Here is a 57,671-nt window from a genome sequence, read left to right on the forward strand (position 1 = left end):
TGTGCTTCGAGGTCCTGCATAAGCTGCGGCCCCTCAACACCGGTCGGATAACCCGGAAAATTATCAACTTCGGTTGTAATGGTCAGCTGGCCACCCGGCTGGGGACCCTGATACATAACCGGTTGCATATTGGCCCGTGCGGCATAGATCGCGGCCGTATAACCCGCCGGGCCGGAGCCGATAATCAGGCACTTCACATGTTCAGCATTCATTCTATTCAGGCAATAAGTTGTCGTATGGACCCGATTGACCGCTCAATAAAAAAGGCGGTATCAGGACAACATACGCAAAATTGAAAAAATTTCCTCCCGAAACCAAAGCGTGGAAATCGGTCCGGTTACAACAGCCGCCACTCGATCCGGCGGTTGAGCTGCCGGTTCTCGTCGGTCGTATTGGGCACCAGTGGCCGGGTTTTGCCGAAGCCCAGCGCTTTCATTCGCCCCGCGTCGATACCGGCCTGAGTCAGGTAGCTGACCACGGCCTGCGCCCGTTTCTGGGAGAGCAGCTGGTTGGCCGCAGCGTCGCCCCGGTCGTCGGTATGGCCGCTGATTTCAATGCGCGTCGTTGGGTTGGCCCGCAGAAAAGCCACCAGCCGGTCGAGCTCCGTGCGCGATTTGGCGGCCAGGTCGTAGCGCCCCGTATCGAAAAAGAGGTTGCTGAGTGTTTCTCTGGCCGCTGTGCCCGATACGGCCGGCTCGAGGGGTACCCGCAGCGAGAGCCCCTCCCCTTTGGTTTTCTGACTAAAGTCGAACGACAGGCTTTTGAACAGGTAACCGGGCACGGCCACATAGAGCGCGTACTCCCCGCCACTCGGCAGCACGGCCGTATAGGCCCCCGACTGGGCATCAGCCTGCACGCGCGACACCAGCTGGTTGGTTTTGAGATCGATCAGCTCGACCGTGGCAGCCAGGGGTTTGCCCGTGCGGGCATCGGCCACCACGCCCTTGAGCAGGCTGACGGGTTTCACGCGCTCGCGCAGCCTGTCGGGCAGCTCGAAGGTGTAGAGCCGCGACTTCTGCGACACGCCGTCTTTCTGTTCTTCAAACGAGTAGTAGGCCCGCCGGCCACTGGCTCCCACAAACAGCGACGCCTGGTCTTCGGAGGTGTTGATGGGATAGCCCAGGTTGGCGGGTGTCGACCAGTGTGTTGCGGCCCCCGCCCCGGACAGGCTGTCGGCGACAAACAGATCGTAGCCCCCCATCCCGACATGCCCTTCCGACGCAAAAAACAGACTCTGCCCGTTGGCGTGGATAAACGGCGATGCTTCGTTGGCGGGCGTGTTGATTGGCTCGCCTACGTTGACCGGCTCCTGCCAGCTGCCATCGGTGCCCAGATCGGCTCGCCAGATGTCGCGCCGGCCCTTCCCACCCGGCCGGTCCGACACGAAATAGAGCCGGCGCCCGTCGGCCGAGAGTGATGGCTGCGACTCGTAATAGTGGGTGTTGACCGCCGGACCCAGATTTTCCGGGGCCGACCAGTCGCTGCCCGTTTTACGACTCACGTAGAGGTCGCAGCTCCCGTAACCCTTACGTCCCTGACACACCGTAAAGACAAGCATCCGCCCATCGGCCGAGAGGCTGGCAGTGCCTTCATTGTCGGGCGTGTTGATGCCCGTGGCCAGCGATGTGGGCGGGGTCCAGGATTCGCCGTTGAAGGTGGCCGTCATCAGGTCTTCATCGCCTTCGGGTTTCAGGGCCGTAAACACCAGCGTCTGCTCGTCGGCCGTCAGCACCGGAAAGTACTGCGACAGTGTGGTGTTCAGCACGGGCGAGAGCGGCCGGGGCTCTACGGGTTGCGGGTGCAGCACGGCCTCCTGCCCAAACCGGGCGTTGTCGATCAGGCGCCCCAGGCGCGCAGCCAGGGCCGATTTGGGCGGCACCATGGTCTGGTATTTTTCGAGGTACGGCAAGGCCTCGCTGTAACGGCCCAGCCGCATGAGCGTATTGGCCAGCGCCTGGTAAGCCGCTCCCGACGCCGGACTGTCGGGCTGGAGCCGAACCGCGTCGCGGTAGGCCGCCATGGCCGGCTCGAACCGTTTGGTGAATTCGTAGAGCTGCCCCAGCTTGATATAGGCATCGGCATAGGCCGGATCGAGCTTGACAGCCTGCTCCATGTAGGGTATGGCTTCGCCCGCTTTTCGTTCGCTGAACAGCCGGATCGACTGCGCGTACAGCTCCTGCGCTTTCGGCACCTGCGCACTGGCGGCCGGTGGGCCCAGCAAGACCAGCGACGCCAGCCCGACGAGGCCGGCCGCGAACTGGCCCGCCAGCCAGCCGCCGGGTTGCCGGCGGCTGGCTGGCCGCGTTCCTACGGTATGTCTAAGTACTTGTGTGTCTGCAACGAAATCTGCCATTGCGGGTGTTCTTTTACGTACTCAACGATACGAGGCAGCATTTCATTGGAACGGCTCCATTCGGTTTGCAAAAAGAGTTTGCAGTCGGGCCGCAGAAACGGTACAAACGACTCAGCAAAGGCAAAATCCGACGCGTTGTAGATAATGACTTTCAGCTCGTCGGCACGCGCGTAGATGGCCGGATTGGGCTTTTTGAATTTCTTGGGCGAAAAGCAGATCCAGTCCCACGATCCGGTCACGGCCGCACACACTCCCGACGTTTCGATGTTTGTCTGGAAGCCGGCCGCCTGCAGCGCGCCGGTCAGCTCGTCGAGGTTGTGCATCAGCGGCTCCCCGCCCGTGATGACCGCCATGCGGCCCGGGTGGACGAGTGCGCCGGCAACAAGCCCGTCGATGGCCAGACGCGGGTGTGCATCGGCATCCCACGATTCCTTCACGTCGCACCAGTGGCAGCCCACGTCGCAGCCGCCCAGGCGGATAAAATAAGCCGCCCGGCCCGTGTGGGCGCCCTCGCCCTGAATCGTATAAAATGCTTCCATTACCGGAAGCGCGGTTGCTGTGCTGGTTTGTGGCTGTTCAGGTAGCATTCGTCTGTTGATGGAGGGGAGAAAGAGAGGAAAGAAGACAGACAAAAAGAGAAGACAGAAAAAAGAGAGGAGAGAAAAAAAGAGGGCGCAGAAACGGCCGGGCTGACGGCTGGGCGGTGTGTCGTTTACCCCGACGGCCCGCGGCTTTATCCGCACGCCTGTTTCTCTCTCCCCTGTTCTCTTACCTCTATTCCCTTATGCCTTGCCTCCCACGTCTATTCTCTTATGTCTGTTCTCTTACGTCTGTTTCCTCCGCTTGTCTGCATTGGTGCCACAAAGATACCTACTTCATACCAAACAGGAAGCGAACGGGGCGGATGGGTCGAATCAGTAGCAGGTACAGCCCGATGCAGCCGAGCCCCGACGCCAGACTGACCACCAGAAAGCCGTCGTACACGCCCAGACGGGTCCGGGTCAGCACGTAGTAGCCAATCCCGACAATCACCGTCTGGTGCAGGATGTAGAATGGGTAAACGGCTTCGTTGAGCCGCGCCAGCATGGGCCGGTCGACGTTCAGGTAGCGGTAGCCGTAGCTAACCGTCATCAGCACCGAAAACCAGGTCAGCCCCAGACCGACAAAGCTGTAGAGGGTGGTCAGCAGCTGCGATCGGTCGATGATGTCCTCGCCGGGCCAGGCGCGGGCGCCGTACAGCAACACCGTGCAGACCAGGGTTGCCAGAGCGTACAGGCGTCGCTGACTGGTCAGCACCGGCCAGAACGAGTCCCGGCTGATGAGCAGATACCCCAGCCAGAACAGGATCAGGTTTTTCATAAAATACGCCCAGTCGTTGTAAAGGGCATGCGACTCCCACGGAAACAGCCCCCCCAGCACCACATCGTTGACGAGCATCGGCACCACCAGCCAGAGTGCCCCGCCGGGCCGGCCAATCAGGCGGCCGATGCGATCGGTGAACCGCTGCCCGGCCGGGCGACGCAACCACTTGAACACCGGAATACTGACCAGCCCGTATATTAATAGGTAGAGAATAAACCAGAGGTGATGCCAGCTGAAGGCGCCACTTTTTACGCCCTCGTAGTAGGGACGAAACCGCAGCACCTCGGGGTAAAAATCGGCGTAGCTGCCCGCAAACCAGCCTTTAAACAGCCACTCGTAATAAATCTGGGGCGGCACAATCACAAACATGCCAAACACCAGCGGCACAAACAGCCTCCGGACCCGCTCACCGGCGTAGCTGCCCCAGGACCGGCGCAGCAGGGCGAAGTAGGTGCCGGCGCCGGATATAAAGAACAGCAGCGGCATGCGCCAGCCATGCAGCCACCGCATCACCTCTTCCATGGGCTGGCTGTGGGCCGTGCTTTTGATGTGCCAGCCCCACGATACGTATATCATGCCGGTATGGTAGAACAGCAGGGTAACGATGGCGATGATACGGAGCCAGTCGAGGTCGTAGCGCCGGCTGGCGCGGGGCAGCCGGGCCGCTCCCTCTTCGTCGGAAGGGGCATCGGAAACGGGGTATGGGGCCATGCGAATGGGGTTTTGGATGGATGGTCCAAAACTCGCTGCTGCGCCCGCCAGACGCCCTATGTTCCGGCCGTAACGAAGTTCATGCCGATCGGGAAGCGGTTTTCTGGCGGTACTGCGCCGGTGTCTGGCCCGTCAGCCGCTTGAACGCCGTGTGAAAGGCCGAGGTCGAGTTGTAGCCGACCCGCTCGGCGATCTCGTCGATCTTGAGGTGGGCCGTGGCCGGATCGACCAGCAGCTGCTGCGCTTCCCGAACGCGGTAGTCGGCCATGAGGTCGAAGAACGAACGGTCGAGCCGGTCGTTGAGCAGCTGCGACAGGTGATGCGGGCTGGTGTCGAGCCGGGCCGCCAGTCTGGGCAGTGAGAGGTCGCTGGACAGATACGGTTTTTCGTCGGCGAGCAGGCGATTGAGCCGCTGCAGCACCGCCGTTTCGACTTCTTCAGACAGGGCCGATTTCTCGTATTTCCGGCGGGGCTCGGGGCGCGCGGGGGCGGGTGGCACATCGGCCGGAACGGGCTGAAAAAAGGGCGCCCCCCGCATCACCAGCAGTCCGATGCCGTAGATGGTGATGGTGATGTAACTGGCAATGAGGTAATCGCCCCCATCGTGGCGAAACAAGGGTTTGACCGCCAGTACCACCAGCGGCACCAGCGCAAACAGGCCGCAGAGCCAGCGCAGGGTGGTCAGAGCGGCTGGCGGCAAGGTACTGGTGCCTGGCCGCCGGTAGCGCTGCAGCGCCAGCAGCCCCAGCACGGCATACACCACGGCACTCAGAATCGTCAGCTCGTTGATGTAATCGCGCAGACCGGTCGGGTCTTCAGACCAGTAGCGGCTGGCCGGCACAACGGCCAGCTCAGGATGCCACGAGTCGAGGTAGCTGTTGTATTTGAAGGCCGCTGGCTGATAGATCCAGGTGGCGGCATTGATCGTCCAGATACCGAACGGAACCAGATGCCACCCCCACCGACGGGGCAGCTGCTGCGTGAGCCGGCTCACGACGAAGAAGTAAAACAGCGGCCCCAGCACAAAATTGAGCGGCTCGGCCAGATCGACGGTCCAGAGCAGCCGAAACGTGTAGTTAGTATAGCTGAGAAAGATCTCGATACTGATGGCCGTGAGCGCCAGCAGAAACAGGCCAAGACAGCGGTTGGCCAGTTGCCGGCCCCGCGACCCCGTCAGCAGCAATACGCCCAGCAGGGCGCCCTGTACCACCCCCAGGAGAATTGCCAGCGCAAATAGATCGATACGAACGGGTTGTACTACCATAGCATCGTAAACGTAACGCCCTGACCAGCACTTTGCCAAACATGGCAAAAAAAGGACCCGCTGAAACGGAGGTTTCGGGCGGGTCGCTTTTTCGCAAACCAATGTTGTATCGGTACCGGACTGGCAGCGGGCCTTCGCCCGCCCCCGCCCTACCGAATATCCATCTCAAAGGGCATACGCATCTGTACGCCTTCCATGGTTTTAAGTTTCTGGAGGTATTTGACGTAGGGGGCCAGTTCGCCCAGCTGCGCGTTGAGCCGGGTTTCTTCGCCATCGCCGAGCGAGTTCATGACCTGCTCGAAAAACGGCTTCTGACGGGGCTGGATCTTCACTTTGTAGTCGCCCGTTTTCAGTTTGGCCGACTGGGCTGCCAGCTTCACGGCGTCGTCGAGACCACCCAGCTGATCGACCAGGCCCAGGGCTTTCCCCTGCGTGCCGGTCCAGACGCGGCCACCGGCAATAGCCCGCAGGCTATCGAGCGGCAGTTTACGGCCAGCGGCTGCCTTTCCCGTAAACTCGGCATATATCTGGTCGGTACGGCGCTGCATGGCCTGTTTCTGAAACGCCGACATCTCATGGGTCACCGCCGGGAAATCGGAGTTGGCATTGGTCAGTACGCGGTCGTAGGTGATACCCAGTTTATCTTTGAAGAAGGCCTGTGTGTTGAACAGCAGCGAGAATACTCCGATCGAGCCGGTGATGGTGTTGGGCTCGGCCACAATTTTGTTGCAGCCCATGAGCATATAGTAGCCACCCGAAGCCGCGTAGTCGGACATCGACCCAATCACAGGCTTCACTTTTTTGGCCAGCTCCACCTCGCGGAACATCACGTCGGAGGCCAGCGCACTACCACCGCCCGAGTTGACGCGCAACACGATGGCTTTCACCTTGTCGTCGAGCCGGGCCTTGCGAATTTCGTCGACGATGGCTTCGGAGCCAATGTTGTTCTCGCCCCCCTTGCCCGACACGATGTCGCCCGAGGCTACAATGACGGCAATGCGGTTGGCACTGCTGCCATCGGTTTTGCTGGCAGCCGCATCTTCATACTTGCTCAGGGTTACGTAGCCGATTTTCTTTTTGGCATCGATGCCGAGCTGCTGCCGGATCACGGCTTCCAGTTCATCCTGATACCCAACGTTGGTGACCAGCCTGGTCCGCAGGGCGTCGGCCGGTTTCTGAATGCTCAGGTTGTCGGCATAGCGTTTGAGCGAGTCGACACGGAGGTTGCGGCTCTGCGCCACCCGTACCAGCATATGGTCGTTGATCGAGTTGAGGAACGAGGTAACCTGCCGGCGGTTAGGCTCGCTCATATCTTCACGAATGAAAGGCTCCACGGCACTCTTGAACTCACCGACCCGGAAAATTTCGGGTTTGACGCCCAGCTTTTCGAGCGTGCCTTTGAAAAACGAGAGTTCGGCGTTCAGGCCGTTCCACTCCAGATCGCCCGCCGGATTGAGATAAATCTTATCGGCCACCGAGGCCAGATAGTATCCCTTCTCGCTCATCGTTTCGGCGTAGGCATACACGAATTTTTTCGATGTCTTGAAATCGATCAGCGCATTCCGGATCTCTTCCAGCGACGCCCAGCCGGCCTGTGGCTCCTGGGCGCTGAGGTAGATACCCTTGATGTTATCGTCGGTTTTGGCCGCTTCAAGGGCTTCTTTCAGCTCGATCAGCCCAATGGCGCTGTTGTTGTCCAGACCAAAATTACCCCCCGCAAAGCTGAAGGGATTTTCGGTCGAACGTTCTTCAACGGGTTTGTCGAGGTCGAGTTTGAGTACCGAGTTGGCGGCCACGGTGGTTGTCTTGCTGGAGCCTGCCGAGAAGGCAGCGCCCAGCCCGGCCAGCAGCAGAAAGCCCACAAAGGAGAAAAGAAGTAACCCGACTACGGTGGCCAGTACGTATTTAAGAAACTGTCGCATGAAATCTAGTGAACATGGTTTGTCTGATGTAAAGACAAACAAAAGTAACGACCATAAATGCCATCAGTTCTAAAAAATGTTAAAGGCCGTTATTCATCGGATAAATGGTTTACCAGGGGGGTCGGCCTTCGGTAGCAGGTTTTGAAAGTCGGCAACAGACTGTATTATTGTACAGTATGGCCCTGGGGGCGGGCAACGTTGCCCACCTGTAGTCGCGGCCAGCTGCTATGAAAAACGTGCTGATCCTGCTGACCGGGCTGCTCCTGACGGGCTGCGCCGACCGCGCCAAACCAACGTCGCCCCCGACCGCTGCCCATGCCCCCGGCGACACGCTCAGCCCGCCGGTAGCACCGGCCGCAGCCCCGACCGAACCGACAGCGGCACCCACCGTGGCCGGCTGGCAATACACCCGGTCGGGCACGACCCGCAAGGCAACGATCACCTCGCCCACCCGGCTCCAGTTTGCCTTTCCCTACGAAGGCGGCTCCACGGCCACCCTCACCCTCCGCCAGCGGAACGGCAGCACCAGTGTGTATATCGAAGTGTCGAAGGGTCAGTTCAACCGCAGCTTTCAGGGCGGCAGCGCGCGCGTGCGGTTCGACAACCGCCCGGCTGAATCGTTCGAGTTACTGGCCGCCGAAAATGGCCGGGCCAACATCCTGTTTTTCGGCGATGAGCAGCGCCTGATTCAGCGCATCAGGGCCGCCCGGCAGCTGGTGGTGGACATCGATTTTGCAGGACAGGGTATTCGCCGGATTCCGTTTCCGACGGCCGGCCTGGTCTGGCCAACCGAAGGCTAACCCGGCCCCGCCACAGCGGCCTACCGGGCAGACCACAGGCTTAGTATGTTGGGTCAGGTTACGGAAAGCTCAATCCGTTCATGCATTTTTGCAGTTCACACAGCCCGGCCGGCTGGCGTCGGGTTCGACGCTGACCCCTATTGGCCGGGCTGCCGATCGGTTTTTCAGCCTATGCCAACGTCACGTCCTGCTGCTTCCCTGTTCTCCATTCGTGTCAACGCCTTTGGTTCCGGCCGCCGGCTGGCAGCATCCGCCCTGGCCGGCCTGCTGAGCCTGACTACCCCGGCCGTGCAGGCCCAGCGGGTCACCAGCGGCAGTCTGGAAGCCGGCACGTTTGGCAGTTCGTCGGGACTGACGCCCTTCTGGCTGCGCAGCAACCAGTACGGCATTGTGCCGCTGGCCTCCCCCACCGGCACGCTGCGGGCGGGCGTGGCTGTCGATTACGACACGGTGGCCCTGTTTTCGCGCCGGATTTCGCTGGGGGGCGGAATCAGCGCCGTGGGCAACACGGGGGCGCAGTCGGCCCTGCTGCTGCCCGAAGCCTACGTGAAAGCCCGGTTTCGGGCGCTTGAGCTCTACGTGGGGCGCCGGCGTGAGCATTTTGGTCTGGCCGATTCGGCACTGTCAACGGGCTCCTACGCCTGGTCGGGCAATGCGCTGCCCATTCCCAAGATACAGCTGGAAATCCGGCAGTTTCAGCCCCTGCACTTTACCCGCGACTTTGTGGCCGTGCGCGGCAGCTATGCCCACGGCTGGATGGGCGGGCGTTTTGTGCAGCATACCCTGCTCCACCAGAAATCCCTTTACATCCGGCTGGGTAAACCGGTCAGCCGCCTGAAGCTGTACGGGGGTGTAAACCACCAGGTTGTCTGGGGCGGCCGCAGCGACGAACTGGTCCGGATTGGTCTGGTCAAAACGCCCCAGCTGCCCGCCACGTTTCAGGATTACCTGAGCATCATCAGTGGCCTGCGGGCGTCCGAAACGGGCGTCATCAACTCGGCTGCCTACACCGACTTCGACCTGCTCAACCGGGTGGGCAACCACCTCGGCTCGGTCGACGTGGCCGCCGAACTGACCACCGCTTCGCACAGCTTTTACGTGTACCGCGAGAATCCGTACGAAACGGGGGCCCTTTTCTACGGCACCAGCCTGGCCGACGGCCTCAACGGTTTCCGGATCCGGTCGCTGAAGCGGGGTGCGCTGGTTCAGCAGGTTGTGTTCGAGTTTCTGAATACGGCCAATCAGGGTGGCCCCGAGTTTATCATCGACGATCCGCAGCGCCGGGGCCGGGTCAATTACTTCAATCACGCCCAGTTTCGCGATGGGTGGGCCTACAAGGGACTGGGTATCGGCACGCCCTTCATCAACCCCGCCCTCGACGCCAGCAACCAGCCGCAGTACGGTATCTTCACCTATAACAACCGGGTTCAGGTCTATCATCTGGGCATTATGGGTAATCTGTTTGCCCGCCCGCAGGCCTGGCTGACCGGGCCGGTGCAGTTTCAGGGCAAGCTGTCGTACAGCCGCAACGCCGGCACGTATCTGCAACCCTTCCGCCCCATCCAGAACCAGTTTTCGGGCCTTGTGTCCCTGCTGATTCCGGTCAACGTGCTGGGTGGCCTGCAACTGAACACGGCGCTGGCCATCGACCGGGGCGCGCTCTATACACCGACCACCGGTTTCTACCTCGGCCTCCGTAAAACATGGCAATCGGGTGGCCCGGCCACCAGCCAGACCACCCGACGTATGTAAAAATCCGGGGCGTTACGGAACGGGAACGCGCTGCCCGTCAGGCGGCCTGCCGTTCTTCTGCAGGCTCGAGCCGCTGGGCCGCCTGCTTCTTCAGATTATAGACCGTGATGGGGCTGCCGAACAGATAGAGCCACGCTTCTTTCGGTGAACGCGCCTGCCGCACATCGCTGATGATTTCCGACACCTCGTGGAAATTGATGTGGATGGGATTGGCTTTCTGATCGATGTTGGTAGTAATCCCATAAATCACCTGCTCTTCTTCGGGCTCATAGGTCCCCAGAATACGGTCCCAGACGATAAACGTAGCGCCGAAATTCTTGTCGATATACTGCTCCTGCGAGCCGTGGTGCACCCGGTGGTTCGACGGCGTAGCAAAAATATACTCCAGCACGGGGTGCAGCCGCCGGATGTATTCGGTATGCTGCATAAACTGAAACAGCGTGGCGATCTGGTTGGTGACGAAGAAGATAACCGGGTGAAAACCCAGCAGCATCACCGGCATGAAAAAAATAAGCTTCACGTGCTGAATCCAGCTCAGGCGGTACGAAACCGTCAGGTTGTAATGTTCGGCGGAGTGGTGTACGACGTGGGTGGCCCAGAAAAAGCGTGATTCGTGCGATACGCGGTGCGCCCAGTAACTGGCCAGATCATAGATGATGTAACACGGGATGAGCGTCCACCAGTTGAGTTCCATCCGCCAGGGCACCAGGTTGTAGAGGACCACGGTGAACCAGATCAGCCCAAACTTGAGCAGCGCCGAAATGACCAGGCTCCCCAGACCCACCAGAATCGACCCCACCGTTTCCTGTTTGTGGTAATGGTCGTGTTCGAGCCGGTGCGACACCCACATCTCGATACCGGTCAGTAGCAGCATCACGGGTACGGCCCAGGCAATCAGGTTCGGCGCTGTCTGGCTGAGTTCGACAATCTGCTCGTACGAGATTTTACTGGCCCCAAAAAGCCCCCAGTCCGTAAACACATTGCTCAGAAAAATCATAGTTAGCAGGTTGTATTGGTTACACGGGAATCCGGCAATCGAGCCGTTTTGTAGCCGGGCCAACGCGATGCGCCTGCTTCGGAACGATTGCGGAGAAATAACGAATATAGGGCAAACCGCCGGGTTGGTCGTTACAACCGGGCCCTTTTATGCCCCGGCCAGCGCAGCGTTTCGCCCGCCGGCCCGCACGCGAAGCCCTGCCTATAGTACCGTAAAAGCCGGTAAAGTGTTATCGAACCGGAGTAGGCCGGGACAGCGATAAACCGGTTTCGACCCGAAAAAAAGGGCATTCGGCCAGATGCATTTCGGCGCCATAAGGAACGGAGACAGTTTTGAGCCGTCAATCAAAAACGGTATGAAAACGACCCTATTTACGCTACTCAACGTTTGTGCAGTACTGAGTGCCAGTGTGGCCCTCGCTCAATTTCCCGGGGGGGGCACCCCGGGCGGGATGCCCGGCGCCCGGCCCGACGGGCAGCGCCCCGACCGCAGTGCCACTATGCCGGCTACCGAGTCGGCCGAACCGACGCCCCGGGGCAACGGTAAAATCACCGGCGTGCTCATCGATTCGACCAGCGGTAAACCCGTCGAGTTCGGCACCATCGCGCTGCTCAACCCCACTTCCAACAAGCCGATCGACGGTACCACCTCCGACGACAAGGGTAAGTTTACCCTCGCCAAACTGGCCCCCGGTAAGTACCGCCTGCAGCTGTCGTTTATCGGCTACCGCGACCGCATCACCGACCTGGTTACCATTGATAAAGGCACAAGCCTCGACCTGGGCAATCTGAAGCTGGCCCCCGACACCCGTACGCTGGCCGAGGTCAACGTGGTGGGACAGGCGGCCATGATCGAAGAAAAAGTAGACCGCCTGGTCTACAACGCCGATAAAGACATCACAGCCAAGGGGGGCGATGCCGGCGATATTCTGCGCAAGGTGCCGATGCTTTCCGTTGACCTCGACGGCAACGTGACGCTGCGGGGCAGCAGCAACGTGCGGGTGCTCATTAACAACAAGCCCAGCACCATTGTGGCCAGCAGCGTGGCCGACGCGCTGAAGCAGATTCCGGCCGACATGATTAAAACGGTCGAAGTCATCACCTCGCCTTCCGCTAAGTATGATGCCGAAGGGTCGGGCGGGATCATCAACATCGTTACCAAAAAGCAGACCCTCCAGGGCGCCACGCTCAACATCGACGGCGGGGTAGGCAACCGGGGCAGCAACCTGGGTCTCAACGCCAATTACCGGACGGGTAAAATGGGCTTTAGCCTGAGCGGGTTCGGCCGGGCCGAATACAACGTGAAAGGGGCCTTCGCCAACGACCAGACCACCCGCACCTACGATGCCATCAACAACACCTACTCGGCCGGCACCCGCACCATCCAGACCGCCAACACGCTCAATCAGCGCCTGTTTGGCAACTACCAGCTGGGCTGGGACTACGACATCAACAAAACCACGTCGCTGACGGCCAGTTTGCGTTACGGCGCCCGCAATGGTACCGTGAATCAGTATAACCTGCTGACAACCACCTACCAGCCGAACGCATTTTTCCCGATCGTGAACGACCGGAACGTGCGCACCACCGACAACTCGGGCACGGTCGATGCCAATATCACCTACACCAAGACCTACAAGCCCCAGCGCGAACTAAGCGTGCTGGCCCTGTACAGCCGGAACAACCGGACCAACAATTTCGTAGCCGATATTCTGAGCAACACCGACTTTCAGACCATCACCTCGCGGCAGCGGAACGATAACCTGAGCTATAACCAGGAGTCGAACCTGCAGGTCGATTACCAGACGCCGATCAACGACAACCAGCTGCTCGAATTCGGGGGCAAGGGCATTTTCCGGCAGGTCAACAGCGAATACCAGTATTTCTTCGCCACCGGCGAAACGGGCGACTACATCAAAGACAACAGCCGCCCCGCCAACACGCTGTTCTACGATCAGAACATTGCCGCTACTTACCTCTCGTATACGCTGACCACCAAGAGCAAATACACCATCAAGGCCGGCGCCCGCTACGAATACACCTTTATCAACGCCCGGTTCAGTAACGAAAGCAACGGCACCAGCCCATCGATTCCCGACTACGGCAACCTGGTTCCGAGCATCAACATCTCGAAAAGTCTGGGCGGTGGCCGCATCATCAAGCTGGCCTATAACCGCCGGATTCAGCGCCCGGGTATTCAGTTCCTGAATCCCAACGTCAACGCATCGAACCCGACCAACATTACGCGGGGTAACATTTACCTCTCGCCCGAGCTGACCGACAACATCGAGCTGAGCACGAGTGCCAACATCAAAGGACTCTACCTGAATGCCTCGCTTTTTGCCCGCCGGACCAACAATGAAATTACGGCCGTCCGCGACGTAACGACCCAGCAGTTTGGCGACGTAGCCAACCCCGTGCTGCAGCAGGTAATCAACACCTCGTACCAGAACATCGGCTACCAGGACGCCTACGGGCTGAACCTGTTCGGGAACGGTACCTTGTTCAAGAAACTGCAGCTGGGTGGCGGTATCGATCTGTACCACGTCAACCTGACCAACAACAGCAGTTCGCCCATCTATTCGGCGTCGAACTCGGGCTGGGTAGTGGGTGGCCGCATCATGAGCAGCCTGTCGCTGGCCAATGGCTGGGGTTTCCAGCTCTTTGGCGGTGGCCGCGGCAAACAGATTCAGCTGCAGGGCTATCAGAGCCCCATGTATTTCTACAGCCTGGGCGTTCGCAAAGATTTCAACAACAAGAAAGCCAGCCTGGGCATTGCCGCCGAGAACGTGTTCAACCACCCCTTTGTGCAGCGTGCCGAACTATCGTCGCCCATCCTGACGCAGGTGTCGAGTACCAGCTTCTACAACGCCGGTGTGCGCCTGACGTTTAGCTACAAACTAGGCAAGATGAGTTTCGACGCGCCCCAGAAACGCCGGAAGTCGATCAACAACGACGACGTGAAAGACGGTGAAGGCGGTGGCGACACGCAACCCCAGGCCGCTCCGGCCGGCGGTGGCGGGGGTCGGGGCAACCGCAACGGCCGCTAAGCCGACCGGAGTACCGGATTGACCTAACCGGGCGCTGCACGAAAGCAGCGCCCGGTTTTTTTTATGCATGCGCCTGGTCGTTTGACCGGGTCAGGGCCGCATCGACGCTGGCCTTGCCGCCCCCGGCCAGCAGCACGATGCCTGTCAGGCCAAACAGCAGGATGAAGTATTCGAGTCCTTCTTCTTTATTGGCTTCGGCGTACCAGTTCATAAAAAAGCCGCTGTGCAGGTGACTCGTCAGAACAACGCCGATAAAGTTTCCGAGTATGCCGAGCGCGGCTACGCGGGTGGCCACCCCCACGATGAGCATCAGGGAGCCGAAAAACTCGATCAGGATGACCAGCAGGGCGACTATCCAGGGCAGGCCCGCCGGGCCGGTCAAAAAACCCATGGTGTCGGTAAAGCCCCCACCCCCAAACCAGCCCAGTAGTTTCTGGGCTCCGTGTGGAAACACAACAATGCCGAGGCTAAGGCGTGCAATCAGGGCAGTCAGGCTGGCCGCATTCGTGGCGAGTAACGTTTTCATCGAATAAGGTTGGTAACGGACTAAACAGATGGTACGCCCCAATCTAGCGCGAATTTCTGAGTTGTTCGGTATCGGCCCGGCGCCGGGCTTCGCCCAAAAGCAGTACTCACTTCGGAGGCAGCCCCGGGCAACCGGTGTCCCGTTCGCGTCCGTTCATTCGCCCAACGGCCCTTCCGTGGCGGCCTGAAACGCTTCTTAAATGGCCGATCCGACAAAGGGAACAGCGCTGGTGAACTGTTCCCTTTGTCGGATCGGGCCGAATGGCAACGGGTACTTACTCGGCTGCCGTTTCGGCAGGAACCACACCGGGGCTGTAGAACAGCTGGGTCAGCCGAATGGCTTTTTCGACGGGTTTACCAGCCATCCGGTCGATGGCGTCGAACAGTCCTTTTTTATCCGGCTGGTCGTAATAAACCTTGTTCAGGTTGTCGGTCGTGATGCTGTAGAGGGGCGAGTCGGGGGTGCGGCTGAAGAAATAGGCCGTTTGCGGAAACGGATCGGCATTGGCTGGCCGGCTGTACACGTAGATCCGGTCGGCATGCTCGACCTTATACTGATCCCCGTCGACCAATCGGTAATCGACATCATTGACACGCTGCCCCCAGAGGGTGCTCATCGGAATGTTATCGGCCGCCTGATCGCCCTGACGGATCGAGACGATGTGTTTCCCTTCGCGATCGCGCAGGCGGTAACCCGTCTGATTATTGTCGAACCCATCGGCCAGCCGGTGGTGGCTAAAGTCCGATGCGGAGCGGTACACCCCATTGTCGGGTACCGGCACAAACGAAGCGGGGGCCTGCGCCCGGGTCAAAAAAGGCATCGCCGTTAAGGCGGCCAGCAGGGTCATTTTCATAACGAGAAACGATTTAATTGATAACGTGTACTCGTTCGTCATAGGATGCTGTGGCCGGGGCGGGACCTCCGCGCTCCCGACCCGACAAATGTGCAGGGCCGGGATTAGCCCCGCATGAAATTCAGATTAAGTGACCATTAAGGTTACAGGAAGACGCCCCCCGCTGACAGTGCCAGCCACCCCGGCTCCCGGCGATACCGCCCGGTATCCTACTCACCCGACGGAGCAACAGCCAACCCACTCCGGCCCTCAACCCGCCCCCCGGGCATGCATTTATTAAAAAATTAATAAATATATCAAATCTGCTTTAACCTGGTGACCAACAGAGAACTTTACCCCTTAAAACGGGAGCGACTGGTGAAAATAACCCGCCTGAACGCGTCGATACGGATTGTTTATTAAGCTTTGTTTAAGTCTGTAGGGAGAAGGGCGGGACCGTTGTCTTTAGCCGGAAATTTGCACCCAGTTTAATTCCTCCGACACATGACCCAATTCTATCGTTCTTCATCACCCCCGAACCGGGTCTGGCGAACCGCCCTGTATGGTTTACTGACGGCCGCCACCCTGGGCCAGACCGGCCTGGCCACAGCCGCCCCTGCCCCTGCACCCGGCGCCACCCGACAGTCACTGGCCGATATTACCCTGACGGGGCGCGTTACCGACGCCACCACGGGTGAGGCTTTGGCGGGCTGCAGCGTGGTTATTAAAGGCACCCAGCGGGGCACCACAACCGATGCACAGGGCAACTTCAAACTGGTTGTTCCGAACAATACGGTGACGCTTGTTTTTGGCTTTATCGGTTTTGTCTCGCAGGAAGTGCCGGTTGGTAGCCAGACCGTTCTGAACATTGCCCTGAAATCGTCGGCATCCGATCTGAATCAGGTGGTGGTTATCGGGTATGGCAGCACGACCAAGCGCGACATGACCGGTTCGGTCAAGTCGATCAAGAGTACCGATTTCAACCGCGGCATCATCAACTCCCCCGAACAGCTCATTCAGGGTAAAGTAGCCGGTGTCAACGTTACGTCGGCCAGTGGCGAGCCCGGCAGCAGCCAGAGCATTACGGTGCGCGGCCCCGGTGGCGTCCGCACGGGCAGCACGCCCCTCTTCGTACTCGACGGCATCCCGCTCGACAACTCGTCGACGGGCGGAGCCACCAACCCGCTGAACTTCCTTAACCCGCAGGACATCGAATCGGTCGACGTACTGAAAGATGCGTCGGCCACGGCGATCTACGGGGCGCGGGGAGCCAACGGGGTGGTGCTGATTACCACCAAAAAAGGAAAGTCGGGCGCGTCGTCGTTCAACCTGTCGTCGAGCCTCGCCGTGTCGACCATGGCCCGCCCGCTGAACGTGTTCAAAGCCGATGAATACCGCCAGCAGGTCAAGGCCGTGGGTGGTGTGCTCGACGACCGGGGGGCCAACACCGACTGGCAGAACGAAATCAGCCGCACGGCGCTTACCCAGAACCACAACCTGTCGTTCAACGGCGGAGCTGACCGGCTCACCTACTACGGCTCGTTTGGCGTGCAGGACCAGCAGGGTATTCTGAAAAACAGCTCGCTCAAGCGCTACACCGGCCGCATCAACGCGTCGCAGAAGTTTCTGGAAGATCGCCTGACGGTCGATGTGAACCTGACGGCGTCGCAGACGGTGAATCAGCGCCCGCCCATCGGCAGTTTAGTCGGGGGTGCCATTTCGGCCAACCCTACCTACCCGGCCTATGACTCGACCGGCGCTCCGTTCAAGTACCAGGGGGGTACCAACCCGCTCACCACGCTGGCGCTGGAGAAAGACGTCACGACCATAAACCGGGTGGTAGGCAGCATTTCGCCCTCGTTCCGGATCCTGAAAAATCTGGTGTACAAACTCAACCTCGGCGTCGACAACGCCGGCTCGACCCGCGATCAGCAGTCGCTGGCAAACCTGGTGCCGCAGCAGGACGGCCGGTTGCTGAGCACCTACAACACCAACCGCAACACCCTCATTGAAAACTACTTCACTTACACCCTCACCCGCGACGATCACAACCTGACGGCGCTGCTGGGGCATTCGTACCAGAAGTTTTTTATTCAGGCGCGGCAGTGGAGCATCAACAAATTTCCGATCACGCCGGTCGAGCCGATCTACAACCCTGGTCTGGGGCAGGATCTGACGCTGGCCAACAACCGGCCTACGGGCTACGCGCTGCAAAACGAACTTCAGTCGTTTTTCGGCCGCGTGAACTACGCCTACAAAGACAAATACCTGCTGACGGCCACCGTCCGGGCCGACGGCTCGTCGAAGTTCGGCGCGAATAACAAATACGGGGTGTTCCCATCGTTTTCGGCAGGCTGGCGTCTGTCCGACGAAGCCTTCCTGCAGTCGGGGCCCTTCACCGATCTGAAACTACGCGCGGGCTGGGGGCAAACGGGTAACCAGGAAATTCCGGCCAAGATTACGCAGGCGCTCTACACAGCGCAGGTATCGGCCACCACCAGCTACCCGCTCGACGGGTCGACGGCCTACCCGGCCGGTATCTCCTACACGCGGCTGGCCAACCCCGACATCCAGTGGGAAGTTTCGTCGCAGACCGACCTGGGCCTCGACTTCGCCCTGTTTAAAGGTGCCCTGTCGGGTTCGGTCGATTACTTCAACAAGGTGTCGAAGAAAATCCTGCTCGAAGTGATTCCGGCCGATCCCATTCAGCCCGCCAGTACCTACTGGACCAACGTGCCCAACATGAGCATCCGCAACAGCGGGGTCGAGCTGGAGCTGAACTACCGCTACGCCAGCCTGAGCGGCTTCCGCTTCGACATCGGCGGCAACATGACCTTTATCAGCAACAAGGTCAGCAACTCGCCCTACTCGGTTATCACGTCGGGTTCGGCGCAGGGCTCGGGGCTGTCGTCGGCTACGGTCAACGGCTACGTCAACGGGCAGCCCATCGGCACGTTCTTCCTCAAAGACTTCACGGGCTTCGATGATAAAGGCATCAGCACCTACCGCGACACCGACGGCGACGGCCTCGTCACCGATAAAGACCGGATTGCGGCCGGCAGTGCCCTGCCCACGAAGCAGTTCAACCTCAACAGTTCGGTGGCCTACAAAGGCTTCGACCTGGCCATCAACTTCAACGGGGTGTCGGGCAACAAGGTGTATGACAATACGGCCAACGCCAACTTCTACAAGCTGCGGCTGTCGAAAGGGCTGAACACCACGCCCGAAGCCATCCAGTACACCAATGAGTCGATCAACAACGCGGCTCCGGTGTCGACCCGCTTCCTGAAAGATGCGTCGTTCTTCCGGCTCAACAACCTGGCGCTGGGCTACACCCTGAATCCCCGCCTGATTGGCCTGAACCGCTGGGTCAACAACATCCGGCTATCGGTAACGGGGCAAAACCTGTTCGTAATCACGTCCTACAACGGCTACGACCCCGAAGTAAACATCGACCAGACGGTCAACGGCATTTCGTCGTACGGTATCGACTACCTCAGCTACCCCAAAGCGCGTTCGGTTGTTTTCGGCCTGAACCTCACTTTCTAATCGCTCCGTCATCACGACCATGAAGAAATTTGTTATCTCCGTTGCGGCCCTGCTGGGGCTGGCGGGTCTCTACAGCTGTACCTCGCTCGATGAAACGGTGCTCGACGAAGCCTCCGTATCGGGCCTGTCGGACCGGCAGCTGGCCGATGGCAACATCGCCCCGGTCTACGCCCTGCTGCCCAACCTGTTTACCCATACCAACTACTTCGCCATTCAGGAAATCCCGACCGACGAGGCCATTCTGCCCTACCGGGGCGGCACCGACTGGGGCGACAATGGTATTTACCTGGCGCTGCACCAGCACACCACTACCAGCACCGACCCCAACCTGTTGAGCACCTGGAACATTCTGGTTCAGAGCCTATCGCGCTCGATCTCGGCCATCAGTGCGCTGCCTGCCCTCAAAGACCCGCAGGCGAAGGTGTATCTGGCCGAAGCCCGCGGCATGCGTGCCTACTACTCGATGGTGATGCTCGATCTGTTCGGCCTCATTTTCGTAAAAGAGGATCCGCAGGGCACCTCCAAAGTGCTGCGTGGCGAGCCGGCCTATGCCTACGTGCTGAGCGAACTGCAGGCCGTTGAGCCCGATCTGCTGCCCACCGTGGGACCGGGTCGGCTGAGCAAGGGCGCCTGCTGGGGCTTGCTGGCCCGGCTGTATCTGAATGCGGCTGTGTACCGCGACCGCTACGCCAGCCAGTATAATTTCCAGGCGGCCGATATGGACAAGGTGATCGAGTACTGCGACAAGGTCATCAACTCGGGCCAGTACCAGCTGGCCCGCGATTACTTCTCGATCTTCAACCAGAACAACCACGACAACAAGGAGCTGGTCTTTGCCGTCGACCAGCGCGCCGAGCTGAACGGTACCAACCGTCTGGCTTATTTCTCGCTGTCGGGCGACCAGTTTCCGCTGCCGGCCTACCCGGCGGCCAACGGTACCGACGGCCCGGCCATCACGCCCGACTACTACCGCAGCTGGGTCAATGCCTACAGCCCGCAGGACCCATCGGTCGATCCGCGCTTCTACCGGCAGAATCTGTCGATCTATTCGAACCCCGCCGATTCGTGCGTGGCCGCCGACGATTTCAACATCAACCGCGGTATTCTGCGCGGGCAGCAGTATGGTCTGATCCGGGTCAACGGCGCGTTTGTGAAATGTCCCGATGGGAAGTTTAAAGTCGGCAAGCTGTTCAACGTATCGCGCAACCGGCCCACCACGCCGGTCAATTTCACCGAACAGGTCAACTTCACGGTGGCCGGCAGCGACTACAGCACCGGCTACCGGGTGGAGAAATACGAGTTCAGCAAGAAGTCGACGAGTGGTCGGAACCTGGGCGATGCCGATATTTCGATCGTGCGCCTGGCCGATATCTACCTGATGCGGGCCGAAGCCAAACTGCGGAAAAGCAACGATGCCGCCGGCGCCCTGGCCGATGTGAACACCGTTCGGGCGGCCCGTACGCTGACCACCCCGCCCCCGGCCCTCACCAGCATGACCCTCGACCTGCTCTTCCGCGAGCGTGGTTTCGAGTTCTACTGGGAAATGCTGCGCCGGACCGACATGATCCGGTTTGGGAAGTACGAAGGCACCTGGACCGAGAAAACGAATACCGATCCGAAGAAGCGGGTTTTCCCGATTCCGCAAACCGCCATCGACGGTGCTTCGAATCTGCCCGGCTACCTCACCCAGAACGAAAGCTACTAACCCCTGGCCCAAACGCATCGGGGGCACCGGGTCGACACGCGTTGTGTCGACCCGGTGCCCCCGATGCTGTTATCAGGCTGTTTAATCGGTATCCCGGTCTCCGCAGTGTCGGCGAAACCGTTCTTTCAGTTGTTCCCGGCCTTCGGGGGTCATCTGCTGCCAGCGTTCGGCCATCCGGCGTTTCCAGCGGTTGGGTCCACCGGCGTCGTCGGGCATACCGCGCCGGGCTGCGCCCCAGCCGCGCGGCCCCAGTCGAAATCCCGTTAGGAGCCGGCCCAGCAGCAGCAGCCCCAGTGCCTGCCAGAACGTAATGGTCGACAGGCCCGCAATGTCGGGCAGCAGGGCGTTCCAGAGGGTACGCACGGCCAGCCCCATCAGCCCCACAACGAGCATCCCCAGGATCAGCATCCGGAAAACCCGGCCAAAATGACGTTGTTTCATCGGTCGGCGATCGGTTAGCGGCTGGTGCCGCCCGGCAAAGCTACGGGCTTTCCGGCGTTTGGGCCGCGGGTAAGCCTTAGTTTCGGTCCAGAAAGTCGTCATACAGTTCGCGGAGTCGTTTGCGCAAATGCAGCACGGCGTAGCGTTTGCGCGACAGCAGCGTGTTGACCGCTACACCCCACGCGGCCGACAGTTCGCTGAAGGAGCGCCCTTCCAGTTCGTGCTGCACAAACGTGTCGCGCTGCTCGGCAGGCAGTTCGGCCAGCGCGTCGGCCAGGGCTTCCATGACCGTTTCCCGAAAAAACTCGCTTTCCGGTCCGGCATCATCGGCAATGGCCAGCCATTCCAGCAATAAAGTGCCATCGCTGTCATCATCGGTATCGGGCGGACTGATCGACACGGTTCGGTCGCCATTGGGCCGGGCCCGCCGGTACCAGTCGCTGATTTTGTTGCGGGCCACGGCAAACAGCCACGACGCCACCCGCTCGATGGGGCGCGCCAGCTGGTAGGCTTCGGTCAGCTCCATAAACACATCCTGCATCACATCCTCGGCATCGTCGGGGTCGGGCAGTCGTTTGCGGATAAAGGCCAGCAGGCGGCTCTGCTCCCGGCGGATGGTTTCGCCCAGGGCCACGGTCGAGCGCGGCTCCGGGCTGGTTGCCGGGTCGGTGGGCCGGCTGCCCGGCGAATGCCCCACAGCGCCCCCGTCCGACGCCATTTGCAGGGTCAGGGCCGGGGTGTAGGGCGATAGCGACGAAAGCGACAGCGTCATGGCAACGTAGTAGGCCGGAGCCGGGTTGTACAGTAGAAAGCGAAACAGCAGCCGGCTGGTGCCCCGCCGATCCCACTTTGGGATAAGCGGAGCCTCAGCCAGGCTAACCGGTCTCATCGGCCCTAGCCCACCGGGATGGTCTGGGGAGGTACGTTGGTAGCCGGGTCTTTCGGCAGCGTGATGCGCAGCACCCCATTGGCGTAGGCGGCCGAAATCTGATCGGTCAGTACTTTGCCGTTGAGCCGGAACTGGCGCTCAAAGCCCGACGGCTCGTGTTCCCGATACGCCCCCTTGCCGGGCTCCTCATCGGTAGACTCGGCCCCCGGATAGCTCACCGTCAGGATATCATCCTTGACGCGCAGGCTTACCCGGTCGCGGCTGAGGCCGGCGGCAAAGAGCGATAGCTGAAAGGCATCGTCGGTCTCGTCGATATTGACGGGCGGTTGCTGCGACCCCCAGCCCGGCCGGCCCCAGAAGCCTCCGAAGCGCCCCCGGCCCCAACGGCCCCGGCCCATAGTTCCACATCCCTGTTTATACGCGTGTTGAAAATCGTGTTTCGTATGCATGGCTTTTCTGTTGTTCAGGTTGTTTACCTGTTGATGCGCGGCTGCGCGGTTTATTGAATGGAAATAATCTGCCCCGACTGGTGGGCCCAGCCCGCCCCATAGCGGGCGCTCGCGGTCTGACCCGAACGGCGCCAGGGCTGGCCGGGCCGATCCCAGTGTTCACCCATCGGCCCGAACGATTCGTCGGCGCCGTTGCCGTCGATCGACAGGATCTGCGGCTGCAGCGCCCTGGTCTGGCCCGGCCCACTGCCCCACAGGCGCATGGCCTGCCCGGCAATTACCCGGATCAGCAGGATGGTAGCTCCCGCCAGTATCATAAATTTGGCCAGTACGGCCACCAGCATCAGGGCGATGCCCGCCAGGAGCACCAGCCCCCCTATTCGCCACATTGTCATAGTCGTGTTTGGTTGGTTGTATAAGCAGAACCGGCGCGCAGCCGCCCGGCGTTTCAGTTGCACCCTGCCGCGGTTCTGTAAGGGTAGTCGCGAAATGGGGTGAGCCTATTGTACGGTTTGCCCATTTTTTTTTCGGCGGGGCACCCGGCTGGTTTCGAGTGACTAAGCCAGCCCCAACCGCCAACGGCCGGACCATACAGTAATCGGCTGGCGCCCAACCGGGGCAAACGGCTATCTTTGGAGTCGTATATACCGGTCAGTTCCGTCAGGTGTCGTTTATGATTCGACCTTTCCTCGCACTAGTTCTTCTGTTCAGTTGCCTTTTTTACGTATTCGTCTACAATTCGGGCTTCGGCTACGATGCGCTCGAGTACCTCTACGTGGCCCGGTCGCTCGACCAGGGCCACACGCTCTATGATTTCATCCCCTCCAAATCGTACCTGATCTACGCGTCGACCCACGTCCTGCTGGGGTTGCTGGGCGGCTACTCGCACGCTACCATTTCGGCGCTCATTACCCTCCTGGCCACGGGCGTTGTGCTGGCCGCCGGCTGGGCCTGCCGGCCGTTTGGGAAACGGGCCGCCGGGCTGGCAGCGGGCCTGACGGGCCTCTGCTGCTTTTTTACCGAGATGAACTTTCTGGAGCCCGAAAGCTGGATTGCCCTCACGGGGCTGCTGGCCTACGGGCTGGTGATCCGGCAGGATGGCCGGGCCTACTGGCGGTGGCTGGCGGCCGGGGTGCTGCTCGGCATCGGCATGTGCTTTAAAAGCGTGGCGGCTTTCTACGTGGTGGCCTACGGTGCCTACGTGGGGCTGCTCTGGCTGACGGGCCGGCACACCTTTGGGCAGATGGTGGCCCGGGGACTGCTGGTGCTGGGGGGCTTTGCCCTGCCGCTGCTGCTGTCGGCCGCTTATTTCTACGCCACCGGTCGGCTCAGCCCGCACGTTGAGTGGACCTACATCTACCCCTTTGGCGGCTACCCGTCGCATACCCTGTTTCTGACCAAGTTTCTGGTGAAACTAAGCTGGCTGCTGCTGCTGCTGGCGGCCTCGCTGGTGGTGGTCTGGCTGCGGCCCTACCGCGACCGCTATCGGCAAACGCCCGCCCTGTGGCTGGCGCTGCTGCTGGCCGCCTTCGGCAGCATTTCGCTGTTTAAAACCCAGGCCAGTCATTACTTCTTCCCGTCGGCCGTATTCATTGCCGTTCACCTGGGCTTTCTGGCCGACCAGCTGCTGCCCCCAACCACAACCCGGCGGCTGCCGGCCGGCGCCTGGGTGAGTGCCGTCATTACGCTGATCGTACTGGGCGTTGGTCTCTACGCGTACCGGCCCGATGCCGTCCGGCGTTTTACGCACCTGGCCGATTACAGCGGTGAAGCGTATATGGGTGAGTTTATCCGGCAGCAGACCGGCCCGACTGGGCACGCGCTTATTCTGGACAACCCCATGCTGCTGTACTTCCTGGCCGACGTTACGCCCAACGTCCCGTTTATCAACACCGAAATGCAGACGACGCACTACGTAGCCGGCCACCCCGACACCTACGCCCGGGCCCTGGCCGATACCAGCCTGAAACTAGTGATTCTGGGTAACCGCCCTACCCTTATCGACGACAGTACGGCCGTGCACCAGCCGGCCAACGCCTATGCGCTCCGGCAGCTGCAGCAGGCATTGCCGCGCTATTTCAAACCGGGCACCGACTCCCTGTTTCCCATGAAATACTGGGTGCGCAAATAATCGCCCCGGTCTCCTATCTTTGTTAAGCTCCTCCCTGTTTGTATGTTGCTTTCTGTACTAATTCCGGCTTACAACGAAATCAAGTCGATCGACGCCATTCTGGAAAAGATTCAGGCGGTACCGCTGGAAAAAGAGATTATCATTGTCGACGATGGATCGACGGACGGTACCCGCGAACGACTGGCAACCTACAGTTCGGTCTCCAACATCCGGGTTATCAACCACGAACGCAACCAAGGCAAAGGGGCTGCCATCCGTACGGCCATTCAGCACATGCGCGGCACCATCGCCATCGTGCAGGATGCCGATCTGGAATACGAACCCCAGGATTACATGAAGCTGGTGGAACCCATCGAGGCTGGACGCGAAAAGGTGATCTACGGATCGCGGTTTCTGAAGCCCGAAAACCGGCACTCCTACTTTAGCTTTTACCTGGGCGGGCAGGTGGTTACCTGGATTACCAACCTGCTCTACAACCAGCGCCTGACCGACGAGCCCACCTGCTACAAAGTATTCGAAGCCGACTTTCTGCGGTCGATTCCGCTCGAGTGCACACGCTTCGAATTCTGTCCCGAGGTCACGGCCAAGGTGGCCAAACGGGGTATTCGCATTCACGAACTGCCCATCAACTACTACCCCCGCTCGCTGGAAGAGGGCAAGAAAATCTCGTGGTTCGACGGGATCGAAGCCATCTGGGTGCTGCTGAAATACCGGGTCATGTCGTAGGCCGTTGGGCATACGGGCCGCCCGGCCACAACAAGTAACACCAGCCACCCGACGGTTTTCGAGCGGCCCGCCCCAACCTGTACCCGTATGCTGCTGCGCACCGATCAGCCCACCGTTCCCATTTACCCGCTCGAACCCGACGCGCAGACCGGCAATCCGCACTTCCGGCTCTACCAGTTCGACGGTACCCTGCCCGAGCAGGCCGACCTGCTGGTGCCGCACCGAAAAGCCTACTACCTGCTCGTGTTTATCCGGCGGGCCAGCAGCCGGCAGTGGATCGATATGACGCCCTATGCCCTCCGCGACAATACAGTGTACCTGACCACGCCCAATCAGGTCATCGTTAAAGAAGGCTTTACCCATCTCTGGAGCACGGGCATTGCCTTTACCCCCGCGTTTCTGTCGTTTCAGGAAAGTGCCGCCCTGAGCCGCTTACCCTTGCTCCAGCACCCGTCGCACGGGCCGGAGCTGCCACTGGCCGAGGCCGATGTGCAGCTGGTGGAGGAACTGCTGGGCCGCATCACGGCCGAGTACGCCCGGCCCGGCGCCTGGCAACAGCCCATGCTGACGGCGTACCTGACGGTGCTGCTGACCCACCTGAGCCGGCGCTACACAGACTACTATGCCGACCAGCCTGCCCCAACCGACCGGCTGCTGCTGACAACCTACCAGGCCACGATCGACGCGCACTTCCGGACGCTTCATCAGGTAAGCGACTATGCGGCCCTGCTCAACGTGTCGGCGGGCTATCTGAGCGAGCTGGTCAAGGCCCAGAGCGGCCAGCCGGCCATCGTGCATATCCACGACCGGCTCGTGCTCGAAGCCCGCCGACTCCTGTTTCATACGGCCTGGTCGCTCAAGGAAATCGCGTTCGACCTCGGCTTTTCGGATGCGTCGTATTTCAACCGCTTTTTCAAGCGCGAAACGGGGCAGACCCCGGCCGACTACCGGACGGCGATCCGGGAAATGTACCAGTAATGCCGGGAAATGGGCGTCGACGACCCGGTTGGGAACCCCTAGTTTTGCCCGCTAAACAGACGAATCATGAAAACGGTACTGATTACGGGAGCCAACAAAAGTATTGGCTTCGAAACCGCCCGCCAGCTACTGCGGCTGGGCTATTACGTGTACCTCGGCTGCCGCGACGGGCAGAAGGGGCAACAGGCTGCCGACCAGCTCATGGCCGAAGGGCTGACTCAGGTAGAGCCCATTTTGCTGGATGTCGACGATCCGGCTTCGGTGCGGGAAGCCCGTGTCCGGCTGGGGCAAAAAACAGATCGGCTCGATGTGCTCATCAACAATGCCGGTGTTCACGGCAACGTACCCCAGACGGCGCTCGACACCGCGGTCAGCCAGGTGCGGACGGTATTCGATACCAACTTTTTCGGGGTTATCGAGGTCACGCAGGCGTTTATCGACCTGTTGCGGGAGTCGCCCGAGCCGCGGATTGTGAACGTAACGTCGGGGCTGGGTTCGCTGGCCTCGCAGGCCGACCCGAGCTGGAAATATTACCCGGTGAAGCCAACGGCCTACGTGGCCTCTAAGGCGGCTCTCAATGCCTATACCATCGTACTGGCTTATGACCTCCGCGATACCGCGTTCAAGGTCAACGCCGTGGACCCGGGCTATACGGCCACCGATTTCAACAACCACAGCGGTCCGGGCACCGTGCCCGACGCAGCCGCCCGGGTCGTGAAAGCCGCCACCCTCGGCCCCGACGGTCCAACCGGCCTGTTCTTCAGCGACGACAACGCCCCGGACACCGGTATCAGCCGGTGGTAGGGGGAGGGTTAGTTTGGGGTTTGGGGTTTTCAGTAGGCGGTTTTCAGTTTTCAGTTGGCTGACGCTGGCATCACGACTGGTTACGGATACCGGCTGACGCCGTCAACGCAAAACGGTAGCCCTGCTCCGGCAACCATGCGTACCCACGGCAGCGCTGTAAACAGAAAACTGAAAACCCCAAACCCCAAACTACAAACCCTACTCCTCGTCCACTTCCTGCTTTAGCACGGCCAGGAACTGCTTGGGAATGGGGGCGTCGAAGCGCATGGCTGCGCCCGTGATCGGGTGCTCGAAAGCCAGCGTTTCGGCGTGGAGGCCCAGCCGGCCAATGGGGTTGGTTTCGGCCCCGTATTTGGCATCGCCCACTACGGGGTGGCCAATATCCTGCATGTGCACCCGAATCTGGTTTTTACGCCCCGTTTCGAGTTCCAGTTCCAGCAGCGCGTAGTGGTCTGAGGCCCGCATGATGCGGTAGTTGGTAATCGACAGTTGCCCGTGTTCGGGGTTCTGGCTCGAGTACACGATCAGGGCCTTGCTTTCTTTCAGGTACGACTCGATGGTGCCTTCGGCCGGATCGGGAACGCCCTCCACCAGCGCCACGTAGGTACGCTCGCGGATGGTCTGGTTCCAGGTTTCCTGCATCAGCCGCTGCACCTTCTCGCTTTTGGCAAACATCATCACGCCCGACGTTTCGCGGTCGAGCCGGTGGATAATGAAGACGCGGTTTTTGGGATTGGCCTTCTTCACGTAGTCGCTCAGAATACTGTAGGCCGTGCGGTCTTTCTCCTTGTTGGTCGACATGGAGAGCAGCCCCGCCTGTTTATTGATCACGAGCAGGTGCTGATCTTCATAGAGCAGTGTCAGGCCCCGGTACTGCGTGGTTTGGGGTGCCCGCGTAGCCGACACAGTCACCACCATGCCGGGCTTGAGCGGATGGTTGAACTGCGTATAAACTTTACCATCGACCAGGATCTGCTTATTGCTCAGCAGGGATTTGATGTTGTTGCGATTCTTATGGGGAAGCCTGGCTATCAGGAACGCCATCAGTTCGGCGGGTTCGGTAACGGCCAGTTGCTGATCGGTGCGCTGACCACGGGGCCGGTGCGGCTGATCGGGTGTATTGGTATCCATCGAACAAAGGTAGGCAGGCTTCGGTCAGGTTTGTCGTTCTTGGTTTGTTGTTTGTTGTGGGTGGTTTGTTGTTTAGCGTTTTTGCTACGCTGTTTTGGTTATCCGGTTACCGGTTTCTACCGTACGCACAACCCCGCCAGCCCTAGCCTACCCAACGAAACCTGAATACGACAAACAACAGACTACAAACCCCAAACGACAAACTCCCCTACTTCCCCAGCCACTCCTTGAATTCCGTCATGCGGTCGCCACTGACGAACACGTCGTGGCGGGGCCGGGGCTGCAGGTCGAGCTTGAGCTTACCGGCCGAAAACGCGTGGATGGTCTGAATGGCGGGCAGCGATACCAGAAACTGCCGGCTGATCCGGAAAAACTGTTTGGGATTCAGCAGCTGCGTGAGCTTGTCGAGGCTGTAGTCGACGGGCAGGTTGTGGCCCTCTTTAGTGGTCAGAAAGACCACCCGTTCCTCCAGAAAAAAGTAAGCGATGTCTTTGGTTTCGATACTCCGGATTTTGGTACCCACCGAAATCATAAAGCGGTCTTTGTACTCGGTCGTCCGCGACTGCCCCAGCAGGCTGAGCAGCGTGTCGAGGTCGGGCGCGGGCGGACTGGCCGGTACGCCTATGGTACCCATCTGCTCGAACTGCTTTTTCAGCGCCCTGAATTTGTTGATGGCCGCCGACAGCTCATCGTAGTTGATGGGTTTGAGCAGGTAATCGATACTGTTGACCTTGAAGGCCTGGATCATGTATTCATCGTAGGCGGTGGTGAAGATGACAGGCGTGGTGAGCTGCGCCTGCTCAAAAATCCGGAAACCCAGATCATCTTCCAGGTGAATATCCATAAACACCAGATCGACCGGCTCGTGGGGGGCCGACAGCCACGACACGGCCTCCGCCACCGACGGAATCCGGGCCAGCACCTGAATCGACGCGTCGTATTTGTGCAGCATCGTTTCGAGCCGCCGGGCCGTCAGGTTTTCGTCTTCAATTATCAGTACGTTCATTGGGTAGGTAGTCGTCGGCAAGCCGGCGGGTAGGGTCGTCGTTGCCTGTATCATGGCCTAGGTAAGTAGCGGAATTTTCACGATAAAACTGCCATCGGTTTCGCCCACCCAAACGGGCCGTTCCGTCAGCAGGCTGTAGCGCGTCATGATGTTCTGCAGGCCCACCCCGGTCGAATTTTCGGACTGCGGCCGCACCTGCAGGTTGTTGCGAATGACCAGGCAGTCGCCCTCCACCAGAATCTGCACCCGCAGCGGTTCGCGGGCTGACATCCGGTTGTGCTTCACCGCATTTTCGACCAGCAGCTGCAGCGTGAGAGGGGCAATGCTGTAGCGGTTCTGATCGGCATCGGGCACATCGATAAGCACGTCGAACTTATTCTCGAAGCGGATATTGAGCAGAAAGCGGTAGGCCTGTATAAACTCCAGTTCGGTCTTGAGCAGCACCCGCTCGTTGTCTTTCTGCTCCAGAATGTAGCGATAGGCCCGCGATAGCTGGTCGATGAATTTTTCGGACAGATCGGCATCGGCGTGTACCAGCGACGACAGAATGCTCAGGCTGTTGAACAGGAAGTGTGGATTGACCTGGCTTTTGAGGGCTGCAAACTGGGCCGTCACACTTTCCTTTTCGAGTCGTTCGGCCCGCACCTCCACATCTTCGAGCCGGCGGTAGGCCCGGCGGTTGGCAGCCAGGTAAAACGCCGACAGCATGGCCATCACGGTCAGCGCGTTGTTGGCGCGCCGGCGCTGGTCGCGCCCATCCTGCCGCATTTTTTCTTCGGCGGGGGTGGGCGGTGCCTTTCGGGGCGGCTGCTGCATGTGGTAGCTGGGCAGCCGGGCTTCGAGCATGTTGTCGAGGGCGTGCCAGATGGCGTAGAAACCCAGGTTGAACGAAACCGCCATCATACTGGCAATCACCAGCGTGGCCAGCTGGGCCGGCAGTTTGAACTCGACCAGAAAACGCTCGCCGAACCAGACCGAAAAAAAACGGCGGTGAAACCACTCCGACACGCCGATCCAGGCAAAGAAGAACAGTACCGACAGCACAATCTCCATCACAAAGAAAGGCAGCCGGGCCGGCTTCAGCGCCCAGACTGGATTGGTGATATTGATATAGAGACGCAGGGGCCAGTATACCACAAAAACACTCAGGGCCAGCTGCCAGCGCTGGCTTGTGGTTAGTCGGTAGGTCAGCGATTCGGTTCGGTTCACAAACAAATGTACGTTTCGGAACGAGTGGTGGCGAACGAAAGAAGCCGAACGCCCATTTCGACCGGGCGAATGGCGATGATACGCATCCGAAATCCAACCGGCCGACCCCACCTAAATGCGTTCATATCGCCGTATGTTTGCCGCCTAACTGTCTACTCCATGAAACACCTGCTGCTCGGAGCCGGCCTGCTGATGGCGGCCTGCAACCCGTCTGACAAAAAAACGGATACGTCGGCCTCGCCCGCCACGCAGGCCGATACCCCTGCCTTCTCGATGCCCTACCAGCTCGACAAACCCGATCAGCGCGCCACCCTACCCGGCAAGCTGACCGAGATTTCGGGCCTTACCTATTTCAAAGACGGCAAGCTGCTCTGCGTGCAGGATGAAGAAGCGGTGGTGTATGTGTTCGACACCAAAACCCAGTCGGTGGTGAGCGAATTTGGCTTCGGCGGCTACGGCGACTTCGAAGGCATCGAATACGTGGATGGCCATGTGTATGTGCTCGAAAGCAACGGCACGCTCTACCGCTTCGAACCCGAGTCGACCCAGATCGGGCGCACCAAAACCGACCTGCCCGCCAAAACCGAAGTCGAAGGGCTGGGCTACGACCCGCAAACCAACCGGCTGCTGATTGCGGTCAAGAAAAGCGACAACGCCAAAGCCGAAAACTCGGTGTACGCCTATGACCTGCGCAGCAAGGGGGTGTACCGCCAGCTCACCGTCAGCCGCCCCGCCCTCGACGAAGCCCACATCGACACCAAATCGTACAAGCCCTCGGGCATTGCCGTACACCCCATTACCGGCCACTGGTACATCCTCACCTCGGCCGGCAAGCGGCTGGTCGTCGTGAACCGGCAGGGGCAGATCCAGGGTAGCCAGGCCCTCGACCCCGCGCTGTTCCGGCAACCCGAAGGTATCTGCTTCGCCCCCAACGGCGACCTCTACATTGCCAGCGAAGGCAATGGCAAGAAAGGCAGCCTTATGACGTTTGCCTATCAGGGCGACAAAGCGCCGTAAGGCCAGCCCGCGCCCGTTCATTATGAACCTGCGCCGAGGCCCGTATATTTGCAAAAACCCCCACGCAGCCCTGTCATCTTATCCGTTTCTCCATGAAAACAAAGAATCTGGTTTCTCTTTCGGTCGCGCTGGCCTTTCTGGTCCTTGCCGTCACGGGCGTACTCATTTACTTCGGTCAGGGCTCACACCCCGTCGAACACACCCATGCCTGGTTCGGAATGTTATTTGTGCTGGCGGCCATGTTTCACATCGTCAACAACTGGTCGTCGATCACGGCCTACAGCCGCGACCGCCGGACGGGCGGCATCAAGAAAGAGTTTGTGATTCCGGCGGTGCTGGCAGTCGTCTTTGCCGCTGGTATTGCTACCGATCTGCCGGGGTTCAACAAGCTGGCCAACGCCGGCAAATCGCTGTTTCGGGGCGAACGGCCCAAACGGGGTGGCCCGCTGACCCAGTCGGCCGCCGACTCGATTGGCCGGCTTACCGAAGCCACTTTTGGCAAGGCCCTCAACACCGGCGACACCGCAGTGATGGCGGGCGTGATGGCCCCAACCGCTACGCTCTGGAGCGAAACCGGGGCACTGGCCAAAGCCCCGCAGATTGGCAAAGCCCCGCTCGAAGGGGTGCAGTGGATTTCCAACGTGGTCCGGGTCGACCCCGTGGGCGATCAGGTAATGGTTATCTACGGCACGCTCAACCACCCATCCGTAGCCGATCAGTTTTACCGTTTTACGCACGTGCTCAAACAGGACGAAGGCAAATGGCGCATCGTGGGCGGGCAGATGGCCCCCGCCGGCAACGCCCCCAAAACGGCGGTTCGCTAAACTGCTTTACCGGACTCGCTGCAACGGAACCCGGCTTTTCTACGTACCGATCGTGTCTGACGATCGACAACGCTCCGTCGATGACCCATCGACGGAGCGTTTTTTTTCATCACATAGTAAACTCAATTGACTAGTTCTCGGTTACGAGATTGACTCACAACTACACGATTCGGTAATGACTGTTTTCCTGAGGACCGTTCTGGCCCCCCTGGTGCTGCTGTTGGGCAGCCTGGGTCTGGCAGCGGCCCAGACCTCCTTCACCATCTCGGGCCGCGTGGTCGATGCGGCCACTGGCGAAGGTATTCCCTTTGCCAGCATTGCCCTCAAAGGCAAAACAAGCGGTACCACCTCCGATGTCGACGGGCGGTATTCCCTGCGCGTGCCGCAGCTCACCGATTCGCTGCTGGTCCTGAGCCTGGGCTACCGCACACAGGCGTTTCCGCTGGTGGCCGTGGCCCAGCAAACGATAGAGGCCCGACTGGTTTCGGCCGCGACCCGGCTGCAGGAAGTGCGGGTCTACGCCAAAGGGGGCGACCCGGCCTACCGCATTCTGCGCGAAACCGTGCGTCGGCGCGACCAGTACAACCCCGCCCGACTGGCCGCCTATCAGTACGACAGCTACACCAAGATCGAAGGCTACATCAACAATTTCAGCCAGAAGCGAAAGCACAACCGGCGTCCCGGACCCGTTGGCCGACTGCTCGGTAAACTCCCGGCCATTACTGACGAAAACGGGCAGCCCGCCGTACCGGTCTTTATCTCCGAAACCTTTTCCAACGTATTTGCCCGCACCAGCCCCGAAAAGACCAAGGAAAACGTGCAGAAGTCGCACGTGACCGGCGTTGGTGTCAGCGATGGCGGCCTGATTGCGCAGCTGACCGGAGCCTCGTTTCAACAGTATAATTTCTACCGCAACTCGCTCTACGTACTGCGCAAGGATATCCCCTCGCCCGTAGGCAGTCAGTGGGAAACCATATACACCTTCCGGCTGAAAGATACCGTGCAGGTGGGCAGCGTGGCCTGTTACGAGATTGAGTTTTCGCCAAAACGGGCGGCCGATCTGGCTTTTTCGGGCACGGTCTGGGTCGATACGACACAGCTGGCGCTGACCCAGATCGATGCCCGGGTCGACAAGCGGGCCAACATCAACTTCGTCGACGAACTGCACATTGAGCAGAACTGGGAGTCGACGGCCTCGGGCGCCCGGTTTCCGACCCTGACGCAGGTTACGATCGACACCGACGAACCGGCCCCGCGCGCGCCGGGCGCCCTGATCCGCTTCTACGCCACGGCCAGCAACCTCGTTGAAACGCAGCCCAAAGACATCGGTTTTTACGATCCGGCCATCGAACTCGCCGACGATTACCGGCAGGCCGACCCGGCTTTCTGGCAGCAGGTACGGCCGCAGTCGCTCCGGCCCGAGGAGTTCAAAGCTATGCAGGTGGTTGATTCGGTACGCAACGTACCCATTGTGAAAGCCGCCGGCGAAATCATCAAGCTGGGGGTACTGGGCTACAAGCCCATCGACCGACTCCACATCGACCTGGGCCCGGTGCTGTATTCCTATGCCTACAACAACGTAGAGGGCAACCGGTTTCGGCTCGGGCTGCGCACCAACACCGGCTTTAGCCGCAAATGGCTGCTGAGCGGCTATGTTGCTTATGGCACCCTCGACAAACAGCTGAAGTACAGCGGCAACATCGAGTACATCGTGAGTCGCAAACCCTGGACGGTGGTGGGTGTGCAGCGCACCTACGACCTCGAGCGCATCGGCGTCTCGGCCGACAACATCGGCAACAACTCCCTCTTTGCGGCTTATTCGCGCTTCGGCACCATCCGCCGGCCTTATTTTCAGGAAGACAACACCCTCTACGCCCGGCGCGAACTGGGCAGCGGCTTTACGCAGACCCTCGCCGTGCGCAACCGGACGTTCGAGCCGCTGTTTCCCTTCGCGTTTCTGCCGCAGGTGCGTGACAACGACCAGTCGATCCGGACCAGCTACCGCGTAACGGAGCTGATCTCGGAAACACGTTTCGCGCCCGACGAGATCATGCTCCAGAACGACAATGTGCGGGTAAGCGCCGGCGCTACGCGGAAACCCATTTTTACGCTACGCTACACGCTTGGGTTGCGCAACGTGATGGGCAGCGATTTTACGTACCACCGGCTGGCCTTCAGCATGAAGCACTCGGCGCGGCTGGGGGTACTAGGCCGCTCCTACTACACCCTCAGCGGGGGCCTGATTCCGTCGGCAGTGCCCTACCCGCTGCTCTACACGCCCCTCGGCAACGAATCGTCGTTCTACGTGGGCAACGCCTACAACCTCATGAACTACTTCGAGTTTGTGGCCGACCGCTGGGCGTCGGTGCAGTTCGAGCACAACTTTGGCGGCCTGCTGTTTAACCGGCTGCCGGTGTTGCGGCAACTGAAATGGCGCGAACTGATTACGGCGAAGGTGCTGGTGGGGGGCGTGTCGGCCCGCAACCTGAACGACATCCAGAAAACCGATGCGCAGGGCAACGCCGTCGAAGGGTTCAGCTCGCTCGGCAGCACCCCCTACGTCGAAGTGGGCTACGGCATCGATAATATCTTCAAGGTGCTGCGCGTCGATGCCATTCACCGGCTCACCTACCGCGACAACCTGACCCGCACGGGCATCCCCGTCACCCCCTTCGCCATCAAATTCTCCGGCTGGCTGGCGTTTTAACGGTTTTTGGTTTAACGTTTACAGTATTCAGTTTACGGCACACCGCAACCCTGAATACTGTAAACCAAATACTACACACTGAATGCCGAATAGCGCAGTCCGGAATACTGAAAACCGAATACTGTAAACTGAGTACTAAGCTACTCCCAACACCCGCTCCACGGTCAGCTGGTCGAGCGAGGGGGCTACCAGATCGGCCTGCGTGAGTACGTCGGGCTGACCCAGGCCCACCACAAACATACCGCCCCGCTTACCCGCTTCGACTCCGGCCACGGCATCTTCGAACACCACACATTCGCCCGGCTCGACACCCAGTTCGGCAGCACCCTTCGTAAACACTTCGGGGTCGGGTTTGCCCTTGCTGATTTTATTGCCGTCGATAATCGCGTCAAAGGCGTCGAGCATGCCGATCCGCTCCAGAATCAGGGGGGCGTTCTTGCTCACCGACCCCAGGGCCGTTTTCAAGCCCGCTTTTCGCACCTGCGCGAAAAAGGTCGGTACGCCGGGCAAAATATCGTCGGAGGTCATGCGGCTGACCAGTTCCAGATACCATTCGTTTTTCTGCGTGGCCAGCTCCTGCTTCCGTTCGTCGCTGAGCGTCTGCCCGCCGTGGGACAGAATCAGGTCGAGCGACTCCATTCGGCTGACGCCCTTGAGCCCCTCATTAAAGGCTTCTGAAATATCGAAGCCCAGCTCATTGGCAAGCCGGCGCCAGGCCTGATAATGGTAGATCGCGGTGTCGACAATCACACCGTCGAGATCGAATAAAAATGCCTTGATGGCCATAGTCTACATGGGTTGAACCGCAAAAATAACGCTTTCGCCTGTGTAACGGGCGATTGGCGGGTCAGATTGACCGCCCGCTCGTGAACACCCGTAAAGCCCGAACCAGCCGTTGTTCTTTTTTTCATCAGTATACCGGCCCATGGCGAATCAAATCGCTTTTTCGTTTACTTTGTAAAACAAAGTACTTTTAAACCAAAAATCCATGCCTGACCAACCAGCTGCCTCCGTGCCCCCCGCCCTGCCGGCTCCCGCCAACTCCTCGTCGATTTTGATTAAAATCGTTATCATCAGCTTTCTGGCGCTGCTGCTCCTGATTCCGACCCTACAACTCCAGGGACTGATTGAGGAACGCGAGCAGTACCGCGCCGAAGCCGTGAGCGACGTTACCCGCATGTGGGGTGCCGGGCAAACCATCAGCGGCCCCTTTATTTCGGTGCCTTACAAAACCGATTCGACGGGACTGGCGGGTCGGCCCGCCACGCGCATTGCCTACGCCCACTTCTTCCCCGAAACCCTATCGATTACCGGCACGATACGGCCGGAGCAGCGCAGCCGGGGCATTTTCGACGTGATTCTCTACAACACCCGCCTGACCGTCAGCAGTACGTTTCGGAAGCCGTCGGCGACGTCGGTGGGCCTGCCCGACGGGGTTCTGCAGTGGGACAAGGCCATCCTCTCGCTGGGCATCAGCGACCTCAAGGGGGTGCGCCAGTCGATTCGTGTGCGGGTAAACGGGCAGTCGACGCTGGCCGAGCCGGGTCTGCCAACCAACGATGTGGTATCGTCGGGGGTGATCGTTCCGATTCGGCTCGACGCCGATCAGTATCGGGTCAGCACCACCCTCGACCTCAACGGCAGCACCCAGCTCGACATGCTGCCACTGGGGCGGGAAACCCGGGTAGCGCTGCAATCGAGCTGGGCATCGCCCGGGTTTGTCGGGGCGTTTCTGCCCGATCAGCGGGTACTCGACACCAGCGGTTTCCGGGCGTCGTGGACGGTACTGCAGCTGAACCGCGATATGCCGCAGCAGGGTCTGGGTTCTTTTCTGACCAAACGACTGATTGCTGCCGGTGCCCCGATTCGGCTGGGCAACACGCCGAACCTGCCCACGTTTGGGGTGAAGCTGATGCTGCCGATCGACGAGTATCAGAAAACGACCCGCGCTACCAAATACGGTTTGCTGTTTATCCTGCTGACCTTTATTACGTTTTTCGGCATCGAGATTCTGGCGCATCGGGCCATTCACCCGGTTCAGTATCTGCTGGTGGGGCTGGCCATCTGTCTGTTTTACCTGCTGCTGCTGGCGTTTTCCGAACAGATCACGTTCAACCGATCCTATCTGCTGAGTAGTCTGCTGATCGTGGGCCTCATCACAGGTTACGTGCGCTACGTGTTCCGCAGCCCCCGGCTGACAATGGCTTTCGGGTTGCTGCTGGCGGTGCTGTACGCCTTTTTCTACGGACTGCTCCAGCTCGCTGACTACAGCCTGCTGGTAGGTACCCTCGGCCTGCTGACCCTGCTGGCCGCCGGCATGTACGCCACCCGCCATGTCGACTGGTACGGTGTGAGGGCGTGAGGGAAAGGTGGTTTGTGGTTTGGTTTTCAGTATACTGTTTACCGTATTCAGTATTGCGCATCTCGTGTGGGTCACGTATGAAAAGTACGGATTTTACTCCCTGACGAAATCCGTACACAAGACTTAGAATCGGTAGCTGATTCAGCACCTGGAGGAGTAGGCCAAGCGCTAAATCCGGAGACCTTAGGCTGAATACCGTAATCTTCACCACAGTATACCGGATACTACCCACCGACAATTGCTTACGAAAAACTGTACACTATATACTGTAAACCGAATACTGAAATACTACCACACAAACGTACCCACCGCGCCGGGGGGCAGCGTGGTGCTGAACTGACGGTTGCCATCGGCAATGGTAAAGGCGCGGGCGGTAGCCGTTTCGTTGAGCACGATCAGCGCGTGGCGGCCGGTGGGGGTCCGGAACGCCACGTTGGGCAGACCGGCGGGCAGGTTGCTCTCGATGCGGACCGAGCCGGGGCGCACAAATTTGGCCGCTAGGGCAATGATGTAGTAAGCCGGGTTGCGGGTCACGGTGTTGCCGTCGAGGGTCAGGGCGCCCAGACACTGGGTGCAGCCGCCGGGCGTGTGGGGCTGCTGAGCCGGGTCGGCGGCCAGGTTCCACTCGAGCACCGTGCGGCACCAGTTGCGGGTAGCCCCAATGATAAGGTGCCGCACGTGCCACGCCAGATCGCCCGTCAGGTTGCCCGGTGCGCCGATCCACTGCTCGGTGAAGTACAGGTTTTTGTCGGGGTGCGCGGCATGCACCGTGGCCAGCGTATCGATGGGCCCCGCGTAGAGGTGAAACGCTGACCCATCCACGTAGCGCCGGGCCTCGGCATCGTTCAGAATCGAGATCGGGTAATCGGGGCGGTCGGCGTTGTGGTCGTAGAGAATGATTTTGGTTTTCAGACCGGCCGCCCGGAACGCCGGACCCACGTGTTTTTTGATAAACAGCGCCTGCTCGGCCGGCAGCATCAGCAAACTGGGGTTGTTGCCGGGGTGCAGCGGCTCGTTTTGAAGCGTCACGGCGTCGATCCGTATGCCGGCCTGGGCCATCTCCTGTATGTACCGAACAAAATAAGCCGCGTAGGCACCGTAATAGGCCGGTTTCAGGCTGCCTCCTTTGCTGCTGCCGTTGGTTTTCATCCAGACCGGTGGCGACCAGGGCGATCCCAGTATCCTGAGGGCTGGATTGATGGTCAAAATCTCGCGCAGCACCGGAATCAGCGCGGCCCGGTCGGGGGCCAGACTAAACCGCCGGAGCGCGGGGTCGGTCTGGCCGGCGGGCAGATCATCGTACGAAAACACCCGCTCGTCGAGGTCCGATGCGCCGATGCTGATGCGCAGGTAGCTAACGCCAATGCCGGTACCGGCGGGCGAAAACAGTTCCGTCAGCAGCGCCTTCCGGGCGGCCGGCGTCATGCGTGCCAGCAACTGCGCGCTGCCCCCCGTGAGGGTGTACCCAAAGCCGTCGATAGGCTGGTAGGTCTGCCCGGCATTGACCCGGATGATGGGCTGCCCTGCGGTTACGCGCCCCATCACGGGGGCCGGCTGCGGCCTGAACAGCACCTTGCCGACGGGATCGGTCAAGTAGAACGTAACGGGCTGGGCCAGACCAGCGGTCAGGACGAAACTCAGCAGCAGCCCGCCGACAAATGACTGGATGAAGCGCATAAAAACAGGGATCAGGGTGGGCAGGCGTCAGCGAAGTTGAAGCGTCTCGCTCCGGTAGGGCGTTAGCTGGGCCGAATCGGCGGGCACTTCGGTAATCAGGTAATCGATCTGGTTGAGGTCGGCGATTTTCATGCGCATCACGCTGTTGAGCTTCTCGGTGATGGCCAGCACCGCCACCTTGGCCGACGCCTGAATCATGGCTTTTTTGGCCTGTACCGTTTCCCAGTCGGAGTCGGTAAGCCCCCCGCGGGCATCGATGGCGTTGGTGCCGATGATGCACAGATCGGCCCGAAACTCCGACAGCCGCTGGTAGACCTCGCCCCCCACGCTCATCTGGCTGTAGCGCGAAATCTGCCCCCCGATCATGATGATTTCCAGGTTGGGCTTATCCATCAGCTCCACGGCCGTCAGTGGGTTTACCGTAACGAAGGTGGCCCGCAGTTCGTTGGGGATCAGCTTGATCAGCTCGCGGATGGTAGTACCACCCCCGATCAGGATCAGCATGCCGTCGCGGAGCAGCGACAGGCTTTTTTCGGCAATGATGCGCTTGCTCTGGTGGGCGTAGGTTTCCTGCAGGGCCGAGCTGTGGTGATACGCCTTGGCCATGGCGCCCCCCCGGATTTTAATCAGTTTCCCATCATCGGCCAGTTCGTTGATATCCCGCCGAACGGTGTCTTCCGACACGTTGAGGGTTGTGGCCAAATCGCCCAGAAAGATTCGTGTGTGCAGGTTGATCTGCTGCAGAATCATGTCCTTGCGCTCTTCCTTCAATAACACAATGGCGGTGTCGGCTGACTGCATAGCGGTCGTCTGCAAATAAAGTGTTGGTACAGGACAAAGATCGGTAGTCTCGCCGACTACTGATACCGGCATTTGTTGCAACAATGGCACCAGACCCCATCACAAACCGCACAAATCTACTATTTCACGTAGTATTTGCATAGATTATCAGGCAAAAGAGGTTATTTACCTTTTTTTGTTTGCAAACCATGCGGTTAAACCGACTTTAATATGCAATATTTGCAAAACCCATTGCAACAATTGCAAATTGTACATCGCTACGTTTAAACCGGATTAGCCCATGCAACACCTATGCAAAAAAGTACCCCACCCGGGTTTATGCACCGTATTGTTAGTGGCGGGCTGGCTGTTTAGCCTCCCGGCCCTGGCCCAGACGTTGACCGGCAAAGTGAGTAATGCCACCGACGGCACCCCACTGCCGGGCGTAACCATCCTTGAAAAAGGGTCGACCAAAGGAACCGTATCCAACAGCGACGGTACCTACTCCATCAACCTGTCGGGCCGGCAGGTAACGCTGGTCTTCTCCTACATCGGCTTCGTGTCGCAGGAGCAGGCGGTGGGCGGCCGCTCGACGCTCGATGTAGCCCTTAAAGAAGATGCTACCCAGCTCGGCGAAGTGGTGGTAACGGCCCTTGGCATCACCAAAGACAAAAAAGCCCTGGCTTATTCGGTCACCGAGGTCAAAGGCAGCGACTTCACGCAGGCCCGCGAAACAAACATTGCCAATGCGCTGAGCGGCAAAATTGCCGGTGTCAACGCGTCGGGGCTGGCCACCGGATCGGGTGGGTCGAGCCGGGTGGTCATCCGGGGGAATGGCTCGCTGAACGGCAGCAACCAGCCCCTCTACGTCATCAACGGCATGCCCATCGACAACACCTCGCCGGGCGGCAGTCCCACTACCAACGGCAGCGGCCTCAACGTGGACCGGGGCGATGGCATCGGCGGTATCAACCCCGACGATATCGAGTCGATCAGCGTACTCAAAGGCGGTACGGCGGCTGCGCTCTACGGATCACGGGCGGCCAACGGGGTTATCCTGATCACGACCAAGAAAGGCCGCGCCCAGAAAGGCATCGGCGTCGACTACAACACGACCCTGATGTTCGACAGCCCGGCCGTGTTTCCAAACTTCCAGTACGAATACGGACAGGGCGATGGCGGGGTAAAACCCACCACCCAGGCGCAGGCCGTCAACTGGGGACGCCGGTCGTGGGGTACCCGCATGGACGGACAGTCGTACGTTGCGTTCGATGGCCAGCAGCATCCCTACGTGCCTCAGCGCGACAACATCAAAAACTTCTACCAGACCGGGTCGACCTTCACCAATACGGTAGCCCTCAACGGCGGCAGCGAGACCATCAACTTCCGCTTCTCGCTGGCCAACGTGGCCAACAAAAGCATACTGCCCAACTCGACCTTTAACCGCAAGATTGCCAACCTGAACGTCAATGCCATTCTGAGCAAGCGCCTGACGCTTGAAACCGTGGCCCAGTATAACCTGGAAGAAGGCGTGAACCGGCCGAGCGCGGGCGATGCGCCGGGCAACCCCAACTGGGCCGTGTATATGGTCGCCAACACGGTCGATATCCGGCAGCTTTCGCCGGGCTACGACGCCACCGGCCGCGAAACGCAGTGGAACGAAACACCTTATGCCTCGAACTCCTACTTCGTGGTGAACCGCTTCCAGAACCGCGACACCAAAAACCGGTTTATCGGTCAGGCCAACGTCAAGTTCAACATCCTCGACAACCTCTACCTGCGGGGCAGCGTGAGCCGCGATTTCTTCAATTTCCGCTCGGTCGGCATCATCCCGACGGGCACGGTCTATACGGCCAACTCGGCCGGCGAATACCACGAAATCAACTCGTCGGTCTCGGAAACCAACTCGCTGCTGACCCTGAACTACAACACGACGCTGCTGAAAAACATCGGGCTGACCGCCTTCGTGGGCGGCAACAAACGGCTCTACACCGTCAACGACACGTACATCGACGGTACGCAGTTCATTATCCCGTTCTTCTACAGCTACACCAACCTGGCCGCGTCGACCACCCGGCCCGTCAACCAGAAAACGGCCACCAACTCGATCTTTGCCTCGGCCGACCTCGACTACAAGAACATCGCGTTTCTAACCCTGACCGGACGGCAGGACTGGTTTTCGACCCTGAGCCCCCGCAACAACAGTATTTTTTACCCATCGGTGGGGGGTAGCTTCGTCCTGTCGCAGGCGGCCCGGCTGCCAGCCGTCATCAGCTTTGCCAAACTGCGGGCCTCGTGGGCGCAGGTCGGTGGTGCCACGCCCGATCCGTACATCCTGAACCAGACCTACAGCATGGTGCAGGGCGGACACGATGGCCGGCCCCTGCAGCAGGTTACGCAGTCGAACGGGGTCAATCTGGTCACCAACTCCGACCTGCGGCCGCTTACCTCGACGACCTACGAGCTGGGCCTCGACGCGAAGTTTCTGCGCAACCGGCTGGGCGTCGACCTGACGTTCTACAACCGCAAAACCACCGACGATATCGTGCGCACGGCGGTATCGCGTACGACGGGCTACCAGGATGTGCTGCTGAACATCGGGCAGGTGAACAACCGGGGGGTCGAGCTGCTGCTGTCGGGTACCCCCGTCAAGAGCCAGAACTTTACCTGGAACGTGAGCTACAACGTGGCCTACAACAAAAACGAAGTGGTAAAACTGGCCGACGGGCTGAACACCATCGAGGTGGCGAGCAGCGTGGGCGGCTGGGCCTTTATTCACAACACCGTGGGTCGGCCCTATGGCGTGATCAAAGGCTACACCATGGTGCGCGACGCTAACAACAATGTGGTGTTCAACAAGGCGACGGGGTATCCGCAGAAAAGTGCGCTGACCGAACTGGGGCAGGGTGTGCCACCCCTCACGATGGGGCTGAGCAACACGTTTACCTATAAAAACTTCTCGCTCGACGTGCTGGTCGACGGCAAGTTTGGCAACAAGATTTTCTCGACCATGGATGTCTACGCCACCCGTTTCGGCCTCCATCAGAACACGCTGGCCGGCCGGGAGTCGGGCCTGCCCGTGTCGGGTGTAACGCCGGAGGGCACCCCCTACTCGGCCACCATTCCGGTATCGGGTCTGCGGCTGTACTACGACAACCTGAAAAACTACACCGACCTGTTTCTCTACGACGGCAGCTTTGTAAAGCTGCGGCAGGTGGTGCTGAATTACAGCATCCCGACGAGTGTGCTCAAGTTTGCCCGTATTCAGGCGGCTTCGATCTCGCTCGTGGCCCGGAACCCCCTGATTCTGTATAAAAACACCGACAACTTCGACCCCGAGTCGAGCTACACCAACAGCAACGCCCAGGGTTTCGAAGCCTTCGCGCTGCCCCGTACCCGCAGTCTGGGTTTCAACCTGATGGTCAAGTTTTAAGTCTGCTCCCGGACTCCATCCCTACTTCTGAACGCAATGTCTACCATACGCTCCCATACCCGCCGATACCGCCTGCTGCTGCTGGCCAGTCTGGCAACGGGCCTGACGGCCTGCGACAACGGCTTCGAGGCTCTCAACGTCAACCCCGATGCCTCGACCACCATTACCCCTGCCTATGTGTTCACCAAAGCGCAGCTCGACGCCCTCGGCAACAGCTATTTCTCGACCGGCGTGCTCGCCAGCGGGGGATCGATGCAGCACTTTGCCACCTACAAGGACGTGCCGGGCATCGGCGACAAGTATTACTTCCAGCAGGGCAGCTACCCCTACGACTTTTTCCAGAACGCCTACCCCGGTGCCGTCAACGAAACGGCGGAGGTCATTCGGGCCGTATCAACCGACCCCAGCCAGGTCAACCTCCTCTCGGTGGCCCGCATCTGGCGGGTGTATGTCATGCACCGTATCACCGACCTCTACGGCGACATTCCGTACACCGACGCGGCCAAAGGGTACAGCCAGAACGTTTTCACGCCCAAATACGACGCCCAGTCGGCAATCTACGCCGATATGCTCAACGAGCTGGAGCAATCGGCAGCGGCTTTCGATGCGTCTAAAACGACCTTCGGCACGGCCGATTTGATCTACGGCGGCAACATCGACAAGTGGAAGAAACTGGCTTACTCCCTGATGTTGCGGCTCGGCATGCGCATGACCAAGGTCGACGCCGGGCTGGCCAAAACCTGGGTGCAGAAAGCCATTGCCGGGGGCGTGATCACGCAGGATGCCGATCTGGCCCGCATCAGCTACCTGGCGTCGGGGCAGGATATCAACAAGAACCCCATCGCCCTGTCGCTGCGCAACAGCGACTACAGCGCGGCCAACGGCAACGACAACATCGAGGGGGGCAAGCTGGCCCGCACGTTTATCGACCAGCTCCGCAACACCGCCGACCCGCGCCTGAACGTGATTGCGGTGGTCTGGAACGGCACCACCGCCGACACCGCCACGGCCCTGCAGAAAGGCATGCCCAATGGGCTGCTGGTGAAACCCGCCGACTTTAAGACCTACTCGGAGCCCAACCCGCTGACGGTGCTCAAACTCGACGCCCCCGTGCTGGTGATGACCGCGGCCGAAACCAACCTGCTGCTGGCCGAAGCCGCCGTGCGGGGCTGGTATACGGGCGATGCGGCCACGGCCTACGCAGCCGGCATCCGCTCGGCCATGGCCAACTGGGCCCTGTTCAACCCCACGGCCGGTGCCATTTCGGCGGCTAAAGTAACCGCCTTTCTGGCGCGTAACCCCTTCCCGGCCGACGGCACGACCGACGCCAAACTGGAGCAGATTCATACGCAGATGTGGGTATCGCTCTTCCCCGATGAGCAGGAGGTATTTGCCAACTGGCGCCGGACAGGCTATCCCAAACTAACGCCCGTCAACGTGGTGGGCAACATCACCGGGGGCGTTATACCGCGCCGGCTGCTGTACCCCCCTACCGAAGAAAGTGTCAACAACGCGCAGTACAGCGCGGCCGTTGCCCGGCAGGGTGCTAATTTGCTCACCACCCGAATCTGGTGGGATAAATAAACAGGCATGCATTTTCTGGTACGCGTTTTATCCACTATCGTGCTGATCGGAACTGGCTGGGCTGTCTTACGGGCCCAGCCAGCCCTATCGGCGCGTTTTGCCCTGATTCCGCAGCCGGTCTCCATCCGGGCGGTGCCTGGTCTGCCGGCCACGGCCCACTGCCGGCTGTCGGGCGCGGCCCGGCTGCAGGCCGACCCGACCGTAGCGCCCGCCCTGGCAGCCCTGTGCCAGGCCATCCTGCTGGAGTCGCGGCCGGCCGGCGGCCCGTCGGCGACTGTCGTGCTCGGTATCGATTCGGTGGCCGTACCGCAGCGCGAAGGCTACCGGCTCCGCCTGACCCCCACTCACCTGACCCTCACCGGCCACGATGCGGCCGGGCTGTTCTACGGCCTCCAGTCGCTGCGGCAGCTGGCCGAACAGGCCGCGCCGGCCGGGCTGCCCTGCGGCCAGATAAACGATTACCCCCGCTTTGCCTACCGGGGCATGCAGCTCGACGTGAGCCGCCACCTTTTTTCGGTCGACTTTCTAAAGAAATACCTCGACCTGCTGGCTCTGTACAAGATCAATACCTTCCACTGGCACCTGACCGACGATCAGGGCTGGCGCATCGAGATTCGCCGGTTTCCGGCCCTGCAGCAAACGGCCGCTTTCCGGCGCGAAACGCTTATTGGCCATAAGAAAGACCTTCCCCATCGCTTCGACGGCAAACGCTACGGCGGCTACTACACCCAGGATCAGATTCGCGAGCTGGTACGCTACGCGGCCGACCGCCACATCACCGTTATTCCCGAAATCGACATGCCGGGCCATGCGCTGGCTGCGCTCAGTGCCTTTCCCGAACTGGGGTGCCAGCGCCCCGACGGCCAGCCGGGCGGCCCCTACGAGGCCGCTACGTTCTGGGGCATTTTCGACGATGTATTCTGCGCCGGCACCGACAGCACCTTTACCGTACTGACCCAGATTCTCGACGAGGTTGTCTCCCTCTTCCCGTCCCGCTACATCCACATCGGGGGCGACGAGTGCCCCAAAACGCGCTGGAAAACCTGCCCCCGCTGCCAGGCCCGTATCCGGCGCGAAGGCCTGCGCGATGAGCACGAGCTGCAGCGCTACTTTATCCGGCGCATCGATGCCCATCTGACCCGGCGCGGCCGGCAGCTGTTGGGCTGGGATGAGATTCTGGAAGGCGGCAGCCCCGCCCTGACCCTCTCGCCCGGTGCCGCCGTGATGAGCTGGCGCGGCATTGCGGGGGGCGTGGCCGCCATGCGGCAGCACCACTACGCCGTGATGACGCCCGAAACCCACGTGTATTTCGACTACTACCAGTCGCTGCACCCGGGTGAGCCACTGGCCGCGGCTGGCTATACCCCCCTGCGCAAAACCTACAGCTACGAACCCCTGCCCGACAGCCTCACGGCCGACGAAGCCCGGTACCTGCTGGGCGTGCAGGGCAACGTCTGGTCGGAGTACTTACCCACAACCGGCCAGGCCGAACACCAGATTTTTCCGCGGGCGCTCGCCGTGGCCGAAATCGGCTGGAGCCCGCGGTCGCAGCGCCACTACCCCGATTTTCTGCGCCGGCTGCGGCTGCACATGCCCCGGCTGCGGGCCCGCCATGTGCAGGCCGCCGATTCCTTCGACGAACTGACCGACACGGTGCAGGTCGACGCCGACGGGCGCATCGGCCTGACGCTGCGCACCACCCGGCCCGGCGCTACCATCCGGTACACCACCAGCGGCCAGACGCCCACCGCGACCAGCCCGGTCTACACCGCTCCGCTGCGCATCAGCCGGTCGGGCACCGTACAGGCGCAGCTGTTTGCGGGTGGGCGGGCCGTGGGGCGACGCTACACGCAGGCGTTTCGGCTGTCGAAGGCCAGTGGCAAACCCGTCACGATGGATCCGCTGCCGCTGGCGCCCTACCGCCCGGGTAGTTTGCTGCGCGCCGTGAATGGCGTGGCCGGTACGAGCCGCTACAATACCGGCGAATGGCTGGGGTTGCCGGGCACCGACTTCGCCGTGACGGTCGATCTGGGCCGGGTGCAGCCCGTCGCGCGGGTAGGCACCCACGTACTCAATTACCCCTGGCAGCGGATGTGGCCACCCGTGGTGCTCACCGTGCTGTTGAGCACCGACGGCGTCACGTTCCGGCCCGTGGGCGAGCACCGGCGCTTTCCGCTGAATGGTATCAATCCAATCGAAACAGCTTTTACGACACAGCCGGCCCGCTACGTTCGCCTTACCGCCACCGCCCTGCCCATTATTCCGGTGGGGCAGTATGGTGCCGGCGGCAAGCCGTGGCTGCTGTTCGACGATATCACGGTCGACTGACCCCCGACCGCCAGACTACTTTCTGATTTACGCACAACTGTATGCTTTTTCTTCGACGCTTTTCACTTACCCGCTCACGGCTCCTGGCGCTGCTGCTGCTGCTCCCGCTCTGGAGCACGGCCCAGTCGATCGGTGCCAACCACAACAAACCCGAGCGCGAAACCTGGCTCAAAGACGCCGGCTTCGGCATGTTTATCCACTGGAACGTCGACACGCAGCTGGGTGTCGTTATCAGCCACTCGCTGGTGGGGGCCTCGCCCGACTATGTCGACCGCTACATCAATGAGCTGCCCAAGACCTTTTACCCCAAAGACTGGGACCCCGAGCGGCTGGTCATTCTGGCCAAAAATGCTGGCATGAAGTACATCATGTTTACGACCAAGCACCACGCCGGTTTCTGCATGTGGGATACCAAAACCACCGATTTCGGGGTAATGAACACGCCCTACAAAAAAGACATCGTACGCCAGTTTGTCGAGGCCTGCCGCAAGTGGGGTCTGGCCGTGGGCTTTTATTACTCACCCGAAGATTTCTCGTTTGCGTATCGCAACGGCATGAAAGACATTACCCGCGACGACCACTGGGCTAAAGCTAAACCGTTTCAGGCGACCTACAAGACCTTCGTGGAAGCCCAGTGTAAAGAGCTGATGACCCAATACGGGCCCGTCGACCTGTTCTTTATCGACAGCGACGTGCTGCGCGAGGAAGTGAAAGCCACGGTCTGGAAATACCAGCCCAACTGCCTCATTACGCGGGGGGTGCTGCAAACGCCCGAGCAATACCTGCCCGGCGAAACGCTTAGTTCGGCCTGGGAAAGCAACATGACCATGGGTACGGCCTGGAACTACAAGCCCACCAACGATCACTACAAGTCGGGCACCGAGCTCATCAATTTTCTGATCGAGTCGCGGGCCAAGGGGGGCTCCTACCTGCTCAACATTGGCCCTACGCAGTGGGGCAGCCTCAACGAAGGCCAGATGGGCCGGCTCATGGAAATCGGGGCCTGGCACTTTATCAACCACGAAGCCGTACATGACGTGCGGCCCTGGATCGTGCGGAACGAAGGCGACATCTGGCTGACGCGCCACAAAACCGATCCCACCGTGTTTGCCTACCTCACCAACCGGCCCGAGTGGCCCCGCGGGCAGCGCCGGGAGTTGCTGATCCGCTCGGTCAGGGCAACACCCAACACCCGGATCGAGGTGCTGGGCCAGACCGGCCACGTGGTCGAGTACCAGCCCGCCAACGACGGTACGGCCCGCTTCGAACAAACGCCCGACGGCCTCAAAATCTCGGTGGTACGGGCGCAGCGTATCTACAACAACCACAAGTGGCCCAACCCCATCGTCATCAAACTGACGGGGGTCGAACCCGCCCTCGAGCCCGCCCAGTTCCGAACGGTCAGTGCCGTCAGGCAGCCCGACGGGGCGCTGAAACTCACGGCCGAGGTGGTGAAACTGGGCAACGGCAAGTCGGCCCAGCTGGGCTTCGAATACCGCCCCGTGCAGAGCTCACTCGAGGAGTCGTTCAACCAGCCCTGGACCGCCACACCCGTTTACCCGGTTAGCACCACGGGCAGCCATCAGCTGACGCTCCCGCCCGCCGGTCTGGCGCCTTACGACGAAATCGAGTACCGCGCCATTCTGATTCAGGACGGGCTTAAAATCGACGGCAATACCCAGAAGATCAGCAAACTCCGGCTGGAGTAACCGAAAGCCTGCGTTTTTAGCGACGGGTTTCGGTATCATTGCGGCCGCAACGTCGATACCGACGCCATCCTGAACCCTTCTGTCAATCTGTTTCTGTTATGTCGCTCCTGCTCATTGGTTGCTGCGTCCTGCTGCTCGTATTACTGATTTCCTGGGTAAAAGTAAACCCGTTTCTGGCGTTCCTGGTCGTCTCGCTGCTGGCCGGCGGGCTGCTGGGCCTGCCCCTGACCGACGTGGCCAAATCGGTGCAGAAAGGCATCGGCGACACCCTGGGCTCGCTGGTGGCGGTGATTGCCCTGGGCGCCATGCTGGGTAAGCTGGTGGCCGAGAGTGGCGCGGCCCAGCGCATCGCCAACGTAATGATGGGTTTGTTTGGTCAGCGCTACATCCAGTGGGGACTGGTCTGCACGGGCTTCATCATTGGCATTCCGCTTTTCTATAATGTTGGTTTCGTGCTGATGGTGCCCCTGATCTTTTCAGTTGTGTATCAGTACCGGCTCCCGGCCGTGTACCTGGGTTTGCCCATGCTGGCGTCGCTGTCGGTGGCCCACGGCTTTCTGCCGCCCCATCCGTCGCCGGCGGCCCTGGTAGCGCAGTTCGGCGCCAACATGGGGCTGACGCTGCTCTACGGCCTGGCCATCGCCATCCCGACCATTATACTGGCGGGTCCGGTATTTGCCCAGACGCTTAAGGGCATCCGGTCGGAGCCGCTGGACACCTTTGCCGGCAAAACCCGCCCCGTCGACGAGCTGCCGGGGGCGGCCAATAGTTTCCTGACGGCCCTGCTGCCAGTGGTGCTGCTGGCTCTGACCACGCTGCTCAAACTCGGCTTCCCGGCCAGCCCGTCGATCCAGCAGGCAACGGCCTTCGTGGGCGATCCGGGTGTGGTGATGCTCATCTCGGTGGCGGTAGCCACGGTGAGCCTGGGTCTGGCCAACGGCCGATCGGTGCCGCAGGTGATGCGGGTGTATGAAGAAGCCGCCAAAGACGTGGCCATGATTCTGCTCATCATTGCCGGGGCCGGGGCGCTGAAGCAGGTACTGGCCGACAGTGGCATCAGCCAGGAGCTGGCCACCCGGATGCAGACCTGGTCGATGCCTCCGCTGGTACTGGGCTGGCTCATTGCGGCCATTATTCGGGTATGTCTGGGCTCGGCAACGGTAGCTGGCCTGACGGCTGCCGGCATCATTGCCCCCGTGGTAGCCCAGCAGCACGTCGATCCCAACCTGATGGTGATTGCCATCGGGGCGGGCAGCCTGATGTTTTCGCACGTCAACGACCCGGGCTTCTGGCTCTTTAAAGAATATTTCAACCTTAGCCTCAAAGACACCATCCGATCGTGGTCGCTCATGGAAACGATCGTCGCCGTGGTGGGTCTGGCGGGCGTACTGCTGTTTAATTTAGTTCTCTAAGCTGGTTTACGGTTTTCAGTTTACCGGTTTCAGTTTGTGCTGACGACCGTATACCGAATACCGTACACTGAAAACCATCAACTGTAATCATGTCTACCGACCTCCTCTCGCCCGAAGCGGCTTTTGCGCAACTCAACCTCAGCCTGCCCCCCGCGCCCCGTCCGCTGGGCGTTTATAAGCCCTACCTGATCGACGGCCGCTACCTGTATGTGTCGGGCCACGGTCCCGTGCAGGACGATAAAAGCCTGATTATAGGTCGGATCGGCACGCCGGCCAACCCCGCCGATATGGACATGGAACAGGGCAAGCTGGCCGCCCGCCAGGTGGGCCTCACCATCCTGTCGACCATCCAGACGCACCTCGGCAGCCTCGACCGCGTCAAACGCGTGATCAAGGTGCTGGGTATGGTCAACTGTACACCCGATTTCGAGCGTCACCCCTATATCATCAACGGCTGCAGCGAACTGTTTGCCCAGGTATGGGGCGAGGAAAACGGCATCGGCGTACGATCGGCGGTGGGCTTCGGCTCGCTACCCGACAACATCCCCGTCGAAATCGAAGCCCTGTTCGAACTGGTTTAAGGATGCTAACCGGACCCGCCGGCGGGTGGGTCCGCTTTTTACCGCTGCTCATGACCGATACGCCTTGGTTTACGATTACCAACGTCGACGCGCTCGACACGCCCGCCCTTGTGGTTTACCCCGATCGCGTCCGGCGCAACATCGACCGGTTGCTGGGGGCCGTTGGGGGCGATACGCGCCGGCTGCGCCCCCACGTCAAAACCCATAAGTCGCCCGAGGTGACCCGGCTGCTGCTCGATGCGGGCCTGACTCAATTTAAATGCGCCACCATTGCCGAAGCCGAGATGCTGGCCCGCGCCGGCGCGCCCGATGTGCTGCTGGCTTACCAGCCCATGCCCCCCAAGCAGGACCGGCTGTTACAGCTCATCGACACCTACCCCAACACCCTGTTTTCGTGCCTGGTCGACAACCTCGCCACGGCGCAGGCCCTCTCCGACCGGGCCCAGCGGGCGGGGGCCATCGTGCCGGTCTACGTCGACCTGAACGTGGGTATGAACCGCACCGGCATCCAGCCCGACGCGGCCGTGCTCGACCTCTACGAAGCCCTGGCTTCGCTGCCGGGGGTACAGCCGGTGGGCCTGCACGCCTACGACGGGCACCTGCGCGACCGCGACATCGACCAGCGTCGGGTGGCGATCGACGCGGCTTTTGCGCCCGTTGCCCACCTGCGTGAGCTGCTGCGGGGGCGGGGCTACGAGCCGGTAATTGTGGCCGGCGGCAGCCCCACCTTTCCGATTCATAGCCAGCGCCCCGACGTGGTGGCCAGCCCCGGCACGTTTGTCTACTGGGACGAAGGCTACGGTACGGGCCTGCCCGAACAGCCGTTCGAACCGGCCGCGCTGGTGGTAGGGCGGATTATCTCGCTCCCCACACCCACCAGCCTGACCATCGACATTGGCCACAAATCGGTAGCGGCCGAAAGCCCCCTGCCGCAGCGCATCCGCTTTCTCAATGCGCCCAACCTGCAGGCTACCGGGCAAAGCGAAGAGCACCTGGTGGTCGAGGCTGGTGCTAACCACGGCTATCAGGTGGGCGATGTGGTGTATGGCCTGCCCTACCACATTTGCCCGACCGTGGCGCTGTACGAACGCACCTATCCCGTGGTCGATGGCCAGATCGGTGCACCCTGGTTCACCACCGCCCGCGACCGGATTTTGACCGTGTAAACTGCGTATTCGGTTTACGGTTTTTCAGTTTACGGGCTGCGGTTTTCAGTGGCTGGCACGCCCGTCAGGAAGGGTGTACCAATATGCCTCCTCGCTGCGTTTCAACCGCGTAGTCTCTTTTCTCGATACACGGCTGGCCGTGCTAGCGCTGACTTACCCCGTAAACCGTAGACTGAATACTGTAAACTAAATACCGTAAACTAACCCCCTTTATGTTCACCATCGACGCCCACCTCGACCTCAGCATGAACGCGCTGGAATGGAACCGCGATCTGCGGCAAACCGCACACCAGATCCGCCAGCGCGAACGGGGCATGACCGACAAGCCCGACCGCGCCCGGGGTACGGTGTCGCTGCCCGACCTGCGCCGGGGCCAGGTAGGCCTGGTGGTGGCCACGCAGATTGCCCGCTACGTAGCCCCCGACAACCCGCTGCCCGGCTGGCAGTCGCCCGAACAGGCATGGGCGCAGACCCAGGGACAGCGCAGCTGGTACGAAACTATGGAAGAAGCCGGCGAAATGGTTCAGATTCGCGACCGGGCGGGCCTCGACGCCCACGTGGCCCGCTGGACCGATGGCACGCCCAACAACCACAAACCCATTGGCTACATCCTGAGTCTGGAAGGCGCCGATTCGCTCGTAACCGTCGACTACGTGGAACGGGCCTATCAGTACGGGCTGCGCGCCATCGGCCCCGCCCACTACGGCCCCGGCCGATACGCCCAGGGCACCGACGCTACCGGGCTCATGGGGCCCGCCGGCCACGCCCTGCTCCGCGAAATGGAGCGGCTGAACATCATTCTCGACGCCACGCACCTGTGCGACGACAGCTTCCGCGACGCCCTCGACCATTTCAGCGGGCCGGTCTGGGCCAGTCACCACAACTGCCGTGCCCTGGTAAACCACAACCGGCAGTTTACCGACGACCAGCTGCGCGAACTCATTGCCCGCGGGGCGGTGATCGGTGGGCCACTCGATGCCTGGATGATGGTGCCCAACTGGGTGCGCGGGCAGTCGACGCCCGAAAGCACCAACTGCTCGCTGTCGGTGATGATCGATCACCTCGATCACATCTGCCAGCTAGCCGGTAACGCCCACCACATCGGCATCGGCTCCGACCTCGATGGTGCTTTTGGCAAGGAGCAGTGCCCCTACGACCTCGACACCATTGCCGATCTGCAGACCATTCCCGACCTGCTGCGGCAGCGGGGCTATAGCGAAGCCGACGTAGCCAACGTCATGCACGGCAACTGGCTCCGGTTTCTGCGGCAGGCCTGGGCCTGAACGCCTACGGCAACAGATCCACCGTTTCCAGGGTAAGTGTGCTGCCCGGCCGGGCCGGGGCCGTCACTTCGAGCTTTTCGACCGCCCCAACCGCGAGGGGCGTTGCCGTTGCGGGCCGGAATCGAAGCGGCATAAAGTCCGGATACGGCCGGGGCAGCAGCAGGCCCGCGTCGGGCCGCAGGCGGCTGAGGGGCACCTCGGCGGGGGTTCCGTCGGCGGGCAAAGTCAGCGTAAGGGCATAGCAGTCGCCGGTCTGGTTAATGAGTGCCACCCGAACCGGTTCGCCCGCCCGGCCCCGGATACGTAGGCGCTGATAGCCACTGACCGAGGGCCCAACGGCCTGAATTTTATCGCCCACAAACAGCTGCAGACCCAGCAACGAATCGGGCGTTGGCCTGGGCATGGTGAGCTGGATGGCTAGCCGCGCCGGCTCCTGCCCGGCTACGTAGCGGTTTTGCCGGCCCTGCCAGTCATCGGGAAACAGCACAACGGCCCGATCGGTGGTCGCGTCGTACAGGCGCAGGGGCGCCCCCGATGGCGTCACCGCTACCTGCCAGGGCGCGTCGGGCTGGTAATCCCAGGCATCCGGATTGCCGGCTTTGTTACCCGGAAAAACCCGCACGCTGTCGGCCTGCTGCACCACCACCCGGTACTGCAACTGCCCTGCTTTCACCAAATCGGCCGGTACGTCGGCGCGGTAGGTGTACGTATCCACGGGCCGCATGGGCAGGGTGGCGTAGGACCCGCCCAGCTGATTGATCCGCAGCGATACCTGCGCCGTACGGTCGAGGCCCACCACGGTTGCTTCCAGCGGCCAGGATTGATCGGCCGGCACCGATGCGGGTACATCGTGCCGCACCAGCACGGGACCCGCCACCGGGGCAGGAGCCGCGAAGTCGCCCAGCGGCCCCAGCTCCGTTGGCGAGGTGGCCGTCCAGCCATCGGCCGACAGACCGGCCCGCACCAGCAGGTAGGTGCCGGGTTGCAGCACAACCTGCCCGCCCGAGGCCGTGCGCCGGGCCGTATTGCCCGCGTTCATACCAGTCAGCGAAAAGGCATCGCCCAGATCGGCCAGGCCCAGGCGCAGTGTCTGGTCGCGCCACACCAGTCGGGTCACTTCCCGCCCCAGCGACGGCCGCGCAAACGGGTCGCGCAGCGTAACGGCGTCGGGCAGCACTTCCAGCCGCCAGATTCCGTCGGCCAGTTTATCCAGAAAATAGGCACCCAGTCCGGTGTATCGGGCTACGGGCGAGCTACCTACCCCGGCCAGGTGCCGGAGCCCGGCGGGCTGCACCGGCTGCGCGGTTGTGGTGTTGGTGTAATAGAACCGGTCGGGCCGGTTCAGTTCGCTGAGCGAATCGGCCGGGTTCAGCCGCACCCCCGCGAAGGTGGCACTGGCCGGGTAAGCGCCGTAGTCTTTCAGGCGGGGCTGGGTATGAAACACCTGTCCGGCAATGAGCAGGCTGATGGCCTTGGCCGGGGTATAGAGCAGGTTGAGGTAGTGCGTCTGATAGTCGGGGTTGGCATAGGCCGTGGCGGTCGGGTCGTAGGCAAACTGGGTGGCCCACTGAAAGCCCGCCGTGCGGAAACTGCGCGCCATGGCCGGGTACATCACCGGCTGCAGCACATCGCCCGCGTCGAACTCGTAGATCATGCGGGCCTTGTTGCGGAACGCCGGAATGGTATCGAACGGAATGGTATAGCGGTCGACATTGGGCAGCAAATTGCCCCGCAGGGCCCGCCCGGCCACCAGCCCCGTTGGGTACCACTGAAAGCTTACCCCGTCGACGGCCGCGTTGGCCACGGCATCGGCGTAAGTGGGGTTCTGGCTGATGTTGTAGAAAACGGGCTTGCGCCAGCCCGACGCCCGAATGGCAGCCGCCAGCCGGTTGATGTAGGCCGTAACCCCCGTTTTTGGCCCGCTATGGGTGGGCTCGTTGTTGATCTCGGTGGCGATAATGGCCGGATCGTCGCTGTAGGTCAGCCCGGTATAGGGGTTCTTGTGGCGAAAAAACTGACCCAGGTAACGCTCCTGCGCCCGAATCGCCCCCTCCTCCACGGTGGCCCGGGCCTTTCCGTAGCGGTGCGAGAAACCCGGCGTAGCCTCGTCGGGTTCGGGGTAGCCATTGCCCCAGAACGCAATGGGTGTAACGATGGTTTTGATACCCCGTTTCGTCAGTTCGGCCACCAGAAAATCGAACAGCCGCAGCTGCTCGTTGGCCAGCAGATTACCCGTCGAATCCGAGATTTCGGTATCCCACACGTGCACCCGGAAAGCATCGAGCCCCAACCGGGCAATCTGGTACACATCCTGCCGGATGGCGGCCTCGGCATTCAGCCCGAAGGTGTTGTGGGCCCGGTAGGCAAAGGCAAACGGAGCCGTGTAGTTGACGCCGAAAAAAGCGGCTTCCTGCCGGCTTTTCTGCCAGCGCATGATCCCCTGTTTGTCGACGAAAATACCGTCGGTCTTCATCGACGGGCGGGCGGACTGGGCCAGGGCGCCGGATGTGCAGGTACCCAGCGCCAGCAAACCCGCCAATAAACAATAAGCGCGTTTCATAGGGCGGCAAAGGTAGGCCCAATGCGCCAATAAGCTATTTTCTTCAGCGAACAGCCGGTGTCAGGTTGCGCAGGTCGTAGGTGATATCCTGCACCCGGGCCGTTTCGCGGAAGTCGTGGAGCATGGTCCGGATGTCGTCGTCGATAAACGTGGCCCGCGCCCCGTCGACCACCACCACGTCGCCCGAATGAAGCGTGCTGAGGGCATCTTTCAGACGGGGTTTGCTCAGAAAGTAAAGGTCTTTCTCGAACTCGATCAGCACCTGCCGCCCCTCGCGCACCACCCGAAACGTCGACTCGGTATTGGTGTACAGCACGAAGCCCAGGCCCACTACCGTACCGAGGGCGATACCGATCAGCAGGTCGGTAAACACAATGCTGACGACCGTAACCATGAAGGGCACAAACTGGCTCCACCCCTTCTGATAGACAGCCCGGAACACGGCGGGTTTGGCCAGCTTGTAGCCTACCATAATCAGCAGCGTGGCCAGGCACGACAGCGGGATCCGGTTGAGCAGCCCGGCCCCTACCGCCACCGCCACCAGCAGCAGCAGCCCATGTACCACCGCCGACACCCGCGTGCGGGCACCCCCGTAAATGTTGGCCGACGTGCGGACCACGACCGACGTAACAGGCAGCCCCCCGATCAGCCCCGATACCAGATTGCCGATGCCCTGCGCAATCAGCTCCTGGTTGGTCGACGACACGCGCCGGGCCGGGTCGAGCCGGTCGGCGGCTTCGAGGTTGAGCAGCGTTTCCAGGCTGGCCACAATCGCAATGGTGGTGCCGATGCCGTAGATAGTCGGGTTGCCCAGCACACGCCAGTCCGGAAAATCCAGCACCGAGAGCAGGCTTTTGCCCGCAGCCAGCGTCGGAATCCGGACCATGTGCTGGTGGGCCGTATCGCCCCCCAGGTACCAGTCGGGCCGTACGACCCGAAACAACTCGTTGAGGCCCACCCCCACCAGCACCACCAGCAGGGCGGCCGGCAGGTTTTTAAAGAACTGCCGGTTGCTGCGGCCCGCCAGCCGCTCCCAGCCCAGCAGTATCGCCAGCGAGATCAGGCTGATGACGATGGCACCGGGACTGGCCGTAACCAGGGCCCGGTAAATTTCGGACAGGGTATTTTCGCCGTCGGCCAGCTGCTGAAACTCGAATTCGCCCTCGTAGTCGTTGTCGCGGCCCAGGGCGTGCGGAATCTGTTTAAGCATGATGACGATGCCGATGGCCGAGAGCATGCCCTTGATGACACTGTCGGGGAAGAAACCACTGAGCCGGCCCGCTTTCAGCACACCCAGCACCAGCTGAATCGCTCCGGCCACCAGCACAGCCGCCAGAAATGCGTTGTAAGACCCTACTTTTGCGATGGAATCGGCCACGATCACGGCCAGACCGGCCGCCGGCCCGCTCACGCTGACCTCCGACCCCGACAGAAACCCAATGATGATACCCCCCACAATGCCGGCCACCAGACCGGAAAACAGGGGCGCCCCCGACGCGAGGGCAATGCCCAGGCACAAGGGCAGGGCCACTAAGAAGACGGAAAGGCCGGCCGACAAATCCTGTCGGAGCCAGGCCGGCCGGTAGCTGGTTAAGGTACGGAGGGGACTAACGCGTTGCATACGGTGGTTCAGTTGAGCAGCGCCCGGCAGCTGCCTGCGCT

Annotated in this window: 42 protein-coding genes (1 of these 42 only partly in view); 21 read left to right on the top strand and 21 right to left on the bottom strand. The window is 60.8% G+C overall.

Annotated elements, in window-relative coordinates:
* The 6 genes from trxB to sppA form a co-directional block, all read right to left on the bottom strand.
* Positions 1 to 212, bottom strand: partial view of a thioredoxin-disulfide reductase gene (trxB, locus tag ACYVAC_RS11340; RefSeq protein WP_461097779.1) — the start only. Its footprint begins 745 nt before the window's first position; 212 of the gene's 957 nt are visible here — the first part of the coding sequence; the start codon lies at positions 210 to 212; its stop codon lies off the left edge, out of view.
* A 125-nt stretch (positions 213 to 337) separates the two neighbouring features.
* Positions 338 to 2,353: an OmpA family protein gene (locus tag ACYVAC_RS11345; RefSeq protein WP_461097780.1), complete on the bottom strand. Its 2,016-nt coding sequence runs from the start codon at positions 2,351 to 2,353 to the stop codon at positions 338 to 340.
* Complete coding sequence (locus ACYVAC_RS11350) at positions 2,308 to 2,940, bottom strand: 7-carboxy-7-deazaguanine synthase QueE (RefSeq protein WP_461097781.1); 633 nt, start codon at positions 2,938 to 2,940, stop codon at positions 2,308 to 2,310. The genes ACYVAC_RS11345 and ACYVAC_RS11350 overlap by 46 nt, the downstream gene beginning before the upstream one ends.
* Positions 2,941 to 3,223: 283 nt before the next feature.
* Entirely contained in the window at positions 3,224 to 4,426 is a 1,203-nt protein-coding gene (locus ACYVAC_RS11355) for an acyltransferase family protein (RefSeq protein ID WP_461097782.1), read from the bottom strand.
* Between the two features lie 79 nt (positions 4,427 to 4,505).
* The gene (locus ACYVAC_RS11360; protein WP_461097783.1) at positions 4,506 to 5,690 is read right to left on the bottom strand and encodes a helix-turn-helix transcriptional regulator; all 1,185 of its coding nucleotides are present in this window, start codon (positions 5,688 to 5,690) and stop codon (positions 4,506 to 4,508) included.
* Positions 5,691 to 5,839: 149 nt separating this feature from the next.
* The gene (sppA, locus tag ACYVAC_RS11365; protein WP_461097784.1) at positions 5,840 to 7,612 is read right to left on the bottom strand and encodes a signal peptide peptidase SppA; all 1,773 of its coding nucleotides are present in this window, start codon (positions 7,610 to 7,612) and stop codon (positions 5,840 to 5,842) included.
* A gap of 227 nt (positions 7,613 to 7,839) precedes the next feature.
* On the opposite strand from sppA, the gene ACYVAC_RS11370 reads away from it, so the two are divergent.
* Both ACYVAC_RS11370 and ACYVAC_RS11375 read left to right on the top strand, forming a co-directional pair.
* Entirely contained in the window at positions 7,840 to 8,412 is a 573-nt protein-coding gene (locus tag ACYVAC_RS11370) for a hypothetical protein (protein WP_461097785.1), read from the top strand.
* Positions 8,413 to 8,583: 171 nt separating this feature from the next.
* The gene (locus ACYVAC_RS11375) at positions 8,584 to 10,164 is read left to right on the top strand and encodes a capsule assembly Wzi family protein (protein ID WP_461097786.1); all 1,581 of its coding nucleotides are present in this window, start codon (positions 8,584 to 8,586) and stop codon (positions 10,162 to 10,164) included.
* A 37-nt stretch (positions 10,165 to 10,201) separates the two neighbouring features.
* Here the strand turns inward: ACYVAC_RS11375 and ACYVAC_RS11380 are convergent, their stop codons facing one another.
* A complete protein-coding gene (locus ACYVAC_RS11380; protein WP_461097787.1) occupies positions 10,202 to 11,161 on the bottom strand; it encodes a sterol desaturase family protein in 960 nt (319 codons plus the stop codon).
* 355 nt (positions 11,162 to 11,516) lie between these two features.
* On the opposite strand from ACYVAC_RS11380, the gene ACYVAC_RS11385 reads away from it, so the two are divergent.
* Complete coding sequence (locus ACYVAC_RS11385) at positions 11,517 to 14,210, top strand: TonB-dependent receptor (protein WP_461097788.1); 2,694 nt, start codon at positions 11,517 to 11,519, stop codon at positions 14,208 to 14,210.
* Between the two features lie 61 nt (positions 14,211 to 14,271).
* On the opposite strand, the gene ACYVAC_RS11390 is transcribed toward ACYVAC_RS11385, so the two are convergent.
* Both ACYVAC_RS11390 and ACYVAC_RS11395 read right to left on the bottom strand, forming a co-directional pair.
* A complete protein-coding gene (locus ACYVAC_RS11390; RefSeq protein ID WP_461097789.1) occupies positions 14,272 to 14,736 on the bottom strand; it encodes a DoxX family protein in 465 nt (154 codons plus the stop codon).
* 274 nt (positions 14,737 to 15,010) lie between these two features.
* Positions 15,011 to 15,589: a hypothetical protein gene (locus ACYVAC_RS11395; RefSeq protein WP_461097790.1), complete on the bottom strand. Its 579-nt coding sequence runs from the start codon at positions 15,587 to 15,589 to the stop codon at positions 15,011 to 15,013.
* 483 nt (positions 15,590 to 16,072) lie between these two features.
* On the opposite strand from ACYVAC_RS11395, the gene ACYVAC_RS11400 reads away from it, so the two are divergent.
* Positions 16,073 to 19,117: a SusC/RagA family TonB-linked outer membrane protein gene (locus tag ACYVAC_RS11400; protein WP_461097791.1), complete on the top strand. Its 3,045-nt coding sequence runs from the start codon at positions 16,073 to 16,075 to the stop codon at positions 19,115 to 19,117.
* A 19-nt stretch (positions 19,118 to 19,136) separates the two neighbouring features.
* Entirely contained in the window at positions 19,137 to 20,822 is a 1,686-nt protein-coding gene (locus tag ACYVAC_RS11405) for a RagB/SusD family nutrient uptake outer membrane protein (protein ID WP_461097793.1), read from the top strand.
* 81 nt (positions 20,823 to 20,903) lie between these two features.
* Here ACYVAC_RS11405 and ACYVAC_RS11410 read toward each other — a convergent pair whose 3' ends face one another.
* From ACYVAC_RS11410 to ACYVAC_RS11425, 4 genes are all read right to left on the bottom strand, one after another.
* The gene (locus ACYVAC_RS11410) at positions 20,904 to 21,263 is read right to left on the bottom strand and encodes a hypothetical protein (protein ID WP_461097795.1); all 360 of its coding nucleotides are present in this window, start codon (positions 21,261 to 21,263) and stop codon (positions 20,904 to 20,906) included.
* 76 nt (positions 21,264 to 21,339) lie between these two features.
* Complete coding sequence (locus tag ACYVAC_RS11415) at positions 21,340 to 22,152, bottom strand: RNA polymerase sigma factor (RefSeq protein ID WP_461097796.1); 813 nt, start codon at positions 22,150 to 22,152, stop codon at positions 21,340 to 21,342.
* A gap of 5 nt (positions 22,153 to 22,157) precedes the next feature.
* Entirely contained in the window at positions 22,158 to 22,550 is a 393-nt protein-coding gene (locus tag ACYVAC_RS11420; RefSeq protein WP_461097797.1) for an Hsp20/alpha crystallin family protein, read from the bottom strand.
* Between the two features lie 101 nt (positions 22,551 to 22,651).
* The gene (locus tag ACYVAC_RS11425) at positions 22,652 to 22,996 is read right to left on the bottom strand and encodes a hypothetical protein (RefSeq protein ID WP_461097798.1); all 345 of its coding nucleotides are present in this window, start codon (positions 22,994 to 22,996) and stop codon (positions 22,652 to 22,654) included.
* Between the two features lie 278 nt (positions 22,997 to 23,274).
* On the opposite strand from ACYVAC_RS11425, the gene ACYVAC_RS11430 reads away from it, so the two are divergent.
* From ACYVAC_RS11430 to ACYVAC_RS11445, 4 genes are all read left to right on the top strand, one after another.
* Positions 23,275 to 24,732: a hypothetical protein gene (locus ACYVAC_RS11430; protein WP_461097799.1), complete on the top strand. Its 1,458-nt coding sequence runs from the start codon at positions 23,275 to 23,277 to the stop codon at positions 24,730 to 24,732.
* Positions 24,733 to 24,774: 42 nt separating this feature from the next.
* The gene (locus ACYVAC_RS11435; RefSeq protein ID WP_461097800.1) at positions 24,775 to 25,458 is read left to right on the top strand and encodes a glycosyltransferase family 2 protein; all 684 of its coding nucleotides are present in this window, start codon (positions 24,775 to 24,777) and stop codon (positions 25,456 to 25,458) included.
* An 87-nt stretch (positions 25,459 to 25,545) separates the two neighbouring features.
* Positions 25,546 to 26,436, top strand: a complete 891-nt coding sequence (locus tag ACYVAC_RS11440; RefSeq protein WP_461097801.1) for an AraC family transcriptional regulator — start codon at positions 25,546 to 25,548, stop codon at positions 26,434 to 26,436.
* Between the two features lie 66 nt (positions 26,437 to 26,502).
* A complete protein-coding gene (locus ACYVAC_RS11445) occupies positions 26,503 to 27,240 on the top strand; it encodes an SDR family oxidoreductase (protein ID WP_461097802.1) in 738 nt (245 codons plus the stop codon).
* 198 nt (positions 27,241 to 27,438) lie between these two features.
* On the opposite strand, the gene ACYVAC_RS11450 is transcribed toward ACYVAC_RS11445, so the two are convergent.
* From ACYVAC_RS11450 to ACYVAC_RS11460, 3 genes are all read right to left on the bottom strand, one after another.
* The gene (locus tag ACYVAC_RS11450; RefSeq protein ID WP_461097803.1) at positions 27,439 to 28,371 is read right to left on the bottom strand and encodes an RluA family pseudouridine synthase; all 933 of its coding nucleotides are present in this window, start codon (positions 28,369 to 28,371) and stop codon (positions 27,439 to 27,441) included.
* Between the two features lie 208 nt (positions 28,372 to 28,579).
* Positions 28,580 to 29,377 (bottom strand): LytR/AlgR family response regulator transcription factor, encoded by a 798-nt coding sequence (locus ACYVAC_RS11455; RefSeq protein WP_461097804.1) that lies wholly within the window; start codon positions 29,375 to 29,377, stop codon positions 28,580 to 28,582.
* A gap of 57 nt (positions 29,378 to 29,434) precedes the next feature.
* Positions 29,435 to 30,568: a sensor histidine kinase gene (locus tag ACYVAC_RS11460; RefSeq protein ID WP_461098222.1), complete on the bottom strand. Its 1,134-nt coding sequence runs from the start codon at positions 30,566 to 30,568 to the stop codon at positions 29,435 to 29,437.
* Positions 30,569 to 30,745: 177 nt separating this feature from the next.
* Between ACYVAC_RS11460 and ACYVAC_RS11465 the strand changes: the two genes are divergently transcribed.
* From ACYVAC_RS11465 to ACYVAC_RS11475, 3 genes are all read left to right on the top strand, one after another.
* On the top strand, positions 30,746 to 31,603 hold the full coding sequence (locus tag ACYVAC_RS11465) for an SdiA-regulated domain-containing protein (RefSeq protein ID WP_461097805.1): 858 nt from the start codon (positions 30,746 to 30,748) through the stop codon (positions 31,601 to 31,603).
* A gap of 92 nt (positions 31,604 to 31,695) precedes the next feature.
* Positions 31,696 to 32,427, top strand: a complete 732-nt coding sequence (locus ACYVAC_RS11470) for a DUF4405 domain-containing protein (RefSeq protein ID WP_461097806.1) — start codon at positions 31,696 to 31,698, stop codon at positions 32,425 to 32,427.
* Between the two features lie 175 nt (positions 32,428 to 32,602).
* On the top strand, positions 32,603 to 35,134 hold the full coding sequence (locus tag ACYVAC_RS11475; protein ID WP_461097807.1) for a DUF5686 and carboxypeptidase-like regulatory domain-containing protein: 2,532 nt from the start codon (positions 32,603 to 32,605) through the stop codon (positions 35,132 to 35,134).
* Positions 35,135 to 35,269: 135 nt separating this feature from the next.
* Here ACYVAC_RS11475 and pgmB read toward each other — a convergent pair whose 3' ends face one another.
* Positions 35,270 to 35,920, bottom strand: a complete 651-nt coding sequence (gene pgmB, locus ACYVAC_RS11480; protein WP_461097809.1) for a beta-phosphoglucomutase — start codon at positions 35,918 to 35,920, stop codon at positions 35,270 to 35,272.
* A gap of 202 nt (positions 35,921 to 36,122) precedes the next feature.
* Here pgmB and creD point away from each other — a divergent pair, with 202 nt between their 5' ends.
* The gene (gene creD / locus ACYVAC_RS11485; RefSeq protein ID WP_461097810.1) at positions 36,123 to 37,496 is read left to right on the top strand and encodes a cell envelope integrity protein CreD; all 1,374 of its coding nucleotides are present in this window, start codon (positions 36,123 to 36,125) and stop codon (positions 37,494 to 37,496) included.
* Between the two features lie 288 nt (positions 37,497 to 37,784).
* Here the strand turns inward: creD and ACYVAC_RS11490 are convergent, their stop codons facing one another.
* Both ACYVAC_RS11490 and ACYVAC_RS11495 read right to left on the bottom strand, forming a co-directional pair.
* Complete coding sequence (locus ACYVAC_RS11490) at positions 37,785 to 39,173, bottom strand: glycoside hydrolase family 30 protein (protein ID WP_461097811.1); 1,389 nt, start codon at positions 39,171 to 39,173, stop codon at positions 37,785 to 37,787.
* A gap of 27 nt (positions 39,174 to 39,200) precedes the next feature.
* Positions 39,201 to 39,974 (bottom strand): DeoR/GlpR family DNA-binding transcription regulator, encoded by a 774-nt coding sequence (locus ACYVAC_RS11495; protein WP_461097812.1) that lies wholly within the window; start codon positions 39,972 to 39,974, stop codon positions 39,201 to 39,203.
* Positions 39,975 to 40,254: 280 nt separating this feature from the next.
* Between ACYVAC_RS11495 and ACYVAC_RS11500 the strand changes: the two genes are divergently transcribed.
* The 8 genes from ACYVAC_RS11500 (at position 40,255) to ACYVAC_RS11535 (ending at position 53,449) form a co-directional block, all read left to right on the top strand.
* A complete protein-coding gene (locus tag ACYVAC_RS11500) occupies positions 40,255 to 43,386 on the top strand; it encodes a SusC/RagA family TonB-linked outer membrane protein (protein ID WP_461097813.1) in 3,132 nt (1,043 codons plus the stop codon).
* Between the two features lie 36 nt (positions 43,387 to 43,422).
* The gene (locus ACYVAC_RS11505) at positions 43,423 to 44,970 is read left to right on the top strand and encodes a SusD/RagB family nutrient-binding outer membrane lipoprotein (protein ID WP_461097814.1); all 1,548 of its coding nucleotides are present in this window, start codon (positions 43,423 to 43,425) and stop codon (positions 44,968 to 44,970) included.
* Between the two features lie 6 nt (positions 44,971 to 44,976).
* Positions 44,977 to 47,298, top strand: coding sequence for a glycoside hydrolase family 20 protein (locus tag ACYVAC_RS11510; RefSeq protein ID WP_461097815.1), 2,322 nt, complete (start codon positions 44,977 to 44,979; stop codon positions 47,296 to 47,298).
* 41 nt (positions 47,299 to 47,339) lie between these two features.
* Positions 47,340 to 49,007 (top strand): alpha-L-fucosidase, encoded by a 1,668-nt coding sequence (locus ACYVAC_RS11515; protein ID WP_461097816.1) that lies wholly within the window; start codon positions 47,340 to 47,342, stop codon positions 49,005 to 49,007.
* A 98-nt stretch (positions 49,008 to 49,105) separates the two neighbouring features.
* Positions 49,106 to 50,419: a gluconate:H+ symporter gene (locus tag ACYVAC_RS11520; RefSeq protein ID WP_461097817.1), complete on the top strand. Its 1,314-nt coding sequence runs from the start codon at positions 49,106 to 49,108 to the stop codon at positions 50,417 to 50,419.
* Between the two features lie 89 nt (positions 50,420 to 50,508).
* Complete coding sequence (locus tag ACYVAC_RS11525; protein WP_461097818.1) at positions 50,509 to 51,000, top strand: RidA family protein; 492 nt, start codon at positions 50,509 to 50,511, stop codon at positions 50,998 to 51,000.
* Between the two features lie 50 nt (positions 51,001 to 51,050).
* Positions 51,051 to 52,166, top strand: a complete 1,116-nt coding sequence (locus ACYVAC_RS11530) for a D-TA family PLP-dependent enzyme (protein WP_461097819.1) — start codon at positions 51,051 to 51,053, stop codon at positions 52,164 to 52,166.
* Between the two features lie 212 nt (positions 52,167 to 52,378).
* Positions 52,379 to 53,449, top strand: a complete 1,071-nt coding sequence (locus tag ACYVAC_RS11535) for a dipeptidase (protein WP_461097820.1) — start codon at positions 52,379 to 52,381, stop codon at positions 53,447 to 53,449.
* Positions 53,450 to 53,453: 4 nt separating this feature from the next.
* On the opposite strand, the gene ACYVAC_RS11540 is transcribed toward ACYVAC_RS11535, so the two are convergent.
* The gene (locus ACYVAC_RS11540; RefSeq protein WP_461097821.1) at positions 53,454 to 56,009 is read right to left on the bottom strand and encodes a glycoside hydrolase 5 family protein; all 2,556 of its coding nucleotides are present in this window, start codon (positions 56,007 to 56,009) and stop codon (positions 53,454 to 53,456) included.
* A gap of 43 nt (positions 56,010 to 56,052) precedes the next feature.
* On the bottom strand, positions 56,053 to 57,630 hold the full coding sequence (locus ACYVAC_RS11545; RefSeq protein ID WP_461097822.1) for a SulP family inorganic anion transporter: 1,578 nt from the start codon (positions 57,628 to 57,630) through the stop codon (positions 56,053 to 56,055).
* Positions 57,631 to 57,671 lie beyond the last annotated feature (41 nt).

This window comes from Spirosoma luteolum, from assembly GCF_054778875.1.

Excerpts from the sequence above, each read along its gene's own strand:
- ACYVAC_RS11345 (WP_461097780.1), bottom strand. The coding sequence starts at position 2,353 with ATGGCAGATTTCGTTGCAGACACACAAGTACTTAGACATACCGTAGGA.
- ACYVAC_RS11350 (WP_461097781.1), bottom strand. The coding sequence starts at position 2,940 with ATGCTACCTGAACAGCCACAAACCAGCACAGCAACCGCGCTTCCGGTA.
- ACYVAC_RS11355 (WP_461097782.1), bottom strand. The coding sequence starts at position 4,426 with ATGGCCCCATACCCCGTTTCCGATGCCCCTTCCGACGAAGAGGGAGCG.
- ACYVAC_RS11360 (WP_461097783.1), bottom strand. The coding sequence starts at position 5,690 with ATGGTAGTACAACCCGTTCGTATCGATCTATTTGCGCTGGCAATTCTC.
- sppA (WP_461097784.1), bottom strand. The coding sequence starts at position 7,612 with ATGCGACAGTTTCTTAAATACGTACTGGCCACCGTAGTCGGGTTACTT.
- ACYVAC_RS11370 (WP_461097785.1), top strand. The coding sequence starts at position 7,840 with ATGAAAAACGTGCTGATCCTGCTGACCGGGCTGCTCCTGACGGGCTGC.
- ACYVAC_RS11375 (WP_461097786.1), top strand. The coding sequence starts at position 8,584 with ATGCCAACGTCACGTCCTGCTGCTTCCCTGTTCTCCATTCGTGTCAAC.
- ACYVAC_RS11380 (WP_461097787.1), bottom strand. The coding sequence starts at position 11,161 with ATGATTTTTCTGAGCAATGTGTTTACGGACTGGGGGCTTTTTGGGGCC.
- ACYVAC_RS11385 (WP_461097788.1), top strand. The coding sequence starts at position 11,517 with ATGAAAACGACCCTATTTACGCTACTCAACGTTTGTGCAGTACTGAGT.
- ACYVAC_RS11390 (WP_461097789.1), bottom strand. The coding sequence starts at position 14,736 with ATGAAAACGTTACTCGCCACGAATGCGGCCAGCCTGACTGCCCTGATT.
- ACYVAC_RS11395 (WP_461097790.1), bottom strand. The coding sequence starts at position 15,589 with ATGAAAATGACCCTGCTGGCCGCCTTAACGGCGATGCCTTTTTTGACC.
- ACYVAC_RS11400 (WP_461097791.1), top strand. The coding sequence starts at position 16,073 with ATGACCCAATTCTATCGTTCTTCATCACCCCCGAACCGGGTCTGGCGA.
- ACYVAC_RS11405 (WP_461097793.1), top strand. The coding sequence starts at position 19,137 with ATGAAGAAATTTGTTATCTCCGTTGCGGCCCTGCTGGGGCTGGCGGGT.
- ACYVAC_RS11410 (WP_461097795.1), bottom strand. The coding sequence starts at position 21,263 with ATGAAACAACGTCATTTTGGCCGGGTTTTCCGGATGCTGATCCTGGGG.
- ACYVAC_RS11415 (WP_461097796.1), bottom strand. The coding sequence starts at position 22,152 with ATGAGACCGGTTAGCCTGGCTGAGGCTCCGCTTATCCCAAAGTGGGAT.
- ACYVAC_RS11420 (WP_461097797.1), bottom strand. The coding sequence starts at position 22,550 with ATGGGCCGGGGCCGTTGGGGCCGGGGGCGCTTCGGAGGCTTCTGGGGC.
- ACYVAC_RS11425 (WP_461097798.1), bottom strand. The coding sequence starts at position 22,996 with ATGACAATGTGGCGAATAGGGGGGCTGGTGCTCCTGGCGGGCATCGCC.
- ACYVAC_RS11430 (WP_461097799.1), top strand. The coding sequence starts at position 23,275 with ATGATTCGACCTTTCCTCGCACTAGTTCTTCTGTTCAGTTGCCTTTTT.
- ACYVAC_RS11435 (WP_461097800.1), top strand. The coding sequence starts at position 24,775 with ATGTTGCTTTCTGTACTAATTCCGGCTTACAACGAAATCAAGTCGATC.
- ACYVAC_RS11440 (WP_461097801.1), top strand. The coding sequence starts at position 25,546 with ATGCTGCTGCGCACCGATCAGCCCACCGTTCCCATTTACCCGCTCGAA.
- ACYVAC_RS11445 (WP_461097802.1), top strand. The coding sequence starts at position 26,503 with ATGAAAACGGTACTGATTACGGGAGCCAACAAAAGTATTGGCTTCGAA.
- ACYVAC_RS11450 (WP_461097803.1), bottom strand. The coding sequence starts at position 28,371 with ATGGATACCAATACACCCGATCAGCCGCACCGGCCCCGTGGTCAGCGC.
- ACYVAC_RS11455 (WP_461097804.1), bottom strand. The coding sequence starts at position 29,377 with ATGAACGTACTGATAATTGAAGACGAAAACCTGACGGCCCGGCGGCTC.
- ACYVAC_RS11465 (WP_461097805.1), top strand. The coding sequence starts at position 30,746 with ATGAAACACCTGCTGCTCGGAGCCGGCCTGCTGATGGCGGCCTGCAAC.
- ACYVAC_RS11470 (WP_461097806.1), top strand. The coding sequence starts at position 31,696 with ATGAAAACAAAGAATCTGGTTTCTCTTTCGGTCGCGCTGGCCTTTCTG.
- ACYVAC_RS11475 (WP_461097807.1), top strand. The coding sequence starts at position 32,603 with ATGACTGTTTTCCTGAGGACCGTTCTGGCCCCCCTGGTGCTGCTGTTG.
- pgmB (WP_461097809.1), bottom strand. The coding sequence starts at position 35,920 with ATGGCCATCAAGGCATTTTTATTCGATCTCGACGGTGTGATTGTCGAC.
- creD (WP_461097810.1), top strand. The coding sequence starts at position 36,123 with ATGCCTGACCAACCAGCTGCCTCCGTGCCCCCCGCCCTGCCGGCTCCC.
- ACYVAC_RS11490 (WP_461097811.1), bottom strand. The coding sequence starts at position 39,173 with ATGCGCTTCATCCAGTCATTTGTCGGCGGGCTGCTGCTGAGTTTCGTC.
- ACYVAC_RS11495 (WP_461097812.1), bottom strand. The coding sequence starts at position 39,974 with ATGCAGTCAGCCGACACCGCCATTGTGTTATTGAAGGAAGAGCGCAAG.
- ACYVAC_RS11500 (WP_461097813.1), top strand. The coding sequence starts at position 40,255 with ATGCAACACCTATGCAAAAAAGTACCCCACCCGGGTTTATGCACCGTA.
- ACYVAC_RS11505 (WP_461097814.1), top strand. The coding sequence starts at position 43,423 with ATGTCTACCATACGCTCCCATACCCGCCGATACCGCCTGCTGCTGCTG.
- ACYVAC_RS11510 (WP_461097815.1), top strand. The coding sequence starts at position 44,977 with ATGCATTTTCTGGTACGCGTTTTATCCACTATCGTGCTGATCGGAACT.
- ACYVAC_RS11515 (WP_461097816.1), top strand. The coding sequence starts at position 47,340 with ATGCTTTTTCTTCGACGCTTTTCACTTACCCGCTCACGGCTCCTGGCG.
- ACYVAC_RS11520 (WP_461097817.1), top strand. The coding sequence starts at position 49,106 with ATGTCGCTCCTGCTCATTGGTTGCTGCGTCCTGCTGCTCGTATTACTG.
- ACYVAC_RS11525 (WP_461097818.1), top strand. The coding sequence starts at position 50,509 with ATGTCTACCGACCTCCTCTCGCCCGAAGCGGCTTTTGCGCAACTCAAC.
- ACYVAC_RS11530 (WP_461097819.1), top strand. The coding sequence starts at position 51,051 with ATGACCGATACGCCTTGGTTTACGATTACCAACGTCGACGCGCTCGAC.
- ACYVAC_RS11535 (WP_461097820.1), top strand. The coding sequence starts at position 52,379 with ATGTTCACCATCGACGCCCACCTCGACCTCAGCATGAACGCGCTGGAA.
- ACYVAC_RS11540 (WP_461097821.1), bottom strand. The coding sequence starts at position 56,009 with ATGAAACGCGCTTATTGTTTATTGGCGGGTTTGCTGGCGCTGGGTACC.
- ACYVAC_RS11545 (WP_461097822.1), bottom strand. The coding sequence starts at position 57,630 with ATGCAACGCGTTAGTCCCCTCCGTACCTTAACCAGCTACCGGCCGGCC.